Here is a 57,671-nt window from a genome sequence, read left to right as displayed (position 1 = left end):
ACGTAATACCATTCATCCTGCTTAAAGATGACAGTAACCTTTGCGTTTTGTTTCAACTCAGTAACTACTTCATAACCTTCTTCAAAAGGTTCGGATCTTACTGCAACATAATCTTTGTTAACTGTTGCATTGCCATCTTCCTGTAATGGAAGTCTGCTTATTTCCAGTGGTGATTCTTCGGTAGTTTCTTCGGTGTTATTGCTATCTGCTTCTTCTGTACTGTCGTCTTCCTCTGTACTGGGTGTATTGATATCACCTTGTTTCAAGGAATCTTTATTTTCCACTAGATAGCTTCCGTCTACCCATCCTGTTTTGCCGTTTGCAGTGATTTTGTACCATCCGCCATTATGGCCGACTAAGGTTACTTTTGTGCCTTGAGGCAATTGAGTAATTACATCAAAGCTTGTAGTTGGTCCTGTACGGAAGTTCAGATAATCGGCACTTGTGTACATCACTTTGCCGGCTACACTAGTATCAACATAGTATTGAGCAACACCAGATGGTTTTGTTGTCTTACCAGGCTGGCTGTTGAATACTGGTACTTCGAAATTTAGAACCTTATTATCTATTAAACTGTACATGGAGTCCATTTTCCCTGCCTGGATCGTTGCCCACATAACGTGTGTCGCATATTGAGGATGACCTGGGCTATCCGGGTTCCACCTCATTTTGTATAATGTGTTTTGTCCATCATTGATATAATTGTCAGCAATATCAGCAGCACCGCCGATAATAGCATCTTTTACTGTGAACCATTTGTTGTCAAAAGCATATTTTGCTCCGCCTCTAATAGGATCACTATCTTTTGCTCCATATCCATACACATTGTATACAGTATGTTTTGCATCCTTTTCTGCAACGATATTCCCTTTATCATCAACAGGTATCCCTTTAGCTAAGCTGGATGCACCATTCCCTGTTTCATGCAGTGCATGGGCGATTAAATATATTTCGTTTACATTATTTGCTTTTCCTGCTTGAATAAAAGCATTGGCTTGTCCTGTCAGTACACCTTTATTTGATAATACTTTCGTGTTTATCTCTGTTGGGTCCACTCCCGCACTTTTTGAAAGATCTAAGAACTGGAAATATTCACTTGAGCTCGGATCAAAATTACTAGGATTCGCATAGTATTCTATCATTGAGCGGCTCGCTATGTAGATTCCCGCTCCATCAACCTTTGGTGTTCTTGTCATCTGAACATCTACCATGTGTGAAAAAGTGTAATTATAGTTAGTCTTTTCTACAATTACTAATGGATTGGTGATCCGGTCCAGTAAACGGACAAGGACTGCAGCTGTTTCCCCTCTTGTCGTGAAATCTTTAGGTGCAAAGCGGTTTCCGCCTTTACCAACCATTATGTTCAAATATAACATGTACTTTACAGATGAATGGAAAACCGGATTAATCTGACCGTTATCTGAAAATGTCAACGGCTTTTCCCCATATACAAGACCCTGAGCAATTGCGGCACGGTGGATAATGGATGCCATCTCCTGCCTTGTAATATTGTCGTCTGGTTTGAATTCACCACTAGGATATCCGGAAATAAAACCGTGACTTGTACCAATCGAAATGGCTTCATAATACCATTCGCCTTCACTGACATCTGAAAACTCTTTCGTACTGCCATTTACAGAGAGATCAAGCGCTCTTACTAACAATGAAGTAAATTCCGCCCGGCTAACTTCCTTATCAGGCTTGTATGAACCATCCTCATAGCCACTGTAAACCCCCTTGTTGACAAGTGTACGGATCGAATGTTCAAAGAAGTGTCCAGTGATATCATCTGCTGCATAGCTGACTTTTGGTGAGATGAATCCAAGGACTAAGGTTACACTTAATAAGTATGCAAAAAACTTCTTCATTTCGTGACTTTTCCTCCTTTATTATTATGGAAATTTATCTATAAAAATCTTCAGCAATTATTTCCAATTGTCTATTGAAAATATCGCGGATTGTGATATATTGTAATGAGTAGAGAAATGCTAGATTGTTGGTATATTAGTCTTGTAATCTATTCAGATTAAACATGAATTCCCACATGCACAAGCATACATTACTTTCTGCATTTGGTAAAGAGTCTATTGTCACTAATTTCTAACGGGTTTTTGTTGGAAGATTACTAGTTTTCCGTCCATTACTAAAAAATCATTTTACATAAAGAAAGGAAAATAGCAAATGCACAAAAAGATCCTATCCTCCGTATTATTCATTATGATGGTGAGCTTCATCTGTTTGAGTCAATCTGTTTCCGCGAATACATTGCCAGATGTTCCCGAAAAGTATAAAGATATGATTAATCCATTAATCGAAGAGGGGATTATCACTGGTTATACAAATGGTACTTTTAAGCCAAATAATAATGTGACAAGAGCAGAAGCAGCTACAATGATCGGGAGAGCCCTTCATTTAGATGGGAATCAGCAAGCCTCCAGTTTATTTTCAGATGTGGATGTGTCACACTATGCTTCAGGATATATTCAGTCAGCAGTGAACAAAGGAATTGTATCGGGTTATCCAAATGGTACCTTTAAACCGGATGATTCCATTACTAGAGGAGAAATGGCGGTAATCGTATCGAGAGCGTTTGAATTGTCGGACAAAGCTAATGTAACCTTTTCGGATGTTGTCGGGACGAGTTATGAGTCATTTATAAGTAAAGTTTACGCTGCAGAGATTGTATCAGGTTATCCTGATGGTACTTTCAAACCAGATAAACCGATAAACCGGGCAGAATTTTCGATCATGGTGTTCAGAGCATTGAATCCGGTTGTTGATAAACCACAGCCCGCACCTGCTCCGAAGCCAGAACCGAAACCAGAGCCTGCACCTGCTCCGAAACCTGACCCGGAGCCAGACAAGCCTATCGCTACGAAATATGTGAATGTAACTACATCACTTAATGTAAGAAGCGGACCAGGTACTTCATATTCTAAAGTCGGAAGTTTATATCGGAACAATGAAGTGAAAGTGCTGAAGTATTCCGGGGATTGGGCACAAATTGAATCAGGCAGCATCATAGGGTATGTTCATGCTGATTACTTAATGGATCAGCCGGAAAAATTAAGAGGAATCATCACGATTGATCCAGGTCATGGTGATCACGATCCAGGCGCTACAGCAAATGGAGTTAAAGAAAAGGATATTAACCTGGATGTGGCAAAATATGTTCGTCAGTATCTCGAAGCGGAAGGAATCAAGGTAGTGATGACAAGAACTGATGATACGTTCCTTTCCCTGGGCAGACGTGTAGAGATCGCAGAGAATGCCAATTCTGACGCTTTTGTCAGTATCCATGCAAATGCAGCAACTGCCAGTGCGAATGGTACAGAGACTTTCTATTCTACAGCTTCGAGGGCAACAGATAGTAAGAAGCTGGCTGAATTTATCCAGACAAGGCTGGTAAAAGCATTAGGTACGAATGACCGTGGAGTAAAGGAAGGCGGCTTCCAGGTAATTAAGTATAATTCATTGCCATCAGCGCTGGTTGAATTAGGGTTCTTAACTAATACAGGTGATGTGAAGATATTGCTTGCTAAAAAGGAAGAAGCCGGAGAAGCAATTGCTCAAGGGATAATGGATTACTATAATTGGAAGGAATAAAGAATGAAAAAACTGTACTTTATTATTGCGCTGTTTCTTTTAATAACTAGCAATAGCTTGGAAGTAATGGCAAATGACACCAAGGAATCACCTGATAAGGAAAGAATTATTGTAGGATTTGATCAAACAATTGATTTACATGTTTTGGATGGAATACCTTATGAATTACATCATATGTATGAAAGCATTCAGGCGATCTCTATCTCATTACCATCCCAGTACAGGGACATGCTTTCAGAAATAGAAGAGGTGGACTGGACTGAAACAGACCAGCTGATTAAAACAAATATCCAATTCAAAAGCTGGGGCAATGCGGCTATCAACAGCAAGTTCTATGAACAGAATGGAATTACAGGGAAAGATGTCAAGGTTGGTGTGATCGATACAGGTATTAAACAGAATCATCCTGATCTCAATGTTTCCGGAGGGATCAGTTTTATTGAAGGAACTTCATCTTATGAAGATGATAATGGTCACGGGACACATGTGGCTGGTATTATTGCAGGACTGGACAACGAGGTTGGTGTAGTAGGTGTTGCACCGGATGTGAACCTTTATGCAATTAAATCATTAGACATAAATGGGGAAGGCCGTCAAGCAGATATTATGGCAGGTATTGAGTGGGCAATTGAACAGGAATTAGACATAATAAATTTAAGTGTCACGACCCCGATCCCGTCTATTTCATTAAAAAAAGCCGTGGATGCTGCAGATGAAGCAGGAATTCTGGTGGTAGCATCTTCCGGAAATGCCGAAGAGGATGGCCAGGTTACAGATGATGTTCTTTTTCCAGCCCGCTTTTCCAATGTGATTAGTGTAGGATCTGTAAATAATCAACTAAGAAGATCGGAATTTTCTTACCAGGGTCCTTCATTACAGTATGTCGCACCAGGTGAAGATATTTTAAGTACGTATTTTGAAGAGCCTGATTATGTGGAAATGAGCGGAACGTCGATGGCTGCACCTTATGTCACGGGTATTCTGGCGCTTTATAAAGAAGTTTATCCGAACATTGATAAAAATTCTTTGATGAAAATTATAAACAGTAATGTGGAAGATTTAGGTGCTAAGGGAAGAGACGATGAATACGGATATGGACTGATTCAGGCTCCTGACAGCTGGTTTTGGGATATAGATCCATCGATATGGTTTGCAGATTATGTGTATTTTTTACGCCAGTCTAATTATATTGGTGGTTATCCTGATGGAACGTACAAGGCTGACAACCAGATAACCAGGGGAGAGGCAGCAACTATTATCGGAACCGTGTTGGATTTGGATGGTACCAAACGACTTACTGATTTTTCAGATGTAAAACAGGATTATTTCGCATCAGGATATATTGCTTCCTTATCAGATGCAAATATTGTTTCAGGTTACCCTGATCAAACATTTATGCCGGCGAGACCGATAACAAGAGGTGAGGCTGCTGTAATTATCCAATCAGCTTTTCAGATACAGATAAACAGCAAAGATCAATTTAATGATGTGGACGAATCACAATTTTATGAAGATGCCGTTAATGATCTGGCAGAATTGGATATTATCTCTGGTTATCCTAGCGGTAAGTTTAAGCCGGATAACCAAATAACACGTGCTGAATTTTCCGTAATTCTTGGCAGACTTTTAAACGAGGAAATGCGTAACTAAAAGAAGCGATTAAGACAATATAGCAAAAACAAAAACCGAACTAACATCGAATTTTTACATTCGTTGCAGTTCGGTTTTATTTGTATTATCGTTAATTTGCAACTGTCAGTCGCTCCGAAGGAATAATTCGAGGTCAAAAGAACAGCACAAATGGAAGCTGTAGAGTTAATATACTATCTCCAGGAAAACAAACAATCCGAACTGAATAAAAATAGTTCGGATTGAATTCATCTTATTACTTCTGAATTACTTGTGCCTGCCATTTGCTTAAGTCTATATTTTCTTTCTCTTTTAATATGAGAGAAGATGGGAAGATAAATCGCCATGGCTTGCTTGTATTTGCTTTAATTGTAAGTTTATCGAATTGGAATCCGCCTTTGGCAATCACTTCGCCTGATGCATCTGTTATCATAATCGGTAATTTCTCAATATTTAAATCGCGCTCTGCACCATTTCTGATTAAGATGGTTACAGATAATTGGTTGTCATCAAGGAATTTAGCTTCAATCCCCATGAAGTTTACTTCCCCGGGTTTTAATGGTTTAGCAGAAGAAACAATCTTCTCTAATTGTTCAATGCTTTCCTGAGCAAGTGATTGTTTCCATGATTCTTCAAGATCTAACTGGTGTTTTCTTTTTAATTCAAATGCAATTGACCAGTTATCATTAGGCTCTGCATCCAATTTGCTTAACTCTTTTTTCGTAAAGCTGAATTTCCATGGACGGCTGCTTTTAGGTGGCAGCTTTCCTGCATTAGACAAGTTGAATTTCTTTTTAATAACTGTCCGCTTTTCTTCATCTAGTAAAACAATACTTGCTTCACCTAAATTGATGGCTTTATTCACACTATGTCTGATCAGAACAATAAACTGGTACTCATGTTTACGTTCCTCTAAATCAACTGTAGTAATGGATAACTGATTTGGCTTTAATGCTTTCGCTTCATTATTATGAAAGGCAAACACATATTTTTCTTCTTCCGGTAAGTTCCAGCTGGGGTGGATGGAAAGTATCGTTTCAACTAACTCATCATTACTTCCATCTGTATCAATCTCATTTCCAAGCACATCTGCTGCACTTACTTCCTGCTCATTTCTGGAAACTTTATTTTTTTTACGGTCTAAAAAAGGAAACATACTGCGATCACTTCTCCTCTTCTTTCATTAATTTAAACATGATTGCTTTGAAAGAACTAACAAAAAACTGGTGAATTTGACCTTCTGTTTGTTTATACATCCATTCAAAGATCTGGTAACCTTCTTTTGTATAGATTTGAATCGGATCTTCCTGCTGGTAAGAACGCATGCCAATTCCGTCTTTTAATCTTCCCATTTCCTCCAGGTGTGTTGTCCAGTTACGATCAATGACAGATAGAGCACCTTTACGAACATGTTCTTCTGCCATTGTATCATAGTTTAATTTGGCGAAGACTTCAAAATGCTGCTGTAACAAGTCTTTGATAAATGGTTCCACGGCATCATATTCTTCTATACGGGTATCCTCCGGAATCTCGACGAATAACACTTCATTCAAGCTTGTAATAAGTTTCTCCTGCTCCCACTGGTCTGGTAAAAGTTCCGGATCAATGAAACGGTCAACTAAATGATTAATTACATCCTCTGCATACTGGCTGATTAATTTCACAACCTGTTCTTCAGTTAGAATTTTGTCACGCAACTGATAAATCACTTTGCGCTGTTCATTAATTACCTGCTCTAACTGAAAGTTAAATTCACGGAACTGGAAATGCTGCCCTTCACTTATTTTTTGAATGGTATCGATCCATTCATTTACTTGTTTATTTGTCACTACTCCGTTTTTATCTGCAGTAACTTTATCTTTGACGCGCTCCATCAGGTCATGCCCGAAGCGTTTCACAAGCTCGTCCTCTAGTGAAATAATGAATTGGGAAGAACCAGGATCTCCCTGACGTCCTGAACGGCCTTTTAACTGGTTATCAATTCTTCTGCTTTCATGACGTTCTGTTCCGATTACATGGAGACCGCCAAGTTCAGCAACACCTTCACCTAACATAATATCTGTTCCGCGTCCTGCCATGTTTGTAGCAATCGTAATTTGAGATTTTTGCCCTGCGAGTGAGATCAGGTGAACTTCTCTTTCAACACTTTTCGCATTCAGCAACTGATAATCCAGTTTTTCTTTATCCAGGTATTTCGCGACAATTTCCGACTGAATAATAGAGGTTGTACCAATAAGGATTGGCTGTCCTTTTGCGTGGCGTTTTTTCACTTCTTCTACTAAAAAGTTATATTTCTGCTCTTTCGTTTGGAAGATCATATCTTTCATATCTTCCCGTATAACTGGTTTGTTTGTTGGAATAGGAATAACATCCATTCCGTAAACTTTCTGAAATTCTGCTTCTTCCGTTTTTGCCGTACCAGTCATACCGCCAATAACAGGATACATGTGATAGTAATTCTGAATGGTAATAGAAGCCTGTGCTTTATTTTCCTCGGTTACTTTAAGTCCTTCTTTAGCTTCTATTGCCTGATGAAGCCCTTCACTTAAACTTCTTCCGTCCATAATACGGCCTGTATTCATGTCAACAAGCTTAATTTCGCTATCTTCCACAATATAATCCACATCACGTTCGAAAAGTACTTTCGCTCTTAATGCCTGATTCATGTAATGATTGAGAGCACGGTGTTCCAGATCATAAAAATTATCGATTGCGAAGATCTTTTCGATTTTATTAATTCCGTCTTCTTTAAAATTAACTGTTTTTAATTCAAGGTCATATTGATAATCTTTGCCTTCTTTTAATGTTTTTACTACTTTGGAACAGACCTGATGAAGGTTCTCGCTTAGTCTTGCTTTCCCTGCGACGATCAGTGGTGTCTTCGCTTCGTCTATTAACACACTGTCCACTTCATCAATAATTGCATAATGATAAGGACGCTGCACTTTTTGGCTTGCGGCATAGGTCATATTATCTCGAAGAAAATCAAAGCCGAATTCTGTTCCAATACCGTAAGTAATATCTGCCTGATATGCTCTCACTTTTTCGTTGGGATCCATACCTGGTACATTGATTCCGACGGTTAGACCAAGGAAGGAATGAATTTGCCCGATTAAGTCACGGTCACGCCTTGCCAAGTAATCATTCACAGTAATCACGTGAACTCCTTTGCCCTCCAACGCACGCAAATAACTCGGAAGAGAAGCTACTAACGTTTTCCCTTCACCTGTTGGCATTTCTGCAATATTTCCTTCTAATAGTACAAGCCCGCCAATTAGCTGGACATCATAGTGACGCAGTCCCAGAACTCTTTTGGAAGCTTCTCTCACTGTGGCAAATGCTTCTACTTTAATTTGTTCAATTGATCCGCCGTTTTCTAAGTATTTTTTGAATTCGGTTGTTTTATTTTTTAACTGGCTGTCGGATAATTTTGCATAAATCTCTTCCAGCTGGTTGATCTCTTCAACTATTCTTTGGTATTTTTTATATACTTTATATTGTTGGGATTCTTTCCATTTAGTTATTAAATTCATGATATTAACGCTCCTTGTAAACTTTCACAAATAACTACTAAAATAGTATAACATGAATGTCCCTTATTTAATATCTATCCAATAAAAAAAGTGACGATTCTCTGTTGGAAATGAGAACCATCACATTGGGAAATTCATATGAAAATTAATCTATGCTCGGCTGTGCTGTCAGAGAGCTTGATGATTGATTGGGGGCAAGCACATTTGTCGTCGTATCCATTGATAAGTGTGAATTCAATGTGTTGGATACATTTGCAAGGCTGGTTTCATCGACCTGATAATAATAAATATTATCAATATAGGTGTCTGTGCCGTCCAATGTATATGTCTCAATATTAATATTACCAGTTTTTGCATAGGAAATCAGACTTTGCATTTCATGGAATGTCATATTTGTTTTCATATTATCTCCGACAGCTTCCATGATATCATCATATTTTAAAACAGAATCAACGGATAAAGCACGCTTCATGATCGCCTTAATAATTTCCTGCTGACGTTTTCCGCGTTCAATATCATTGTCAATTTTTCTCGTTCTTGCCAAAGCTAATGCTTCTTCACCATCCAGCTGTTGCACACCTGGTGTTAAGTGAATCGCATTTGCAACATCATTGGAATCCTGTTCATATATTTCTACAGGTACATCGACTGTAATTCCGCCTAAGGTGTCTACAACATCCATGAAGGCATTAAAATTCACTCGTACATAGTAATCAACAGGTACGTTGAGGAAACTTTCGACTGTTTCAATTGTTGCTTTAGGGCCGCCATATGAATGGGCATGATTAATTTTTGTATATCTGTCTCTTTCGGGAACGTACGTATACGTATCGCGAGGAATGCTTAACAGTTTTACACTGTGATCTTCACTATTTAATGTCGCTAATATGAGCGCATCGGATAATTTGTTGGTTTGATTAGATTCTAATCGTTTCTCACTTTCGTCAATTCCGATGAATAGAATGGAGATATTGTCTTGTTGAGGGTCTACTTCTACATCTCTTAGTTCGGAGCCTTCCTCTCTACCATCATCTTCATATGAATCTTTCACAACTTCTTCTGCTTTATTGATGAGGTTCATTGCATAAACCCCAACTCCACCAGCTAGAAAAAGAACGAATACTAAAGCAAAGATCAGTCTTCTCATTCTTTTCCGCTTTTTTGCAATCTTTCTCATTTCGTTTCGGGATTCTGACATATTTTATGCTCCTTAACAAAAAATTTAGCATCAATTTACATTTTACTATGAAATAAATTAACTGTCACTATGGAAAAGATGACGATTATATTAAAATTTGACGACAATTGATAGATTTTCAGATCTCTTCTATTCAAAAACCGCATAATACTGGTTTTTCTGCAGGATTTATAGATCTGCTTCATAACAGTATATGAGGATATTTTATGTCCATATTCATAACGGAAAAAAGATTTTTAATTTTTTAAAACTTTAATGCTACTTTTTGCCTCTGGAAATTGATTATAGAAGTGAAGGGAGGTGATAGTAATGGCAGTTGCAGAAAGAGTTGATTCAAGATTGCAGCTAGTTTTCGAGAGCGGGATTGATCCGGTAAGTGGTGACATGACATACAAAACGAAATCATTCAACAATGTAAAAGTGAATGCAACATCAGATCAGTTGTTAGCAATTACGGATGCTTTAGTACCGCTTCAGCAGCAAACATTATTCCAAATCAAGCGAAACGATGCGGAAATAATCACTGCAGAGTAAGCTTGATTAATTAATAGGAAAGGAGGTGCTTCCATTGAAAACAATTGAGTTAAAATTTGAGAATGAAGAAGGAAAAACAGTAACGGTTTCCCTAGACGAACCGGTTGAACCGGTAGATCCACAAGTAGTCAATGCGGCTATGGATGCCATTATCGCCGAGAATGCTTTTTTTTCAACAGGTGGGGATTTAATTGGTAAGAAAAGTGCCCGTGTTGTGGAAAGAAATGTAACAGAAATTGAATTGTAATGGATGGGGGAGAGGGGCTGTGTTCTGTTTGCAGCTCCTTTTTTCTAAATATAAGAAAAGGAGTGTAGTTATGGACCAGACATGGATAGCGTTAATCACTGATTTAGGATTTCCGGTTGCTGTAACTTTTTATCTGTTACACCGCATCGAAACAAAATTAAACACATTAATCGAATCCATTGTCGCACTGCCTGAGAAGATGCGATGAAAAGAGGAAAAGGACAGGGGGGATAATCCTGCCTTTTCCCTTTTGTTCCCTTTTTTGCTTATCAGTGTCCCACTTACATAAATTATGGTATAATGCACGCACGGAGCACTACATCAATCAGAACAATCACATACTTTACTTGGAGGTTACGAGGCATGGAGGAAACGATATCGCTGAAAGAAATACTTAGTATACTGAAGAAACGAATATTACTCATTGTTGGTTTAACTGTTGGAGCAATATTAGTCAGTGCATTAGTTAGTTTTTTTATGATAACTCCAACCTATGAGTCTAGTACTCAATTTATCGTTAACCAGGAAACAAACGAAGCGAATGTTGTGGATTATAATCAAATTCGTTCGAATGTAGAAATAATTAATACGTATAACGACATCATTAAAAGTAACCGTATACTTAGTCAGGTGGTCGAAGAACTGGATTTAGCGGTTTCTGCCAACCAATTAGGCCAGAGTATCACTGTTTCAAGTGGACAGAATTCCCAGGTAGTTACATTAACCGCAAGTGACACTGACCCTGATCGTGCAGTAGAAATTGCTAATACTACCGTACAGATTTTTCAAAATGATTTACCAGAATTAATGAATGTAAATAATGTGAATATACTAACAGAAGCTATGGCTGCGGCTGATCCTACACCGGTTAGTCCAAAGCCCTTGCTCAACATTGCAATCGCCATGGTTGTTGGCTTAATGGCAGGTGTCGGGCTTGCTTTCTTACTGGAATACTTAGACAATACGATAAAAGATGAACAGGATATTGAAAATAAACTGGAATTGCCAATTCTCGGTGTAATTGCCCATGTGGCGGATGAAGATACTCAATCAACAAGAGCGTCTCAGAATAGTCCGAGAAGAGAGAGGGGGAGCATGAGTGGTCAGAGGAAAAAAACAGTTTAAAAAAGGTGTAAAGATGCGTCAGCTGATTACAAAATTAAATCCGCGCTCACCCATTTCAGAGCAGTATAAAACAGTTCGTACAAATCTCCAGTTTGCTTCAGTAGATGGAGAACTGAATTCTTTATTGATTACATCATCCGGGCCTGCTGAAGGGAAATCAACTATTACTGCTAATCTAGCAGTTGTGTTTGCACAGCAAGGCAAGAAAGTTCTCTTAATTGATGCCGATATGCGGAAACCAACATTGCATTATACCTTCCAAATGGATAATCTTCAGGGATTGAGCTCTGTCCTTGTTGGGGGGTATACTCTGGACGAATCGATTATAAGCAGCGAGATATCCGGATTGGATTTGCTTGCTTGCGGGCCTATTCCGCCGAACCCTTCTGAGTTGTTAGGTTCAAAGAAAATGGAGCAATTAGTAGAAGAAGCTGTTGCTCAGTATGATCTGGTGATTTTTGATACACCACCTGTACTTGCTGTAACAGATGCACAGATTCTGGGCAATTTATGCGAGGGTGTTGTGATGATTGTACGGAGTAAACAGACAGAGTATGAATCAGCACAAAGGGCGAAGGAATTATTGGATAAAGGAAATGCTAAATTACTCGGTGTCGTATTAAATGATAAAGAGATTAAACGAGGTTCACAATATTACTATTACGGGACAACATAATAAGTGCCTATCCTTCATGATGAGGGATAGGCATTTTTATTTATCAAGTACCACAATCATTATGAAATGAGAATTTTAATATTTAGTAAACTAGTCGTTTTGCAGAAGAATTATTCTGAGGAAGGATGAAAATTTTGACTATTATAATGTAAAAAAATCAAATTAATCAGTATTTTATGTATAAAATGGTCAAAAATGGGGTAATTACTTACGAAGTGTTTAATTGCAGGGAGGGAAATGAAGGTATGTTATTTGCATCGAAGATTGGTAGTGTTAGAGAAATGAGATGAGTTAAACGCTTTTTTTTATAAAGAATGAAAGCTTAAATGTAATGACAGAAAAGGTGTTGATACTTAATGATAGATTTACATTGTCATATCCTGCCTGGAAGAGATGATGGTGCGAAACATATAACGGAAAGCATAGAAATGGCGAAAAGTGCAGTTTCGCAGGGAATTGACACGATAATTGCCACACCTCATCAATTAAACAGCAAATATAATAACTATAAAATCGAAATAATTGAAGCAGTACAGCAGTTAAATGAAATATTAAAAGAATCAGATATTCCTCTTACAATCCTGCCTGGTCAAGAAACACGAATAAATGGAGAAATGATTACAGATTTAATAAATGGACAGCTTTTACCCTTAAATGAAACGAGTGGTTATTTATTCGTGGAACTTCCATTCAATCATGTTCCACGTTATACAAAACAACTTCTATTTGACTTGCAAGTGCAAGGAGTCAAACCTATTATTGTTCACCCTGAAAGAAACAACGAATTAATAGAACACCCCAACATATTAGTTGATCTTGTTCGGGAAGGTGCTTTAACTCAACTAACTGAAGCAAGTGTTACTGGTCATTTTGGGAAAAAGGTTAAAAAATTCTGTATGCAATGTATAGAAGCAAATCTAACTCACTTTATTGCATCAGATGCTCACAACGTGAAGACAAGAGGCTTTGTTACAAAGGATGCCCACCGTGTGTTGAAAAAAGAATTTGGCACACAGGTCACTTCCTATTTTATGGACAATGCTTATGCTGTTGTTCATAATCAACTAATCATTGGGGGAGCGCCAGGAGAAATTAAAAGCAAGAAATTTATGGGTCTCTTCTAGTTAAAAGAATCCAACCTTTAAAGACATAAAGGGAACTGCGGAGAGATCCGGTTAACGGATGTATTCAGCAATAAAAATATGTACAAGGTTGTTTTGGCTATGAAATTTCGGGGAAGAGGTATGATGTCGGGAAAACACTGAAGTTTGCAAACACATGATTAGAATTCTGTATGGATATTGTAAAGGTAGCTAGCGGAAAATAATACATTTAACAGATTTGAGGGTAAGAGAATAAATAGAAATCCTCCTCTTATTAATGAAGGAACAGGTCAAAAGTTATTACATAATATTAATAATTAATGGAGAGGTTGGGGCTATAATGAGCTACAAACTAAGAATATTTCTATTAGTGTTAATGGATTCTCTCATTGTTAGTACAGCGATTTTTATCGCCACATGGATTGTTTATCCAAATAACGATTTTGACTCTCTTAATAAATTGTGGTTAAGTGCATTTGCATTGTTAGCACTTCATCATATATTTGCAGCAAAATATAAGCTTTATCATAAAGTATGGTCCTATGCAAGTATTGGTGAGATGATCGCAATCGTTAAAGCGATCACCTTTTCAATTGTTACAACAGCCATTGTTCAGCTTCTCATCAATGATTTTTCTATTTATAAACGTGCCTTAATCGTAACATGGTTATTACATATTGCACTTATCGGTGGTTCAAGGTTTGTTTGGCGCGTCTTCCGTGATAATTGCATTAATGAACAAAAATATAAGAAGCGGACATTAATCGTTGGTGCCGGTTCAGCAGGTGCGATGATTGCAAGACAGTTAAAAAATGAACCGAAACATAATGAATTATACCCAGTTGCTTTTGTGGATGATGATATAACAAAGCACAAAATGCAATTATATGATTTGCCAGTAGCAGGCAGTACAAAAGATATTCCTGAATTGGTGAAAAAATTAGCGGTTGAACATATTATAATTGCGATCCCATCTTTAACAAATGGAGCCCTAACGGAAATGGTTACTATATGTAATGGCACAAGTGCAAAAGTACAGATGGTACCGAAAATTGAAGATATTGTTTCAGGGAAAGTCTCGGTTAGCACTTTGAAAAATGTGGATGTTGAGGACGTACTTGGCCGTGAACCGGTAGAGCTTGATATTAATTCCATTACTGAATATGTAACGAATAGAACGGTGATGGTAACAGGTGCTGGAGGCTCCATCGGGTCAGAAATTTGCAGACAGCTGGTGCGGTTCAACCCAGAGCGGATTTTACTGGTCGGTCATGGTGAATTCAGCATTTACTCAATTGATATCGAACTTCGACAAAAGTGTGGTCATACCGAAATAGAAATTATTCCTATTATTGCAGATGTTCAGGATCGCAATCGAATGTTTGAAATTGTCAATGAGTATAAACCTGAAATTATCTACCATGCGGCAGCTCATAAGCATGTACCATTAATGGAATACAATCCTCATGAGGCATTTAAAAATAATATCATTGGAACGAAGAATGTAGCAGAGGCTGCCGATACATTCGGTATTCACACATTTGTTCTTATTTCCACAGACAAAGCTGTTAATCCCACTAATGTAATGGGAGCAACTAAGCGTGTAGCAGAAATGATAGTTCAGGATTTAGCTGCTAGAAGTGAAACAAAGTTTGTTGCTGTAAGATTCGGAAACGTACTCGGAAGCCGCGGCAGTGTTATTCCGTTATTCAAGAAACAAATTGAACGGGGCGGTCCTGTAACAGTTACTCACCCTGAAATGACCAGATACTTCATGACAATACCAGAAGCATCGAGACTCGTTATCCAGGCTGGCACATTAGCAAGTGGCGGTGAAATTTTCGTGTTAGATATGGGTGAACCCGTAAAAATTGTTGATTTGGCCAGGAACTTGATTAAATTATCTGGCTATTCAGAAAATGAGATTCCAATTGAGTATACCGGGATCAGACCAGGTGAGAAGATGTATGAAGAATTACTCGGCGAGAAGGAAGTGCATCCAGAAGCAATCTATGAAAAGATTTATGTCGGAAAGACGGTTAACGTGAACAAACGCTGTCTAGTAGATTTAATTGATTCTTTTAATGAGTATTCTAAAGAAGGATTAAAAGAGCAGTTAATGGCAATCGTATATGATGAGCGAAGGGGAAGGCTGAAGCTAGTAGAAGGTTAGAGGTTTTGGGCTTATTCTTTATTAGAAACTAGCATTAGCATGGTCTTTATTAAAATTATGTGATTTGTCTTGCGGAAAATGTTAGGTAATGTCTCCTTTGCCTTTATCAATGGAGGCTCTCGGTCGCGTTTTGGGTATGAGAGCCTAAGACGCTAGTTGTCGGTAGTTTGAGATGGGATTGGATGCCCAGGTTTAAATATGAACACAAAAGGATTGATAAACCATTTATAAATTCTCCGGTGATATTCATACAAATTTAAGTTGGTTCGACAAGTTTTTTAGTGGCTTAGCAGTTAGTTGGAAAAATGGGGTTCCAAGAAAGTTCTAATTTACTAAAATTAACCAGGGAAAGGAGTCTAGATATATGCAGTCAACAAAAGTAAAAGAAAGAATATACCTTTCTTCACCTCATATGAGCGAGGAAGGTTATGAAATGCAATACATAAAAGAAGCTTTTGATACCAACTGGATTGCTCCCCTAGGCGAAAACGTGAATGAATTTGAAAAAGAGCTTGCAGAGCTGGTTGGTTCCAAAGCTGCTGCAGCACTTTCCTCGGGAACAGCAGCCATTCATCTGGCGCTAAAAGCAGCAGGCGTTGGAGAAGGTGATATTGTATTTTGCCCAACCCTCACTTTTTCGGCTACTGTTAACCCTGTCATTTATCAAAATGCCACTCCGGTGTTTATAGACAGCGATTATGAAACATGGAATATCAGTCCTAATGCATTAGAAGAGGCATTTGAAAAATATCCACAGGTAAAGGCAGTAATAGTTGTCCATTTATATGGTTTATCTGCAGATATGGACAAAATAATGGAAATTTGCAAGAAACATAATGTGGCCGTTATAGAAGATGCTGCTGAGTCATTGGGTACTTACTATAAAGGGAAACATACTGGATCTATTGGTGATTATGGTATCTTTTCTTTTAATGGCAATAAGATTATCACTACTTCTGGTGGTGGAATGCTAGTTTCCAATAATGAAGGAAAAATTGCGAAGGCTAGATTCTGGGCGACTCAATCTAGAGATCAGACGAGACATTATCAACACAGTGAATTAGGGTTCAATTACCGAATGAGTAATGTTGTTGCTGGAATAGGAAGAGGGCAACTAAAAGTTTTAGAAGATAGAGTTGTAAAGAAAAGGTACATAGTTGATTTTTATAAGAGAGAACTTGGCGGGCTTGAAGGCGTTGAATTCATGCCAAGTAATGAATGGGATGAACCAAATTACTGGTTAAGTTGTATGACACTAACAGGAAATGTTAGACCAATTGACATAATGGAGGTACTTGAAGGAGAGAATATTGAATCAAGACCAGTGTGGAAGCCCATGCATTTACAGCCTTACTTTGAAAAATATGATTTTGTCGGAAGTGATGTGTCGGAGAATTTGTTTGAGAATGGTATCTGTTTGCCGTCCGATACGAAGATGACGGAGGAGGATCTTTGGAGAGTAATTAAGACTATTAAGAGGTTGTGGTTAGAATAATGAAAAATTCCAAAGGAGGGATATACAGAAGATTTGTAAAGAGACCGATGGATTTCATCCTTTCTTTAGTTGCTATTATTATTCTAAGTCCGGTATTTCTAACAGTGGCTATACTTGTGAGGTTGAAACTGGGCAGCCCAGTTCTATTTAAACAGAATAGACCAGGGATGAATGAGGAAATTTTTATGATGTATAAGTTTAGGACAATGACAGATGAGAAAGACGAAAACGGAAATTTTTTGCCTGACAGTGTTAGATTGACTAAGTTTGGCCAATTGCTGCGTTCTACTTCTCTTGATGAACTGCCTGAATTATTTAATATTTTAAAAGGTGATATGTCAATTATCGGTCCAAGACCACTATTGGTGCAGTATTTACCATTATACAGTGATCATCAAAAACGCCGGCATGAAGTTAGGCCGGGACTATCTGGTTTGGCACAGATTAATGGGAGGAATGCAATTAACTGGGAAGATAAATTTAATCTCGATGTTAAGTATGTAGAAAATGTAAGTTTCATAGGAGATTGGAAGATAATTTTCCTGACTATTAAGAAAGTATTTGTCAGAGAAGGGATTAATTCTGGAAGTACCCCTACAATGGAACCCTTTAAAGGAACAAAAAAAGAAAGAAGAATCGAGTCATGAAAGACAAACTACTTATAATAGGTGCCAGTGGTCATGGTAAGGTTGTGGCAGATATCGCAATTAAAATGGACAAGTGGAAGGAAATAGCTTTCTTAGATGACGATGCGAGTATTAAATCAACAATGGATTTAGAAGTCATCGGGCATTCCAAGGATGTTTATTTCCATATAGACAAGTACGAGGTATTTGTCGGTATTGGAAATAATTCTACCAGAAAGAGACTTCATGAAATGCTAGAAACAATTGGTGCAAGTATTCCGGTGTTAATTCACCCGGATGCCGTAATAGGGTCACAAGTAGATATAGGAGTTGGTACAGCTATTATGGCTGGAGTAATTGTTAACTGCTGTACGAGAATAGAAAAAGGTTGCATTATCAACACTGGTTCTACAATAGACCATGATAATTGGATCGAAGAGTTTGTGCATATATCACCAGGCGCTAACTTAGCTGGTTCAGTTAAAGTTGGAAAATCATCTTGGTTAGGAATTGGCGGGGTAGTAAGTAATAATATAAAAATTACGAATGATTGTAAAATTGGTGCAGGTGCTGTGGTAGTTAAGGATATAAATGACCCTGGTACTTATGTTGGTGTACCAGCTAGGAGAGTTTAAAGCATGAAGAAGAATATTTGGATTTTTAATCATTATGCTACAAACATGTATAGAGATAGGGCAGGGAGGCATTTTTGGTTTGCAGAAAACTTAATTAAAAGGGGATATAGTCCAACTATTTTCTGTGCTTCAACTATTCATAACTCAAGTGATCATATTGATACTGGGGGTAGAATGTATACCTCCGACATTATTAATGGGGTTGCATTTATCTTCGTAAAAACACCTAAATATATTGGTAATGGGAAAAAACGGATCATAAATATGTTTTCCTTTTACAAAAATATTTTTTTAGTTTCAAAAGCTTACGCAAAACAATATGGTAAACCAAAGGTAATTTTAGCTTCAAGTGTTCACCCTCTTACTTTAGTTGCTGGAATAAAGATAGCGAAAAAATTTAATATACCGTGTATTTGTGAAATAAGAGATTTATGGCCAGAAACTTTAGTCGCTTACGGTACTTTAAAAAGAAACAGTACATTATCCAAGTTATTATTTAAGGGAGAAAAATGGATATATAAAAGAGCTGATAAATTAATATTTACAATGGAGGGGGGGAAGGATTATGTGGTATCTAAAAAATGGAATGAAGAAAATGGCGGACCTGTTGATATGAGCAAAATATATCATATTAATAATGGTGTAGATTTAAAAAAATTTAACTATAATAGCCAAATTAATGTTTTGGATGATTCGGACTTAAATAATATTAAGAAATTTAAGGTCATTTATACAGGTTCTATTAGAAAAGTAAATAATATTATGAAAATTGTTAAGGCGGCAGAATATATAGATAGAGTCGGACGGAAAAACATTAGCTTTCTAATTTTCGGTGATGGACCAGAAAAAGAAAAATTAGAACAGTATTGTAAGAGTAAAAACTTACAAAACATCAAGTTTAAAGGCTTTATAGATAAAAATAAAATACCATACATTTTAAGCAAGTCTAACCTAAATATTATGCATTTTGAACAAAATGGTATCAAAAGATATGGTGCAAGTCTAAATAAATTGTTTGAATATTTTGCAAGCGGGAAACCAACTATATCAGATTGTGAGTTTGGATACGATTTAATTAAAAAATATAACTGTGGAGTAGTAATAGATAATGCAAATGAAAAGCAACTAGCTGAGAATATCTTGAAAGTATCTGAATTGTCAAAAGAGGATTACACCAATTACTGTAATAATGCTATTAAAGCTGCGCAAGACTTTGATTTTCAAAAGCTCACTAGAAAACTGGAAGAACTATTTTAAGTTTAAGCTTTTGTATTGAAATTATAGTGTTGTATGTAAAATTTGGAAGTGAAGGCTTGCGAATGATTATTACTTAGCAACAATTTATTCGAGTAGAAAACATTGATAGTACCAAAAAACAAAACTAATTATTTTTTCTTTTGAGGAAATGGATAAGCCAATAATCCTGCCAATTCATCCAAGAACAAGAAAATTGATTAATAAACTAGATATAAAGTTGAATAATGTAACCCTAATAAAACCAGTTGGTTATCTAATGATGTTATATCTTACAGCAAATGCATACATGGTTGTAACGGATTCTGGTGGCCTGCAGAAAGAGGCTTTCTTTCTTAAAACACCATGCACAACACTAAGAGATCAAACAGAATGGGTGGAAACTTTAGAAAACGGTTGGAATGTTTTAAGTTCAATTAATATTGATTCAATTCTAAGCGCGGTTACGAGAGAATTAGACTGTTTGAAACACCCCCAACCTATGTTATTCGGTGATGGGAATTCTGCTGAGAATATATGTAATGCTCTATAGTAAAGGGAGGATACTAATCTTATGAATACTGCTACCTCAACAAGTAATTTGAAGGATAAGTTACTAAGCAAAACTGCAACTCTTGGAGTCATCGGTCTGGGCTATGTCGGTCTTCCGCTGGCTGTTGAAAAAGCGAAAGCTGGATATAAAACCATTGGATTCGATGTTCAAGAATCGAAAGTGGAAATGGTTAATCATGGAGAAAATTATATTGGTGATGTAGTGAACGAGGACCTTGCTGAACTAGTTAAATCCGGAGATTTATTAGCAACTACGGATTTCGAAAAAGTAGCGCAAGCAGATTGTGTAAGTATTTGTGTTCCTACACCTCTAGATAAATATCAACAGCCTGATATTAGTTATGTGAAAGCCTCTGCAAAAAGCATCGTACCCTACATGCATAAAGATATGTTAATAGTGTTAGAATCCACAACCTATCCAGGAACAACTGAAGAACTTTTGAAGCCAATACTTGAAGAATCCGGATTGAAATGTGGAGAGGACTTCTACTTAGCGTATTCACCTGAAAGAGTAGATCCTGGTAATCTAACTTTTAAAACCAAAAATACACCAAAAGTTGTAGGTGGATCTACATCAAAATGTACTGATGTAGCTGCAGCTTTGTATGAAAGTATTTTAGAAGCCCCTATCCATCGTGTTTCCTCGCCAGCGATAGCAGAGATGGAGAAGATTTTAGAGAATATATACAGAAATATTAATATAGGATTAGTCAATGAACTAGCAATTCTTAGTGAAAAAATGGGAATAAATTTTTGGGAGGTTATAGAAGCTGCAAAATCAAAACCATATGGTTTTCAAGCATTTTATCCAGGACCGGGACTGGGGGGGCATTGTATTCCTCTTGATCCATATTACCTGTCTTGGAAGGCGAGGGAATTTGATTTTCATACATTGATGATTGAATCCTCAATGATGGTAAATGATAGAATGCCTGAATACTGTGTGGAGAGAGCTAGCAAAATTTTGAATAAACACAAAAAAGCAATGAATGGCTCAATAGTACTTGTGCTTGGTGTGGCATACAAAAAAGATATTGATGACTGCAGGGAAAGTGCAGCTATTAGAGTAATTAATGAATTAGAAAAAGAGGGAGCAGAAGTTATTTTCTATGACCCATATGTACCAGAATACAAAGCTCATGGAAAAGTTAAAAAGGGGGAACCTGATTTAACAGTAGAATTAATTGAATCTGCGGATCTGGTTATGATAACAACTGACCATACAATGGTAGATTACACGCTAGTCCAAGAGCATGCAAAAGCTATATTTGATACAAAAAATGCTATGAAGGATATAACAAATAGAGACAATATTGAGTTGCTATAGGATAGTATCCAAAAGGATTTCTTCTCAGTGGGCTAGATAAGGAGACATTTCAATGCAATATTTTGTACATGAAAGTAGTTATATTGATGAGAACGTAAAGATAGGAGCAGGGACAAAGATTTGGCATTTTAGTCATATTCATTCGGGTGCAGAAATTGGAGAGAAATGTTCAATAGGGCAGAATGTAAATGTATCTAACAACGTTAAAATTGGTAATGGAGTAAAGATTCAAAATAACGTTTCTGTATATGAGGGTGTGGAATTAGAAGATTATGTGTTCTGTGGTCCGTCTATGGTTTTCACCAATGACTTAACCCCAAGAAGTAAATACCCTAAAGGTAGTGCTGCATATAAAAAAACGCTAGTCAAATATGGTGCTTCTATAGGGGCAAACGCAACGATTATATGCGGAAATACCATCGGTTCCTGGGCCATGATTGCTTCGGGAGCCGTTGTAACAAAAGATGTACCAGACTATGCATTAGTGGCTGGAGTTCCGGCAAAACAAATTGGTTGGGTTTGTGAATGCGGTCTTCCAATAAAAGAAGATTATCATTGTAAAGAATGTGATAGATCTTATAAATTAATAGAAGATAGCTTAACGGAAATTAAAGAATAGGAAAGAGGTAAAGTATGCAGTTTCGTGACTTAAAAGCTCAATATACTCAGTATAAATCTGTTATTGATGATGCTATTCATAATGTGCTAAATACTGGCCAATATATAGGTGGCAAACCAGTAAATGAGCTAGAAAAAGATTTAGCTGAATACGTTGGTGTTAAGCACTGTATTACATGTGCTAATGGCACGGATGCTTTATCACTGGTTTTGATGGCATGGGATGTAAAAGAAGGCGATGCTGTTTTTGTACCTGATTTTACATTCTTCTCAACAGGAGAAGTGGTTTCATTTAACGGAGCAACACCAGTTTTTGTTGATGTGGATGAAAAGACTTTCAATATTGATCCTGAAAAACTTACACAATCTATTGAAAAAGTAAATAAAGAAGGAAAATTAAATCCTAAAGTAGTTATACCAGTTGATCTGTTTGGACTACCAGCTAACTATAATGAAATAGAAAAAATTGCTAAAAGTTACAATCTGCTTGTTTTGGAAGATGGTGCTCAAGGGTTTGGTGGAAACATTAATGGCGAAATGGCATGCAGTTTCGGTAACGCTGCAACAACTTCCTTTTTCCCTGCTAAGCCTTTAGGTTGTTATGGAGACGGTGGGGCAGTTTTTACCGATAGTGATGAAACAGCTGAAATGCTTCGTTCCTATAAAACGCATGGGAAAGGTGAAAACAAGTATGATAATGTAAGAATTGGTATTAATTCTAGATTAGATACCATACAGGCGGCGATCTTACAAGTAAAATTACATGCATTTAAAGAACATGAACTAGATGGAGTAAATAGAGCTTACCAACTTTATAGTGAAAGACTGCAAAATATTGTAGAAACACCTTTTATTCCAGAAGGTTATTATTCAAGCTTTGCTCAATATACCATTAAACTCGTTTCAAAAAAACAGCGGAACGCCTTACAAGATAAGCTAAAAGAAAATAATATTCCTAGTATGATTTATTATACTAAACCGATGCATCGTCAACAGGCATTTTCTGATTTACCATTTGATGAGAGAGATTTCCCTGTTACAAACAAGCTTTGTGATACCGTTCTGTCACTCCCAATGCATCCATATCTAAAGGAGGGAGAAATTACAAGAGTATGTGATGTAATACAAGATTTTATGAGTGATTAAGTCAAATATATGAAAAAGGAAGAGGTTTCGTTATGAATTTTGCAATTGTTGGATGCGGCTTTATAGCAAAAAAGCATGCAGCAGCAATTGAGAAAATTGATGCTGCTAAGCTCGTTGCAGTCTGTGATAAGGTTCCAACTGTAATGGATTTTTATAAAGAAGAATATGATGCAAAACCTTATACTGAATTAGAAGATATGCTGGAAAAAGAGGATATTGATATAGTGTGTATTTGTACTCCAAGTGGTTTCCATGCTTCTATAGCAGTGCAAGTGGCAGAAGCAAAAAAACATATTATTGTAGAGAAGCCGATTGCTATGACAGTCGAAGATACTGATACAATTGTCAATGCTTGTAAAATTAATAATATAAAACTAGCTGTTGTTCATCCGAACCGTTTTAGACCGGTTGTTCAAGAGCTGAGAAAAATTATAGACCAAGGTCTATTAGGAAAGATTAGCCATGCAAGCTGTATTGTGAATTGGAACAGAAATCAGGAATACTATGACCAAGCTCCTTGGAGAGGAACTAAACAGCATGATGGCGGAGTTTTAATGAATCAAGCAATTCATAATCTTGATTTATTGTTATGGTTTATGGGCTCTCCTGAACAAGTGTTTAGTATGGAAGCAACAAGATTTAGAAATATAGAAGCTGAAGACGTCTCTATCGGAACTATAAAATTTGATTCAGGTGCACTTGGAACAGTAGAAGCTTCGACTACTGTGTATCCTAAAAACTATGAAGAGTCTATTACAATATTCGGTGAGAAAGGTACAGTTAAAATTGGAGGTTCAAATGCCATTTATTTCGAACATCTCGACATTAAAGATATGTCAGAAAGGGAAATAAATGATTTGAAAGAAAGGATTAAAGCGGATCCGTGGGGCACTCCAGGTCACCAGTGGATTATGGAAGATATGGTGAATGCAATTAAAGAAGGCAGGAATCCTGCTGTAACCGGAGAAGATGGAAGAAGAGCACTTGAACTTGTCTTAAGTTTTTATGAATCAGCACAAAAAAATCAGCCCATTCAACTGTAAGGGAAGATGGAATAGTGGAACAACTAAATTATCATGTTGTGAATTAGCTGAAATAATAAGTTACATAACATAACCGTAGAAGTCGATGTGGATGTTCTTGGTTATATTAACTTCCATAGAGGTGGATAAATAAATTTTGGTTATTAGAGTTAATGGTTTGGATGTGCAAGAGAACAAGGTAGAGGAAGTTGAAAGACATCTACTGCATTGGTAATGTTACTGATGGATTAGTCATTACAAAGGAACAGTGTTGTTAGGTGAAATATGGAAATCGTGCAGGTTATGTTTGATACGATAAATTGCTAAAAGTAAATGTAATAATGGAAAAATTATTACAAATTATTGTAAGACTTATTAGAGATGGAGATTTGCAGTAGATGAAAAAGTACAGGGGAAAACTGCTACAAAATAAATTTTTAAAAAACGTTTTTATATTGGTTGGAGGAACCGTATTTGCCCAAGGATTGATCGTTCTATCTTCGCCTATCTTAACAAGGATGTATACACCCGAGGCATTCGGGATATTAGCAACATTTATTTCAATTATTTCGATTTTAAACTCGGTGGTGTCATTGCGATATGAATTGGCACTACCGTTAACAAGAACAAAGAAGGAACTCATTAATCTATTTGGATTTAATATGCTGCTAATTTGTGTTGTAGCTTTCGTCTATTGGATCCTTTTTGTTTGTTTTGGGGAGTATATATTCTCCCTTTTAGAAGTAGAAGATTTTATAAACCTGCTAATCTGGCTAATCCCATTTACGGTTCTATTTTTAGGTTTTACCAATAATATCATCTACTTTTTTATAAGGATGGAGAAGTTCAAAGGAATTACCAACATAAAGGTGGGCACAAGTATAGGGAAAGTTGTATCCCAACTACTACTTGGTGGGATTTCAAACTCCGGTTTCGGTTTGATTGCAGGAGATATCATTGGGAGAATTATTGGTGCTTTGATCGGATCATATTTAATGGTAAAAGCTAATCTAAAACAGTCTTATCAAATGGTGAAAAGTTATTTGTCTTTTGAAAGTATGAAAACAGCTGCTGCAAACTTTAAAAAATTTCCGATGTATTCCATGCCTGCTGGATTGATTAATAGTCTTTCCACTCACTCAACTCCAATTATGTTGACATTTGCTTATGATCCAGTGGTTGCTGGGTTTTATGCTTTAACCCAACGTGTGCTTGGACTTCCAAGTTCTTTGGTAAGTCAATCAATTTCACAAGTATATTTACACGAAGCACCGAAACTATTAAAAGAAGATATAAGGCATGTTCGCAATTTATATCTTAAGACAGCTAAAAATTTACTCTTATTTGGTGGAATTCCAATTATTTTACTAGCTGTTTATGGCGAACCTGCCTTTTCATTCATCTTTGGTGAAGAGTGGTCTGACTCAGGTGTTTATATGCAAATTTTAGCGCTGTTATTTATCGGACAGTTTACGGTTGTACCATTATCACAGACATTGAATATTTTAGGAAAGCAGCATGTACAATTGGTGTGGGATATAGGAAGAGTTCTTGTATCCTTAGCAACGATTATTGTTCCGTCTAGGTTCTTCTATTGGGAAGCTGAGAGGACATTATTGATTTTTTCAATCAGTATGTTCCTGTTATATTCGGTTTTATTTTATTTATCTCTACATTATTTACAAAAAAACAAGAAGCTAGTAAAGAGGAATTTATATGATAAGTAACTTTGCAATAAAGAAAAAATATATTTTCACTATCCTATTCATCTTGCTGTTTAAAGGTTTACTTGAGTACGGATACCTTACATTTGTTCACCCATTGTTTGAGTATTCCGGTTTCAACGTGGATGTTAATGGAATAAAGATGCTGGAATCCTATCTTGTCGTGATTCTTTTATCATTTCTATTAGCAAAACTGGATGATTATGATAAACCAAGTAAGATCGTCGTGTACATTCTATATTTAAATTTATATTTGCCAATTTCTTCACTCTATTGGCTTGAGAATCATTCCAGAATGTATTTCTGGGTCATTTCTGCCTCTATACTGCTTTTATATCTAATCATTAGTAAATTCAAGCCTATTAACAACTTTCAATTAAAAGAAGGTAGTAATCTAGCAATTAGTATTCTGATAGGAATTAGTCTGTTTGTTTATGGGTATCTCATTGCTGCTGGTGGTTTGACTAGAATAAATCTCAATTTATTAGATGTATACAGCACAAGACAAGGCTATGTGAATAGCAGTAATACACTTATTACTTACTTGCTTCCTTGGCAGGCGCACGTCATCAATTTAACTTCTTTAACTTATGGTTTGTTGAAAAAGAGAAAATCTATTATTTTTATCACGCTATTCTTACAAGTGTTTTTATTTTCGATGACAAATTTTAAAAGTTTTCTTTTCGCGCCATTAGTGGTGCTCGCATTACACTTTCTTACAAAAAAAGGTTATAAAAATGGATTACTCATGTTCATGTCTATATTGCTGTCTATCTTTATGTCCAGCATGTTTTTCCTATACAAAATAACAGGAGATATCCTGATGTTATCTATTTTTCTGAGACGTTTATTCTTTGCGCCTTCTAATTTGCATTTTGTTTATTATGAATATTTCAATCAGGCAGATAAGTATATGTTATCCCACTCTATTCTTTCCAGGGTGACCGAAAACCCTTATGGACTAACACCAGTTAGGCTGATAGCGAGGGATGTTTACGGGGAAGACTTCAGTCCCAATGTCGGTATATTCGCGGATGCATTTTTGAACTTTGGGTTTTTTGGTATTTTTATCTTTTTAATTATTTTAGGATTTGTACTTGTATTGCTGGATAGTTTAGCAAGGCCAGCGCCATTCATACTTGCTGCATCCATTATGGCTATTCCTTCAATGTCACTCGTTAATTCAGCTATGTTTACTAGCTTTGCGACACATGGGATCTTGTTTGCTATCTTTGTAACTTGGCTGACAACCAGTTTATTTAGGAAAAAGAATGATTCTATAAAGGAAGAAGGGAAAATTTCTTAATGAAAATATGTCACATTACTTCTGTGCACCGATATGATGATATACGTATCTCTATTAAAGAGTGTTCATTCCTAGTAAAAGCTGATTTTGAAGTTCATTTAATCGCTCCAAATACGGAAGAAACAAGTTTGAATGGAATTCATGTACACGGTGTAAGGAATCCGTATAATGGGAGAATTAAAAGAGCTAAGAATTTAACTAGAGACATCTACCGCAAAGCACTAGATGTAAATGCAGAAATCTATCATTTTCATGATCCAGAACTGATTCCTATTGGTTTAAAGCTTAGAAAAAAAGGGAAAAAAGTCATTTACGATATTCATGAAGATGTTCCTAGACAGATATTATCAAAACATTGGATACCGAACTATTTAAGAAAATTGGTATCTTTCTTTTTTGAGAAATATGAGAACCAAGCAGTTAAAAAATTCAGTGCCTTGGTGACCGCTACTCCACACATCAAAGAAAGGTTCCAAAAATTAAACGATTGTGTGATAAATGTCAATAATTATCCAATTTTAGAGGAATTGTATGATCCTTATTTGATAAAGGATATTCAGAAAGAAAAAAGTGTAATTTATATTGGTGGCATTTCAAAAGACCGTGGAAGTGTTAATTGTGTAAAATCGATTGCCAATACTGACGCTGTCTTCAAGCTCGCTGGAAAATTTGCAAATAAGCGCGAGAAAGCAATTGTAGAGGAATTGCCAGGATGGGAAAAGGTAGATTACATGGGCTTTCTTAATAGAAATCAAATCAAAAAAGAGCTTGAGACATCGATGGCAGGGCTGGTGGTGTTAGAGCCAAAGATGAATTATAAAGATTCTTTGCCAATTAAAATGTTTGAATATATGGCAACTGGACTTCCCGTGATTGCTTCCAATTTCCCATTGTGGAAAGAGATCATCGAAGGGAACCAATGTGGACTTACGGTTGATCCTTTAAATGTAAATGAAATTAGCAGTGCGATTCAATGGGTGATGAATAATCCAGAAAAGGCGAGGGCGATGGGGGAAAACGGTAAAAGTGCTGTTCTGAGCAAATTTAACTGGGAAGCAGAGAGCAAAAAGTTAATTAACCTATATGAACAATTACGGAGTGTTAAGGCTTAATTTGATGCCTTTACTTCTCGCGCTTTGGTGATTTAGGGCTTGTACTCCCGCTGCATAATGTGCTGAAGTGCCCAAGTGTTGTTATATATTCCAGCTAACAAATTATTGCGAATTGTGGTTAGGGGATATCTTAGTAGATGGCAGAGTAAATATCACTTCCCAGTTCAAGTTAGGTTTTTGTTTCACAGGCCCCGTTTTTATTTCATGCAACCAATTAAAGAGATACCAGCTACTCGTATTGCTCTATGGAACGGAAAGAGCATTGATAGAGGCATTAAGATATTCATATGCATAAGAATCTGTTTTGTAGCTCCCAAATCTAGTCAGTGGGGCACAAATTGTTGAATATGTATAATGAAACAGAGATCAGTACACCGAAAGATAGAAACTTCACTGTACTTCATAGCAATATTATACTTCAAGAATTGCATACCGAATTAGAGACAAGAGGACAGTCACCCGTCCTCTTGTGTTTAATGTTTTTTTATCTATTCAGCATCACTATTACCGGAATGGGATGAAAGGACAGCCGCTGCCCGTTCCTTCGCCTTATCCGCCTCACCGGCATTTTTATTGGCGGCATCCCTGTCTTTGGCAAGTTCTTCGACTGATTTGATCGGAAGTCTCGCTGCACCGGCATATTTTTTTACAGGGATTAGGTCGCCTTTTTGAAGTCTTTCTTTCGCTTTTGGTATTTCATGGTGATATTGAGGCAGCCATTTTTCCTGGCTTACTAATAATTCATCAACCATTTGCCAGATTTCCGGGGGATTGCAGACCGCGCCAACTAGCGGGTCCATCATCATTGCCTGTCGAAGTAACTGAATATCTCCGTGAACAGCCGCTGTTACTGCTAGGCGCTGGACAGAAATGCTGTTATTGCATACAGCTGCGCAGCCTAGTGGCAGATCACCAACAACAGGCATATTGATACCATTACGGTCGACATATCCTGGCGCTTCAATGATTGCATCATCCGGCAAATTAGTGATAATACCATTATTTACTGTATTAAAATGTCCCCGGTATATTCGGCCGGTTTCCAATCCTTCGATAATATAAGAGCCATGTTCTTCACTTCTCAATTCCTGTTTATATTCAAAAGGTGGATCTTCTAACCAGTTCGGAAAATCAGTCTCGAACCAGTTTCTCCCTTCTGTACATACGCGTAAATAGCCTCCGGTTTCACCATTAATCCATGTGCCAAGGTCAATCCACTTTTCAATTTCCTCCGGACGCTTCCGATACCATGGTAAATATTCACTTAAATGGCCATTAGATTCTGTACTGTAGTAACCGAATCTTTTCAACATATCAATACGGACTTTTTCGGTATTCTTAAACTCTGGGTGAGATTGAAAAGCATCCAGTAACCTGCCTGTCATGTCCTCGCCTTTGTGGCTGACTTGGATATACCACGTCTGATGATTAATCCCGGCACAGATGATATCAATCTCTTCTTTAGGTTTTCCTAATACATCTGCAATTTGTCTGTGCCCGTGCTGGACACCGTGACATAATCCAATTGTGCGGACATTGCCGTAAACATTGCATGCCCAAGTGACCATCGCCATTGGATTGGCATAATTTAATAAAAGACAATCATCTTCTGCGTATGTGTTAATATCTTTGCAAATATCCAGCATTTCAGCAATTCCCCTTTGGCCATACATGATCCCGCCGGCGCATAAAGTGTCGCCAACACATTGATCAACCCCGTATTTTAACGGAATATCAATATCTGTCTGGAATGCCTCCAGACCGCCAATGCGGACAACGTTTAAAATATAGCGGGCATTTTTTAAAGCCTGCTTTCTGTCGGTTGTTGCTTCGATTGTAATATTAAGACCGTTTTCATCGATGTCACGCTGACACAGTTCTTTTACCATTCCCAAGTTTTTAGCAGAAATATCGGTAAAAGCGATCGAAATGTTACGGAATTCAGGCACTGACAGCAGATCGCGTAATAAGCCACGTGTAAAACCAATACTTCCTGCACCAATAAACGTTACTTTAAATGACATCTGTTACCCCTCCTTTACTAAGTATCTTAACACCGTAATAGTGAAAGCGATTTAATATTTCTAATCAGCTTGACGGATTAATGTGTAATATTCTCACTTATTTCCGGATGGTTCGTAATTCTCTGTATTTCATTGGAGTAAGTCCTGTTGCCTTTTTAAAAATCTTACTAAAGTACTGGCTGCTGGTAATCCCGACAAACTCTGTTATCTCTGTTACAGACATGTCCGTTTTGTTTAATAGCATTTTCGCCTTGTCCATTCTTATTTTTGTTAAATATTCAATGATCGTACAATTCATCGTGTTTCTGAAAATTTTGTGCAAATAATTTGGATGGAGGTGAACAAGTTCAGATAAGTCGGCTGTTTTAATGTGCCCATCATAATTTTCGTGAAGATAATTAATTATTTTTGAGACATAGTAATCGGCGTCTTGCAGTTCTCTTACCTTTGATTCTAATTGATTGCGGGAAATCTGAATAAGGAGTTGTGAGATTAATAGATTCACCATGGTTTTTTGCTCATATTTTTTATTATCAAGTTCAAAGACTAAATTCCTGAGTGATTGATAAACTTCCTTAATATCTTTTTGAATGATGTATGGCTTTTGGTTCTGCAGGAATTCTTTCACCTCACTGCATTCATTTACTAGAGAACCTAATACAGAGTAGTGGCTGCTTTTGTGGAGTGTAAATTCAATATTGAGCATTCGGCACGGCTTGCCTTTTTCCACTGTGAGCCTGTGTGGAATATTACTGTCGATTAAGATGAACTGCTTCTGATTCAGTGTATATTGTGTATTATTGACAACTATTTTGCATTTGCCCCTCACCATGTACATGATTTCAATGGCTGGATGGGTATGTGTTTCCATCCGGAACTCTTCCCAATCTTTATAATAGTAATAAGTAATTTCAGGATAGATATGATTATGCTGGAGGCTGTTATAAATACTGTTCTTGTACATTTTAACCCGCCCTCTATTAACTGGTTTATGGAACATAAGCACCTTTTACCTTATGTTAATTATAATGGATTTCTTGTTTTTAGGTAAGTAAAATAATAAAGGGTAGGCAAAGCGCCTTGCTTTCAGCAGGGCATTATTTGCATGCTTCCATAACCTCTTTAGCAGATGCCTGCCCCATATGTTTACAGGACAAACAATAAAGGTACCATTCTTCTTTCTCTCTTTTCCAAAATTTTAGTATCCTGTACAGTTGAATGACACTTAAAACTGTAAATACCGTAATTGATAGGTAAAGTAACAAGAGGAGATTGTTATTTCTCTTGTAAATAAAAACTACAGGAATCAACAGCCATATCATGAGAACAAGCTGATTAAAACAGATCCGGTGTCTCATCAGCCGAATGACTTGCGGGTTATCGCATGAGTTGCAGGCAATTTTTTCTAAAGGATATGTGGATTTTATTCCAAACATTTGTTATTCCTCTTTTCATCTTTTTTAAGGTCCATAATTAGAATAATGCGATCGGCTTCATCTTGCCTTTTTCAAAATCGAATTCCATCTTATGAACACGAAGTCTTGGGTATTCATTTTCTCTTGTTTCAGGGACAGCTTCATACATGCGCTGCATCCCTGCATAGGAAATTAGCCAGGTAGATCCTGATTTCCGCACTTCTCCTTCCTGAAAGTTACCGCGGTCGATTGCTTTGCGAATGATGTTTCCATCTGACAGGTTCCAGATCTCTGCCGCTTCCTTAATCGATAAAACATGCTCAAGAGACATTTGATTAATCGGTGTGAACGGCACAGGACCAACAATGGAGCCGATCATACCTTTTTTATAAACCATAGCATCAATTAACGAATATTCGCCCATAGCTGTGTATTCGCATACAGTGATTTCTTGGTTTTCGATTAATGTCTGTTTAATCTCCTCTAATGAGGACAAACGTTTAAGATCCTTATTTAGCTCTTTTCTGTATAAAGCAACAGGCCATAAGCGGCTCCCTCTTACTGTATAAACCTGGAATAATTTCATTTCGACTCCTCCTATATTAATTATATCCAGAAAAAACCTGTTGAAATTTCTGAAAATTAGTAATATGATAATTTTACAATAGTTATCGGATTTTAGCCATAATTAAAATTTAGCACAAATTGGATGTGGAATCAAGAGGAGGGCATGATATGTTAACAGCTTTAGTTATCATTGGTATTCTAATTTTTGGATTGGTCGCATTTTTTTCAAAAGACTATGATTTAGAAGGATTAAGGGAACAATTGACTGCAGTTACAGATCAGTATCAGGAAAGACAAGAACAGTTAACCGGCTTAGCATACGCTCAGGCTGCTGTGATTGGGAAGGGGGAAGAACTGCATGACATTCTCAAACAAACAAAGCAGGAACAAGCTCAACTGCTTGATATAAAGGAAAAGTTTATTGAAAAAAGCCATGCAATAATGGGAATGAAGCTTGCAGAAGAGCAGGCATTAAGTATCTTAAATACATACAATCAAACGGAATTGGATGAAATGAATAATCTGGATTTATTTGGTGGTTATCTAGATGACTCGGATAACTTAGTGATTACAGAACAGGAAGAAAACTTTGATGAACTGCCTTACATGGAAGATGAGCATGATTGGCAACTTCAGGAGGATGATGACTTGATCCAGGAAGAAGAGAGGATATTGGAAGAACATGAATGGGAAGAGCAGCAAAGATTAATGGAAGAACAACAAAGGCAAATCGAGGAGCAGCAACAGCTGGAAGAACAGCTGCAAACGGAAGAACAACTGCAAATGGAAGAAGATATGAATAATAACCATGGTGATATGATACGGGCGGAAATGGAGGATGGAGAAGCAAACGGGATGGGTTTTCATCCTTTCGATGAGGAGCCGGATGATATGGATAATGGAATGGACGATATGGATTCTATGGATGATTATGGATATGACGACTTTGGCCATGATAATTCTAACAATTACTAGAGAGGGTGCGGGATAAATGGAAATCATTACTTTTATTGGATACTGGATAGGTCTTCCTGTCATTATTGGACTGCTGCTGTTTGGCCTGAATGCTTATCTTTTATATGATGTGCTCGGTAAAGAGGATAATGGCAGAAAACTGGATTCTAATCTGTTGGATTATATGCTTGCAACGATCATGTTTCCTGAATCTATGATCTGGCAGTTAAGTATAAAAAATAACAGCAAAACAAAAGTGTATATTTTATCACTTATATTATCCTTTACCATTGGCTTTATCATTGTTTCGAATTACCACAGCGGGTGGAGCTGGCTTGCGGCATTAAAGGAAATTCTGATATCCCTTCTAGTGTTTGGTACAGCTAAAAGAGTGTGGGCAGTTTACCAGGTTTATCGACTTTATAAAGCGCATAAACAAGTTCAACGTATTGAAAGTGATATTCATAATATCGAAGACCAGATAGTTGACTTAAAGAGGGGTATGAAAAAGGAAGAGGAAAAAGCTGCCAAGGTCAAAAAAGCAATTCAAACTGTTGGTGAACGAAACGAGCAAATCCATACATTTACTAACCAGATACATACTAAAATTGAGCAGCATCTCGAGTCACACAAGGAAACCCTCCGAATAATGCGGACAAATATCAGTCACTTGAGACAATGGGAAGGGAAAAACGTAAGAATCGCGATTGATACGAACATTTTTATGGAATGTGATGATTATATTATTGAAGAACTGAAACGTCATAAGCTGTTGATCAGTAAAACAGTTCAGGGTGAATGGGATTACAATATAAAAGGCGACGATCCGGTGAAAAGATCCAAAGGGTTGAGAGCTCGGGACAGATTAGAGGAGCTGGTGGTGAGCGGAAAGCAAACTGGCAATCTGTGTGAGTTTATCGTCAAGAAGTGGAATTATCAGTTTATGAAAGATAATAATCTGAGAACAGACGAGAATGATGAAAAAATTATTGCAGACTATTTGTTCGAATATGAAAAAGGCTTGGACATTGTCATCCTGTCTGCAGATAAAATGTTCACAATAAGTGCCAGTATCCATATGCCGGTGATCCGGTTGGAGAAACTAAATCTCTTTATAAAGGATATAGAACTGGTGTGAAGGAAGGAGTTTTCTGAATTCCCTGTAAAGGATACTTAACAACACACCTGCAGAAACCATATGATACAATCATATTATTCATTATGTTTGTAACGGTAACAGGAAGTGATTCGTGAGGTGCAGGTTGTGTTAGAAAATACAGGTATTGTTTCTTTTGCTATTATTTTATTATCTGTCATTGTTTTTTTCTTTCTTTACTATGTTAAGAGAAGAACCACTCCGCACGTGAAAATTAAGTAACAGAATGGTTCTTCTTATCCCTAACGATTTTTCAGCCGATAGACCGTGATTTAAATTTACAATCTTCTGGTTAATGTCATTTAGATATAGAATCAATCTCAATTGTATCGGTATATTCTTTTTCCTTTACAATTTCTTCGTTTATCAGTTCAAACAGACGGTTGACGAGCAGTTCACCCCATTTACTTTGATTTTGGGAAATTGCACTCGTTATTTGTCCGTTTTTCACACCTTCCAGAGTAACGGGCAAGTCATCGAACGTCACCGCTGTTTTATTAAGTCCGTGAGCTTTCCATACCGTAATGGCTGCTGGACCAGCCAGCGAATCTATCCCGACAAAACCTTCAAATTCAGGATGATTTTCTACCAGTTTTTCAATATTTGCTAATGTATCTGGGTGTGTTCCGTTACTATGGGCAATTTCTTCTATCTCTAATTGCGGATATTGTTCAACTGCAGCTTTTAAGCCTTCTATCCGGAGGCGCAGATTTTCCATCGTTGGTAAACCGCTGCTAACAAGGATATCTCCCCGATAATCTAAATGTTTTGCTACCGTTTCACCTAAATGCAGACCAGCCAAATAATTATCTGTCCCGATATAGGCATACCGGTTACTGTTTGGAGCATCGGTATCAAAACAAACAACTGGTATTCCCTCATCTATTGCTTCATTGATAATGGGGGTTATCGTTTCCGGATCTGTTGGTCCAATTGCAATACCGTCTACTTGTTGATCTATATATTTTTGCAGAATCATTGCCTGATCTTCTGCAGAAGCAACTTTCGGTGCATCAATAACAATATTCACACCCAAATCTGCTGCATGTTCACGGGCTGTTTTGGTTACCTTTTCGAAAAAAGGATGTGCGACAGGATAAATGATCGCAAATGTATAGTCAGAAGATTTCTCTTCCATATCTATTACCAAATCTTCCTGTGGCAAAGGTTGTTCGATTGAGGTGAATAATATAAAAATACTGATTAAAACAGAAAGTGCAATAATAGCAAAAATCCACTTTTTCATCTGTATCCCTCATTTTTTAGGTGAAACTAGTTGCTGATAGAGTTTCTGCAGCATAATTTCGATATTCCTTTGTTGTCATTCCTGTTACTTTTTTGAAGGTATGACAGAAATAATGGGAATCATTAAAGCCTACTTTATAAGCAATCTCATATGTTTTATCACTGGTTGTTTGTAATAAATGTTTTGCCTGTTCCATCCTTGTCTTTGTTAAAAATTCCGTAATTGTTTGATTCAGTTCCTTACTGAAAATATTACTGAGATATGATGCGCTAATATTAACCTCTTTTGCTATTTCCTGAAGGGACAAGCTGGAATCATGGTACCTTGCAGTTACTATTTGTTTTACCTGTTGAATCACATTGCCATGCTTGCTGAACTGGTGCTCATGGTGGATTAACAATGGCCTTAACATTTCCTTCATCAATTCAATCATTTCTTCTTTCGTTCGGATCTGGTGGAGGGATTTTTCTAATGGTTCGATTATCTCCTTACATCGCTCGTCATACTCGGACTCTTCCAAGTGATGGCGAAGTGTGATCGTAAAATCCAGCAGAAAATAATAGAGAAATATATTGGAGAGATCCCGTTGGTAAATAAAACTGGCATATGACTGAATGAAAGCATCTAATTGACTTTGCTGGCCAAATTTCAGGAAATGAATCAGCTTTCTTCTGTCAAAAGATTGCATTAACTCCCGGTGTACATCCTGATCATCCTGTAAAAAGGTGTATGACTGGATGGCACGACTGTAATTGTATGCTTCTAATGCATTTTCATAAGATACAGTTATATGTTCGGTTCTTGTTTCAATCGACCCTAATCCATATAAAAGAGAAGGGTGATGTGAGGTTAACAGCTGTTTGATCTTATCTATTTGTTCCAGCAGCATTTGCTCTATGTCATTTTTTAATATAAGGACCCATTTCGTATCTTTTGCGAATAATAATGGTTGGCAGCTTGTAATATGCTGATGTAATGGCTCATTATTTTTCTCAATGACAAGAACAGTATAATAACCTGCGATTAAATCCACCTGTAGACTTTTCGCCTGGTGGTTAATTTCTTCTGTTGAAAGTGCACCTTTGCAAAGCTGCTCATATAGTTCCTCATTTGTTTCCATATTTTTAAATTCAGTTCTTTTTGTATCCATTTCTGCCTTTACCTTGCGTAAGATATTTACTAAATCCTGACTGCTGACAGGTTTCAGACAGTACTCTTCCACCTGTATCCGTATCGCCTGCTGGGCATATTCGAATTCATCATGTCCACTTAAAATAATTATCTTAATATGTGGCATTGATTCTTTTAATCTTCCTGCCAGTGTTAAACCGTCCATAAAAGGCATCTTAATGTCTGTAATTACAATATCCGGCTGATGTCTTTCAATTAACGGTAACGCCATTTCTCCGTCAGAAGCATCTCCGCAATAGATGAATCCTTCGTTTTCCCAATCAATTTTTTGAGCGATTCCCCGTCGGATCACTGCTTCATCGTCAACTAAAAATACTTTTTTCAACTTTACTCGCCCCTTTTTGGAATGGTTATTGTTACTCGTGTACCAGAGCCTTTCCAGCTGTTTATCTTTATGCCATATTCTTTTCCGTAATATAACTGTATTCGCTGTTGCACATTAATTAGTCCAAATCCGCTTTTGGAATCGGGAACAACCTCGCCTGAGATTAGATGATTTTTTAATTTCTGCAGGCGTGCTTCATCCATTCCGATTCCATTATCAATCACATCAAACCTGATCAGATCATCCGCTTCTAATGTACCGTTAATCCGTAAGTAACCTTTGCCTCGTTTGTTTTTTATACCATGATATATGGCATTCTCTACAATTGGCTGTAGTAAAAGCTTTAAAATATGATAACGATACAGGTGTTGATCCACATTGACCGTAACATCCAAAATATCTTCATATCTCGTTTGCTGAATATATAAATAACTGTCAATATGAGACATTTCATCCGCAATAGTAATCCAGTCTTTTCCTTTGCTAAGCGATATTCTGCTATATTGCGACAGTGCCTTTGTCAGTTCAATGACAGATTCATGCTGCTTCGCTTCAGCCAGCCAGACGATCGTATCGAGCGTGTTATACAGAAAATGCGGGTTGATTTGGGCCTGCATTGTCCTGAATTCTGCTGCCTTCAGTTTCTTTTGCTCTTCAATACTCTGATCTAAAAGTGTTTTTATTTTTGAGATCATCTGGTTGAAGCTGTACCCTAATGTGGCGATTTCATCTTCTCCAACCGGATTGACTTTAGCATTAAGATTTCCTTCTGCAGCTTGCGTCATTTTGCTTTTTAATATGTGAATTGGCAGGATCAGCTTGTTAGAAATAAACATATAAAGTCCGATAATGAAAATAATGCTGCAAATAACTGTTAAAAAAATCAATGTGCGAATTTCATTGCTGTCCTTCATGATCTCCTGTACGGGAGCCTGGCCGATCACTTTCCAATCTGTCATTTTCGAAGTTTCATATACATAAAACCAACCATTACTGCTGTAATATCCTTGATCTTTTGCTGTGATTCTAGAAAAGTCGAAGTAGGGAGCAGCCGGTGAAGGTTGCGATTCCTGTTGGAAAAATATACTTTGGTTATTTGATACGATATAAAAAGAACTGCTTTCCGTTAACTGAACGTTATCCAGCACAGAGGTTATCGCTGAAGTATCTATTGTTATTTTTAATAACCCGATCACTGCATCTGTTATATCCCAAACAATCGTATTCGTTACTTCCAGCTGCGGGAAGCCGTCCCGGTAAATAATCTCCATAGAAGGCTGTGCAGGATATTCTGCAGGCCAATCCTCAGTTTTTATATCACTGCGTTGATAGACACCTTTGTTATCACTGATTGTTTTCCCTTCCATGTTCGTTATTTGAATGTCCAGAATATCTTCTCCTGATAAATAACTCTTCTGGTAAAAGTCAAACAATCTTAAGATTTCTTTGGCCTCATCATAGGTTTCCTCCTGACGCAACAGGAATTGAACAGTGCTCTCTTGTTTTCCTATTTCATTAAAACGGTTAATGTCCTGGAAAAGTACATCTATTTCCCTTGTTATTTGACTTGTTTTAATTTGCGCCAGACTGTATGCTCGTTCGGAAACAATATTCGAAGATTTCATATAAGATATAAATCCTATCAAAACTAAAGGAAAGACAGTTAACAGAACAAACATAACAAGCATTTTTATACGTAAGCTTTTGTCTAACCAAGTGAACCACTTCCTGTACACGATACATCATCCCCTGGGTTGCAGTTAAATGGTAAATTGCCTTAACTGCTGCTGTAATTGTGCTAAATAGGCGAGCTGCTTATCAGAGTTTTCGGCAATTTCTTCAATGGTAGTCAGCTGCTCTTCTCCCAGTGCCCCGATTACTTCCATATTGGAAAAGCATGCAGTAATTTGTGTTTTAAATTCTTCAATATTTTTCTGCAACTGGATGATCATCGTGATGGTAATAGAAGTGTGTTCATGGATAAGGCGGTGCTCTCCGGGGAGATTATCTAATTTACTCTGAAAGGTTATTTGCTTCTCTAATAATTTCTGATTCTCACGTTCTAGTTGTTGTAATTGGTTATGCTGGTGTTGTAAATCATTTGTGATAAATTGACTGGTTGCTGTCATTTGTTCACCTGCTGAGAGATTTTCCTCCGTACTTTGATGAATTTGCTTTGATGTATGGATGATTTCCTTGCTTGTATGCTGTACTTGACTGATAATTTGCTTTAAATAATTGGTCATTGAAAGAAAACCGTTATAAAGATCATCTATTTCATTTGTCGCTTTCACAGGAGTAATCTTCACTTTCAGGTTACCTTTCGCAATTTCTCTGGCAAGATGCTGCAAAGAATAGATTGGTTTTAACATGTGTTTGGATGCAATCCAGATAATGAAAAAAATAACTACTACTAATAGTATGTAGACAGTAACACTGATAACAATGTCACGATTGATTTTTTCCTTCATCGCTTCTTTTTGTCTTTCACTTTCCTGCAAAGTTTTTTGCAATAATGTCTGCACATGTTCATTAATTAATTCAGAGGCAATCCCAATATATTCCTGGGATATGTATCTTTCTTCTGCAGGTGCATTAAATTTAATCTGCTCGCCAAGTTTGTCAACATATTCGGTAGTTGTTGCAAGTATTGTCCTTACCTCTTCAATCTCATTGGTAAAAGGTTGTGCCATTTCCTTTTCTGCAACTGTGTTAAGATTTCCCTCCATTTGGGTTAAAATATGATATTGCTTCCCATCTTCAAAATAAACTTTTCCATAAACAATATCTCTAATTTCCTCTTCTAACTGATCTCTAAGCTGACCATGGATTGAGTTAGTTAAATGGATAGTTTCCGTTATTTCGTTATATTGCTTAATATAATTTATAAATAAGAAGAGCTGTACAAGCTGTATAAGACCAAACCATACGAAAAGCAAAATAAATAGAATAAGGAATTTTGAGCGGATCGATAATTTATTTAATTTTGAAAACGCATTCATTTTTAAACTCCTAACTAATGGTTTTAAGATACGCTCGTTATCTTTTAATAAATCAGGAAAAATGCTTTCTTATATTCTAACTCATTTGAACTAGTTTCTATAGTCTATTTTCCTTATTTTAAAAAATAACACAATTATAACTAAAAAAATTAAACATTTATAAATGAAATTCGATAAATAATTAATTTTTTTCAAAAGAATATCTATTACAAAAATATTGTAAGCGTTTTAAAATGTGAATGTACCGACATTTTAATGGAGAAGAGAAAAGGGGAGGTTACATGATAATGAAAGATCTTTTAAAAGTTAAAGGGTTATTGGTGCTATTATTTGCTTTACTAATTCTGTTAGCAGCTTGTGGTTCAAATGAAGAAAGCGGAGAGAGCAGTGAGCCAACAGATAACAATTCAGAACAAACAGCGGCAGATAACGAGGAAGAGACAGATAGTGACACTGGGGAAGAAGAAAATACGGATAAGGCTGGTGAAAAATTAGTCATCGGTTTTTCCCAGGTAGGTGCGGAAAGTGAGTGGCGTACTGCTAATACAAAGTCGATTCAGGATGCGATCAAAGATGCTGGTCATGAGTTAAAATTTTCTGATGCACAACAAAAGCAGGAGAACCAGATAAAAGCAATTCGTTCTTTTATTACACAAAAAGTTGATGCGATCGTTTTTTCTCCGGTAGTGGAGACAGGTTTTGAAACAGTACTGCAGGAAGCAAAAGATGCAGGTATACCTGTATTTCTGGTTGACCGTGCTGTAGACGTTGAGGACGATTCCTTATGGGTGACATTCCTCGGTTCTGATTTCATTGAAGAGGGACGAAAAGCAGGAAACTGGTTAGTGGAAGAAATGGCAGACGAAGAAGGTCCTGTTAATATTGTAGAACTACAGGGAACAGTTGGTTCTGCACCGGCAATTGACCGTAAAGAAGGTTTTGAAGAAATTATCGGGCAAGATGAGAAATTCAGCATTATTAAATCACAAACAGGTGATTTTACTAGAGCAAAAGGTAAAGAAGTTATGGAAGCGTTCCTGAAATCAGATGGTGAAAATATTGATGTATTGTATGCACACAATGACGATATGGCCATTGGTGCCATTCAGGCAATTGAAGAATATGGGCTAAAGCCAGGAGAAGACATTACCATAATTGGCGTAGATGCAGTAAGAGGTGCATTTGAAGCAATGGCAGATGGGAAAATGAACGTAACTATCGAATGTAATCCATTATTTGGACCGCAATTAGTAGAATTAATCGAACAGAACTTTGCCGGGGAAGAATTAGAGAAACGTATCGCAGTAGAAGAAAGCATGTACACGATGGATCAGGCAGAAGAACTTTTACCAACGCGTGAATATTAAGCGATAGTAATAACGCAATGAAGTAGCCTAAAGCAAAACTGATTTGCTTTAGGCTTACTGATTTGAGAGGGAGGTAGGCAAATTGGCCGAACAATTGCCGAGATTAGAAATGACCAATATTGTGAAAGAATTCCCAGGTGTGAAGGCACTTTCTGATGTGCAGCTGAGGCTCTATCCAGGTGAAGTTCACGCACTCATGGGCGAAAATGGTGCTGGAAAATCCACATTGATCAAAGTTCTGACAGGGGTTTATCCGATTGATCAGGGGACTGTAACGCTTGAAGGGAATCCTGTTCATATTAGCAGTCCGTTAAAGGCTCAGGAACACGGGATTACTACTGTATATCAGGAGGTGAATCTATGTTCCAACCTTTCTGTAACAGAAAACATTTTTATCGGCCGGGAAATTAAGAAATACGGGAGATTAGCATGGAAGGAAATGCATCAGCGTGCAGAGAAATTATTAGAAAGATTACAGTTAAAAATTGATGTAACGAAACTGTTATCCTCCTATTCAGTAGCTATACAGCAAATGGTCGCTATTGCAAGGGCGCTTAATGTATCAGCCAAAATCCTTATCTTGGATGAACCGACCTCAAGTCTCGACCGGGACGAAGTGCAGCAGCTATTTGCAGTAATGAGACAATTAAAAAAGGACGGCCTTGCGATCGTATTTGTCAGCCACTTTTTAGACCAGATCTTTGAAATAACCGATCGCTTAACAGTATTACGTAATGGTGAATGGATTGGGGAGTATAAAACGGCAGAAATCAGCCGTATGGACCTTGTTTCGAAAATGATCGGCAAAGAATTAGAGGAGATGGAAGCAATTTCTTCTAAAAACACAGGCAATACAACAGAGAGTACACAGTCCTTTCTACAGGCAGATGAGGTTGGACTTAAGGGGAAAGTGGAACCATTTGATTTGGAAATGAGAAAAGGAGAAATAGTCGGACTTGCCGGATTGTTAGGATCAGGAAGAACAGAGATGGCCCGTGTTTTATTTGGAGCAGATAAAAAAGATAAAGGAAAAATTAAAGTAAATGGTAAGGAAGCCCACTTTTCATCCCCAAGGAATGCGATTTTATATAAAATTGGCTTTTGTTCGGAAAATAGAAAAACAGAAGGAATCATCCCTGAGTTAACAGTTAGAGAGAATATGATTCTTGCAATTCAAAGTGTGTATGGCTGGTTTCGCTATCTTTCAAAAGCAAAGCAAATGAAGATTGCGGATGAATATATTCAATTATTAAATATTAATCCGGCTAATCCAGAGCAATTAATTAAAAACCTTAGTGGAGGGAACCAGCAAAAAGTGATGCTTGCAAGGTGGCTGGTAACCGATCCGGATCTGTTAATACTCGATGAACCTACTCGTGGTATTGATATAGGTGCAAAAACAGAAATTATGAAGTTAATGACGAAGTTAAGTAAAGAGAATAAATCGATTTTATTTATTTCTTCAGAAATAGAAGAGATATTACGAACGTGTGACAGAATAGCAGTACTCCGAGATAGAAAGAAAGTAAAAGAGTTTGATAATGACGGCAAACTAACACAACAGGACGTTATGAAAGAAATGGCCGGAGGAGGGTGACATATTGAAAGCTATAATAAAATCCAGACTGTTTTGGCCGATTCTCGTATTAATGCTAATTTTACTAATCAATTTGTTTTTTGATAGCAGTTTCTTTTCAATGGAAATACGAAATGGCAGGCTAACAGGAAGTCTGATTGATATTTTAAACCGTGGAGCCCCGTTAATACTGATATCGATAGGGATGACTCTAGTAATTGCAACAAAAGGAATTGATTTAAGTGTAGGGTCAGTGATTGCTATGTCTGGAGCAATTGGTGCGATGACCGTTGCTAGTGCGGATGGTACAGGTTTAGGACCATTACTAATGGCTATTGGGCTTTCATTATTGATTTGTACATTTGTTGGGGGCTGGAATGGTTTGCTTGTCTCCAGGGTTGGTGTGCAGCCGATTGTCGCAACATTAATCTTAATGGTTGCTGGGAGAGGTGTCGCACAGCTGATTACTGGCGGGCAAATCACTACTGTATACTATGATCCATATTCATTTATTGGTGGCGGCTATTTATTGGCCTTGCCGTTTTCCATTTTTATTGCAGCATTTGTTTTTCTTATAGCTGTTTTGTTAACGAGAAAAACAGCACTTGGACTTTTTATAGAGTCAGTTGGATCAAATCCAGATGCGAGCAGGCTGGCTGGGATCAATTCGAAAAATATTATGTTAATGGTATACATGTTTTCAGGATTTTGCGCTGGGGTTGGCGGTTTAATCTTATCCTCTAACGTAATGAGTGCGGATGGAAACAATGCAGGATTATGGTTTGAACTCGATGCCATTTTAGCAGTTGTTATTGGTGGAACTTCTTTAATGGGTGGGCGGTTCTATCTTACAGGGACAGTTATTGGAGCACTGATTATCCAAAGTTTAACGACTACAATTTATTCCATTGGTATCCCGGCAGAGACTAATTTGGTAGTTAAAGCACTTGTCGTATTAATTGTGTGCTTATTACAATCACCGGAATTCCGCCGCAAAGTCTTCGGTTTTGGTAAGGTGAAAGGAGCAGGGGAGCAAAAAGGAAAAGAGGGGGCGACATTATTATGATCAATCGATTATCACTGGATTATAAACAACTCCCATTAGTAGCAACAATTGCCCTGTTTGTTCTAATGTTCAGCTTTGGTTCGTTACGCTATACAGGATTTTTATCCACACAGGTATTTCTCAATCTGTTTATTGATAATGCTTTTCTTATTGTTATAGCAGTTGGAATGACATTTGTAATCCTATCAGGTGGGATTGACCTGTCTGTCGGATCTGTGATCGCTCTGACTAGCATGGTTGCTGCAAGTTTAACAATGGAAGCACAGTTATCTCCATGGATCGTTGTTCCTGTTAGTTTGTTAGTTGGTACTATTTTGGGGATGATTCAAGGTTCATTAATCCACTTTTACAATTTGCAGCCATTTATTGTTACATTAGCGGGGATGTTTCTGGCGCGTGGACTCAGTTATTTGATTAGTGTGGAAACTATTTCTATTGATCACCCTTTCTTTTCGTATATGGCAAACTCGCAAATTCCTTTACCGGGAAATAATTTTATTTCAATAAGTGTGGTTATTGCTCTGATTGTTGCGGCGATTGCAATATTTATAGCCCATTTCACCAATTTTGGCAGGACGGTCTATGCCATTGGCGGCAGTGAACAATCCGCATTGCTGATGGGTTTACCAGTGACGAGGACGAAAATACTTATCTATACATTAAGTGGTTTTCTCGCTTCCTTGGCTGGTTTAATTTTTACCTTTTATATGCTATCAGGCTACGGATTGCATGCTAACGGTATGGAGCTGGATACGATTGCAGCTGTGGTAATTGGCGGCACGCTTCTAACGGGGGGTGCTGGTTATGTAGCAGGAAGTGTAGTAGGTGTACTGATTCTTGGAATTATTCAAACAATTATCGTTTTTGAAGGGACGCTTAGCTCATGGTGGACTAAAATTGCTATCGGTGTACTGTTGCTCCTGTTTATTGTGTTACAGCGTGTGATCGTATGGAGAAGCGAGAAAAAGGCAGGTACCGGGTAAAAAATATAAGATAGCAGGGAATACAGCAATACCTGAGAATGAAGCTATCATGCGCCCCCTGCTAAAACAGAATAAAACACATAATATGGAACACATCTACACAAGTAAAATTTGTAGTATTTTGTTTGCAGCTTAGAAGGCTTCAGTTCGTCCTGATCCCACAGGATGATCCACAATTGACCTTTGCTCAAATGTTACTCAACTATTTTTAGCAAGTAGCAGATTGTAGTAAATAATAAAATTCTCAGGAATATGGATTGTTCCTGAGAATTTTTAATGTGTTTTTATCAAAATACAGGGATGTTTGAAGCCGAACGGTTTTTGTCAAAAGTATTCTAGAGTCACACTAAAGCGGAGGCCAGCCTTTAACCTTTTTCAGAAAATTCCCGAGCGCAGCTGCTGCTTCTGCACGGGTTGCAAAATCTGTTGCGAAAAACCGGCCATTTGGAAATCCTTGCATAATATCATGTTGGATGATTGTTTCGATATCATCTTTTGCCCACTCAGGGATTTTTGCTGCATCAGTAAAGTCTTCGATTGTTTTATTATTGCTTGGCAGCTCCACTTCAGTAGATTCAAGAGCACGGCCTAATATTGCGGCTAACTCAGCACGCGTTACTTTAGCTGTCGGTCGAAACGTTCCATCAGTAAATCCGGCAATAACATTATTTTCAGCTAGTGCATATAAATTATTTGCATACCACTCTTTACCTGTCACGTCCTTGAAACGGGTATTGATATTACCAGCTTCCAGGTCCAGCCCTGCTGCAACAATTTGGGCAATTTCTGCTCGGCTGATCGTAGAATCAGGACGAAACGTTCCATTGGGATACCCATTCAATATTCCCTTATTTGCTAGTAACTGGATAGCATCCTTCGCCCAATGGCCTGAGAAGATATCTGTGAATTCTTTCGCCGGGACATCTCCACTCGCACTTTTCACAGTCTTCTCGGATTTCTCGATCGTGTATTCCACTGTTTTACCACTCCAGAAGTAAAACGTAAGGTTGACTAGACCATCGTTTGTTTCATTAAAAAAGTTTTCATTTAATTCAATATAACCATCATCATAGTTAGGTGAGAATGTATATCCAAATTCCTTAAATGATGTCCAATTTTGCGGACCGGCAATGGACCCGTCTTCATAATATGCTTCCATTGTTGCTAGCTGGTCACCATTGAATTCAGCCGGGATTTTAAAACTAACTGTTGAACCTTCTGCTTCACCCAGCTGTGGTCTGCTAAATTGTCTTACGTCGATGTTCCAGTCAACACCGTCTGTAAAGGCTATATGAATAGTAGCTATCGACCCTGTTTCCTCTGAAGAGATTGACTGAAGAAAAGACTTTTTAAATGTGATGGTATTTTCATTGATTGTATAATCTTCATTTTCTTCTAGAAGCTGATTATTCATGGAAACTTCAAGGAATTCATTCCCGTTCAGTTCGAAGGTTAATGATTTATCTGTCCATTCTTTTCCTTTTTCCAGATATATAAAATTGTCATCAGGAACAGCTGATCTGGTGTCCCAGCTTGTTTGCAGCATCTCGAAGAATTCGGAATCAGACCATTCAAGCGTGTTCCGGTTCAGGTGCTGTCCATTGTCCCAAAGCATATGAACAAGGTTCTTTTCCTGGGCATAATGGGTCATAAACTCAAAGAACTTTAACTTTTCACCCTGCTGGATAGCCCCGATATCTGTGTCGAAGCCTAATAAACCATACTCTCCAATGATTACCGGAATTCCTTTTGCTGTAAAAGTGTCATGTACCCTGTCAAATACTGTGATGATATCATTTTTAACCTCGTCATTAAATCTAGTAGCTCTAGCAATATTCACACTAAATGGCCAAAAGCCATAATAATGGACAGTTGCTATAATGTTTGGATCATCTAATGTTTCAATGAAGCTGTCCAGTCTCTCCAGATAAACAGGCTCTGACCCGGTGTGAAGGGTTGGTATAACCAATGGGCGAATATCATTGTTGCCGCCGGACTTTCTGACAATTTCGTAAAAGCTTTCATTTAATTCATCTAAGTAATTCAGGCTCTCTTCTTCTGTTCCTGAAAATCTCGGTTCATTAATACTTTCAAACATAAGTTTGACAGAGTAATCTTTGTAATGATCAGCTAATTGCGTCCAGATAGCATTAAAACGAGCAACTGTCTGATCATGGTTTTCCTGCATCCCGTTCTCTATCCATACCCAAGAATCATGATGAACATTGATCATGACGTAAAGCTCTTCTTCTAGTGCCCATTGAATCGTCTGATCAATACGGATGAGAAAATCCTGGTCAATTAAATAATCGCCATCAGTATCCATCCTCTGGTCGAATGTAATCGGAATCCGGATACTTTTAAATCCTTCTTCAGCAATCTTTTCAATAAGTTCTTTTGTAACGTAAGGATTTCCCCAAGCTGTTTCATCCTCACCGACAGCATCGTACGTATTACCAAGATTCCAGCCAGGCTGCATGTTCTTTGCATAATCGCTGATATCGACAGGAGTATCTCCATCTACTTCAGCAAATGAGAAGTTAGAGGTGAGACACAGAAATACAATGGATAATAGGATAACTTTTGATAAATAGTTTTTCACAGATAAATCCCTCCTGAATATTTTAGTAAACGCTTTCTATACTAAATTAACATAACAAATATGTGAAAAATACATACCAAATGAGAGGTATTTCCCTGTGAAATGGGGAGGGGGATCGGTTCGGTTTAGGAATAATTAGAGTCAACTACTTTGACTAATAATTTCCTTTTAAAAAGTAGTTTTACACGATATAAAAATGGGAAGTTATCTATGTAGATGTAAATCAAAGGGAAAACACAGAAATAATTTTTGGGAGACTTTAACTCCTAGTATGACGAGAAAATTACAAATATTAAATTATTTGTCAAAATTCGACTTATTTGGTGAAATTATATTATTGATTTGATATAATATAACAAACTTAAAAAAGGAGATGATTTAAAGTAATGAACACGATGAAAAAAGGCCTAGTGGTGGCTCTAACAACTCTCGTAATCTCTCTATTTAGTCCGCTTGTCAGTATTTCTGCAGCTGAAGGAGATGCAGCGCAGGAACTTGTAGGTGCTATTGAGTCTATGAATATTGCAGATGACCAGGAAACTAGCTATCTTTACACACACTTACAAACAGCGGGAATCACAGATTCTGAATTGGAAAGTATCGTAGCAAATGCCGAAGAAGCACAAAGTATTTTAGCAGGAGTTAATTCTCCTGAGGAATTATCAGATGCAGATCGTAACACAGTCGCAGCTCTTTTAAATGACAGTGCACAGAAAGCACATTTAGTAGTTAACTTAGTTGACGGTAATGGAAATGTAATTGATTTTACAGCAAATTTAGCAGAAATTAATACTTCCAGCTTACGTTTATCAGTTACTGATCTTGATGGAAATGAACTAGTATCATATGATCCTTCAATTGAAGATATCAGTGCAGCCAGCTTGGCAGCTAAGATAAACGCTTTAAAAGAAGCGGTAGCTGCAGCAACAGAATTACAGGAATCAGAAACATTTGTACCTATGCCGGAGTCACAATTACCTAATACTGCAACAAATATACCTATGGCGATGGCCATTGGCGGTGGATTATTGGCATTAGGTTTGGTAGCATTATTCCCTGCTGTAAGATTAGCTCGTAAATTTTAATTATTAATGATAGGGCTGATATAAATGGGAATGAAAAGAAGAGGACAAGCTAAGTCAAAAAAACGCAAAGTGTGGAAATGGGTATTGATTGGCATACCCATTTCCTTTATCATAGCGGGAATCTCCATAGTGGCAATCTTTGGCTGGGAGATGACGAAATCAACAGTCTACCTTTCTAAAACGGTAGTCATGCCATATAAACCGGAAAATAAACCGAAAGTGTTTAAAACAGACTATTGGGAGACGATACCGAAACCGGGAGAAAGCCTAGGAGCGCTAAATATTGAATCACTGGATTTATCTTATCCAGTTGTACAAGGTACACGCGAAAGTGAATTAGAGGAAGGTATCGGTCATATGATGGGTACAATGCTTCCTGGTCAAGGTGGACATGTTATATTAAGCGGTCACCGGGATACGGTTTTTCGTGAATTAGAGCACCTGGAAACAGGAGATGAAATTACCTTTTCGACAAAGTATGGAGATTTCATTTATGAAGCAGTTGATTTCGAAATTGTGAGTGCAGACGACAGGACTGTTGCGGTGCCGAAGGATTATGAAACATTAACACTTACAACATGCTATCCTTTTGATTTCATTGGTGATGCACCAGATCGTTACATTGTTTATACAGAATTGAAAAGCAGTCCACAATAAATAAAATACTTATTACTCTTCAACCATGAAGAAGGGTAGTAAGTATTTTTTTTTGAAAAAGATTGATGGAAAAGTAGACAATATCCAGTTATTTTTAGTAAATTAGAAATGATTGGAATTTCATCTTACAGGAATAAGAGAAGCGGAGTGTTCTATATTTTATTTACTTTTTCTTGTTTCAGAATGAGGAGAGTTCAGTGTATAAGTACCTTCCATGGTTTGCCGTTATCTTTTGTTTAGGGGTGATCTTCTATCTCTCACATCAGCCGGCATCTGTATCTAATCAGCTTAGTACAGGGGTAACGCAAGCTATTCTCAGCGTACTGGATAATCTTCTTCCAGAAGGGATAGAAATTCATCATAGAAATCTGAATAGCAGGATAAGAAAAATTGCCCATTTTTTGATTTATTTCGTATGCAGTATGTTACTAATAAATGCACTTCGAAGGTCTAAAAGTGGTTTGGAATTTAGACAACACGCGTTAATTACAATCCTTTTCTGTGTTCTGTTTGCTGTCATTGATGAATTGCATCAGTTATTTATTCTCGGGCGCGGTGCTCAGGTCAGTGATGTAATCATTGATAGTACAGGTGCATGTGGGGGGATTATAGTATATTACCTGATAGGTAAATGGCGAAAATCACATTCATCAAATGAGTAACAATTTAAATAACAGTACCATAAAAATAACTACTATATTTTTCTAGACTACAGAGATATGGGTGATAAATCGTGTGGAAGAAAGTTGTATTTTCATTATTAGGATTAGTCATTACAGGAGCAGGGTTATTTGTCTATTTCTTATTTATAAAAAATTATGATATTGAAGATGAACAGGTCGATGATATTGTGGAAGATGAATATGAAATAACATTGCCGGACTCTCCTCCGGTAGAGAACCAAGACGAGGGTGACAGCGAAAACATAGCAACAGAGAATGACAATAATTCAATAAATAATTCGGACCCAGATGAAGACACACCAGATAAATCTGTGGAGATATACAATGAAAATCATTCCGATGATGACGGTACCTCAAGCGATTTCCGGGAAAAAAATGCGGTCCGTGTGGAAATTAAAGGACAGGAAGAACAAACAGCGGAAGAAATTGTTTCAAAATACCAGCAGACATTCACCTCACTTCAGAATCAGGCTAACGCCAGACTGAGTGAGTTGGCAGCATATGCCTATGGCGAATATAAGGAAAAGAAAAAGTCAGGTGAGAATGTCTCCTATACTTACTTGTTTCAAAAATACAAGTCTGCCGCAGATCGGTTGGAAAACAAAACAGATAGTGCATTTAACCAGGTTTATCACCAATTAGTAAATGAATTAGAGAGTAATGGATTTAGCAAATCGGAAGCACAGCCTGTCTATGATCAGTATGTGTCAAAGAAAAGTTCAAAAAAAAGCCAGTTAATGAAAGAAATGCTCAGCCATGTCAATTAACAAATCAACCATAGCTAACACACGTTAGCTATGGACAATAAAGAAGGTAAGAATGATGGGTAAGAACCATCTTATTTGATAGTGCTAGTGAGAAAAGTTACTAAAAAGGAATATTAGACTTTCGCTTCAAAGGTATGACAATCAGTCTCGTGTTCATTTGAAGCACTTTTACCTGTATGACTTACAACATAGATAACATTTGCCTGACATCTGTTACCATCCATCCAATATTTACAATTATTCACTTCACATTTCACGTCTTTTGCCATCCTTCACACCTCCTACACTAAAAGTATCAATCAATTAGACTAATATATGTGTGGATATTCCTGGTATCCCTTAAGTAGAATACTTTTCAGTTAATTCAGCTAGCTGAAAATCATCGTTTATAACATTGTAAAGATGGTAGGATGCTTTTTTGTATTGAAACATTTTACGATATATCGCTGCAAGCATTAAATGACATTCATTAAATTGCATACGGTCTCCTCTGCTTGAGAAGAATGGCAGCATATTTTCCTGCAGATAAAGCAGAGAATGACTGGAATAGAGTCTGTCTGTAATAATTTGTTTTAACATATATAATAAGTGCTGATATTTTTCATTTGCCTTCAATCGCAGCCCAATCTGGATGTAATCAATAGCTTCTTTTTTCTGTCCATTTTCTGCATAAACAATAGCGAGAAAGTAAAGGTATTTCACCTTAAAGCTTGGTATATTCTCGGCAGATATGGCCTTTTTCAATAATGTAACCGCTTTATTAAAATCTTTCAGTTCGGTATAAATATAACCTAAAGTGACATATATGAACTCATATTTGATTTGAAGTGTATGGTGGGATGATTGTTCTAATATGTTAGTTAACGAAACAATGGCCTCGTCATATTTATGAAGCATTATGTCAGGGATTGTGAGTAAGTATTTACAAAGGAGGTTATTAATTGGATCAATTGACTTTTCATATTGATGCTTTGCTTTGAAGATTTCGTTCTCTGCATCGGCGGGTTTATTTAAAAAGATATAAATGATGGCAAAATAAATATGGATCTCCGGGTCTTCGTTATCAATGGATTCTTTTAGACCTAATGCTAGCTGCAAATAGTGGAATGCATTTTTATAGTCATGATCCAAAATAAAATAATAACCGAGTGATTTGTAGCAGATGTACAGTTCCGGTTCATATACCGTTTTGGTGAGACTCATAATTTTTGGCAATAAAGTTTTTGCCTTAGTATGATCAAATTGCAATAAAAAATAACGAAAAAGGAATATATAATAACGTGTGTTAAGCTCTATCCGGTGTATTGGGATGTTGGGTTTTATTTCATTGAAAAGCTTGTCCGCAATTGGAAGCTGATGATCGGTGATGGCTGTATGCCATTCTTCCAGCTTTTCTTCAAGTATGTGGGCCGCAGTATAGTCACCCTGTAATTCCTTAATTTCGAGTATCTCTGAAATTTTTACAAGCAGTTCATTCGGTGGCTCGATTTTACCTGTTTCCATTTTGCTGATATAGGAATCTGAACAATCACTCACAATGGCTAGCTCTTTCTGTGTCATTTGTTTTCTCTTACGGTAGTCTTTAATTAACTTACCATAATGAAACACTTTCTCAACCCCTTTTCTTTTAAATTAATAATACATTCGACATAATGATTCCTTTTCCTTCTTTTTTTACTATAATTTTTCCATTTTATCCGAAATAAGACTTAAATATCTCTACAAAGAAGCCAAATATGAACAATGAAGCAATTATTAAGAAGACCTTTATACCTATAAATGGAATGATGAGCAGTAAAACAGGGATAAAGATGAGAAAACCAATTACCATGATGAAAAAAAATGAAAAAAATGTCCGCATCAGCTATCCTCCTTTATAACAATGTATGTCATTCGCCTATTGAGGTGATAAAATCCCATTTTTTGAACTTAAAAGTCCATTCTCTTATAATGGAAATGAAAAGAGGAGGAACTTATAATGAATAAAATAAATGTGAATGATTTTCGAAAAGCGGATTATCCGATTGATGATATTTTTCTAAATCGCTGGTCACCGAGAGCTTTTTCTGAAAAAGAAGTGGAAGAAGAAGTGTTAATGGGAATATTTGAAGCAGCTCGCTGGGCTCCATCTGCGAGTAATAAGCAGCCATGGCGCTTTATTGTAGCAAGTACGAAAGAAGAACGTAACAGGTTTAATCAGTTTATTATGGATGGTAATTTAATCTGGTGTAAGACTGCACCAGTCTATGCACTTATTATTTCAGATTCTGAAGCAGGAGGGGCACATGCTTTTGATGCGGGCACAGCCTGGGGATTTTTGTCCCTGCAAGCAGCGAAAAGCGGACTTATTACACATGCGATGGGCGGGATTTACAAAGATAAAGCCCGTGAAGTATTGAATATTCCGGAACAATATTCCATTCATGCGCTTATTGCTATCGGTTACCAGGATGATGTAAGTATTTTGCAGGAAGCTCATCAGGAACGGGAAAAGCCATCCAATCGCCGTCCAGTGTCAGAAACCTTGATGAAAGGCAGTTTCAAATAAGCCTTTCTGATTTCCCTGTTTCCCTGTTATACTTATCATAAATCACTAATAAAATCGATATGTATATAGTAAATTACCATATTGGAGGACAATTGATAATGAATAAAGTAAGAAAAGCGATAATACCTGCTGCAGGTTTAGGAACGAGATTTTTGCCGGCAACAAAAGCGATGCCAAAGGAAATGCTGCCGATTGTGGATAAACCAACGATCCAGTATATTGTGGAAGAAGCGATTGCATCAGGGATTGAAGACATTATTATCGTGACAGGGAAAGGGAAACGGGCAATAGAAGATCACTTTGATAATAATTTCGAATTAGAAGACAATTTATTGAAAAAAGGGAAACTGGAGTTATTGGAAAAAGTAAAGCAGCCTGCCTCTGTGGAAATTCATTATATCCGTCAAAAAGAACCTTTAGGATTAGGACATGCCGTATGGTGTGCGAGAAAATTTATCGGTGAGGAACCGTTCGCCGTATTATTAGGGGATGACATTGTGCAGGCAGAAGTGCCTTGTCTGAAGCAATTAATCAATCAGTATGAAGAGACAGGCGGTTCCATTATCGGTGTTCAGCAAGTTCCGGAGTCCATTACACATCGTTACGGGATAGTGGACCCAACCGAGCAATATGGAAAATGTTATTCTGTTCGCAGGTTTGTCGAAAAGCCGGAAAAAGGCACAGCTCCCTCTAATTTAGCGATAATGGGGCGTTACGTTTTATCTCCACAAATTTTCCAGTTCCTTGATCAGAAAAAGCTCGGCGCTGGCGGTGAAATTCAGCTGACAGATGCTATTCAGCTGTTAAATGAAACAGAAAGTGTCTTTGCTTATGACTTTGAAGGAAAACGATATGATGTAGGGGAAAAATTAGGTTTCGTCCGGACAACAGTTGAATTTGCTCTGCAAAACGAGGAAATTGGAGAAGATGTACGTAAAATGCTTGAAGAGTTAATGGAGCAGGTAGTTAGTTAACAAATCGTTATTTAGAATATAGCCGGGATTATTTCTATGAAATCATTCCGGTTTTTCTTTGGAAAAAGCTGATATAATGAAGATGATCATAGATAAATAAGGGGTTATCAATTGTGATAGAGAAAAATAAGAAAATACTTATAACAGGAGTAGCCGGATTTATCGGTTATTTTTTAGCAAAGAGACTGTTGGAAGATGGCAACAAAGTAATTGGAATCGATAATATGAATGATTATTATGACGTCAATCTGAAAAATGACCGTCTGGAGGAATTAATGCCATACAGGCAATTTGAATTTATCAGGATGGACATTTCGGATAAGCAAGCAACCTTAGATGCCTTTTCCAGGTATCAGCCAGATATTGTCATCCATTTAGCTGCACAAGCAGGTGTACGCTATTCGCTGGAGAATCCAGATACATATATTCAAAGCAATATTTCCGGATTCTACCACATCATTGAAGCATGCCGTCACTACCCTGTCGACCATTTACTTTACGCGTCTTCCAGTTCCGTATATGGCATGAATCAGAAGGTGCCATTTAGCGAATCGGATTTTGTGGACCATCCGGTTTCACTGTATGCTGCAACAAAAAAATCAAATGAATTAATGGCACATACATACAGTCATTTATATCAGATTCCGGCAACGGGCCTTCGTTTTTTTACAGTGTATGGACCAATGGGGCGACCAGACATGGCTTATTTCGGTTTTGCAGATAAATACTTTGCCGGTGAACCAATCAGAATTTACAATAATGGTGAGTTCGAAAACGACTTGCTTCGAGACTTTACCTATATTGATGATATTATTGAGGGATTAATCCGGTTAATTGATCATGTGCCGGACGGTGAAATACCACATGTTATTTATAATATTGGCAACAATCAGCCGGAAAAGTTAATGAATTTTATCGAGACATTAGAAGGTTCGTTTTCACGCACACTGGGAAGAAAAGTTCAATTCAAAAAAGTCTTTGAACAAATAAAACCAGGAGATGTTCCGGCAACATATGCCTCCACGGAAAAACTGGAACAAGCCATTCAATTCAAACCACAAACGACTATTGAAGAAGGGTTAGATAAATTTGCGGAATGGTATGTGAAATACTACAGGAGATAACCTAACGATAAAAGCTGTGTCACACAATCAATAGGTGAATACATATCCTACTCTGTACAATAGATTTTGTCAGGGAGGTATATTTGTTGTATTATTATAATCCTTATTATCAGCATGACACCTTAGACAATCATTGGCATCTTTTCAGGCAAAATTATATCACAGGACAAGCGACCTGGACGAATGGAGGAAATGTAACACAGTGCGGTACCCAGTGGTCCTATAATCAATTTATGACAGCAGCAGTCAGCACCAATTCACCTTATGTGTGTGGTCAATCAATAAAAGTAAGGAATCCGCAAAATGGGCGTGAGGTGATTGTTACAATCGTTGACAAGGTACCCGGATCGCCGGTAAACACAATTAACCTTCATCAGCGGGCATTTGAGACATTGGGCGCAAATACTTCTATTGGGGTAATTCCTATAGAATTTCAGCCTTCTCCAGAATTGGAACAGGAGAAGTGGGGCAAGTTTTTACTGGAACTCACTCAGACAGCTTTTCCTCAATATAATGTAACGGAGTATAAATTCGCAGGCAGAACTCAGTTTGCAGAAGACCAAATAGAAGAAATATATGAATATACATTGCAATCAGCACAGGACCGTGTGAATATTAGAGGATCCGTCATATATAACCCTGCTACAGATCGAGTTATTTCTTTTGGTATTGCAGAAATTTAATATAGCTTGCAAAATTAGCGCCATGTACTAAAATTTCTTAGTACATGACGCTTTCTTTTTATCTGCCCTGATCAATAATCTGTTCATAAGCCTGTTTCTGCTGATCTAATTCTCTTTGGACTAAATCCATCGCATTCTGGTCATCTGTTACGTTGGCCGCTTGAGCAATAGATCTTTCTGCTCGTTCAATGGAATGCTGAATTTGATGAAGAATTTCTTCATTCGGATGGCTTTTCGCCTGGTTTACAGCACGTTGTAAATGCAGAATCGACTGTTGCGCCTGAGCTAATTGGTTTTGATCCTGTAAACTTGAAATATTATTTCCTTTTACCACGGGAATCCCTCCATCATGTTCGTCAATCTCTTTATTTAAAATGGATAAATTAAGATAAATTATACTGCGAATTTATTTTTATGAGTGGAGTATGGTAAAATAGTTGGTCAATGGAGAATATGTTTGTTTGATATACTCATAAGGAAGACGAACGGAATCATCGCTTTCCAAGGAGGCCAAAAGTATGGGAAATGAATCATTTAAACTGCTCATAGTTGATGATGAATTATTAATTAGACAAGGGATCATTAATTATATTGACTGGGAAAAAGAAGGTTACCAGATAATTGGTGAGGCATCCAATGGGAGAGAGGCACTGCAAATAATTGAACAATCCAAACCTCATATCATCATTACAGATATTGTCATGCCGGAAATGGATGGGATTGAACTCGTCAAGGTAGTAAAAGAAAAATATCCGGATATCGAAATGATTGTATTAAGCAGTTTTGAGGATTTTCATTATGTAAAATCCACTTTTCAAAATGGTGTAGCTGATTATATTTTAAAACCTAAGTTAAATACTGATGAATTGTTACACACATTAAGCAGAATTACAGAGAAAAAAGTGGACCCGAAATCATTAGAAAAACACTCAGTTTCGGTAGAAGAGATGCTTAAAAAGCAATTACAAGGTTACCAGTCTGGAACTGATTTAGAGCGGTTGAAACAGCAGGTTCCATTTACCCAGTCCAATCTGC

General features: G+C 37.2%; 53 protein-coding genes (2 of these 53 cut by a window edge). 36 read left to right on the top strand and 17 right to left on the bottom strand.

Annotated elements, in window-relative coordinates; translation table 11 throughout:
* Window positions 1–1,868 carry the 5' portion of an S-layer homology domain-containing protein gene (locus tag BMW36_RS09570; protein ID WP_089740650.1) on the bottom strand. The gene continues 55 nt to the left of window position 1, outside the view, so the window shows 1,868 of its 1,923 coding nt (coding positions 1–1,868); its start codon is at window positions 1,866–1,868; the stop codon falls past the left edge of the window.
* A gap of 313 nt (window positions 1,869–2,181) precedes the next feature.
* On the opposite strand from BMW36_RS09570, the gene BMW36_RS09565 reads away from it, so the two are divergent.
* Together BMW36_RS09565 and BMW36_RS09560 are read left to right on the top strand one after the other, a co-directional pair.
* On the top strand, window positions 2,182–3,606 hold the full coding sequence (locus BMW36_RS09565) for an N-acetylmuramoyl-L-alanine amidase (protein ID WP_089740649.1): 1,425 nt from the start codon (window positions 2,182–2,184) through the stop codon (window positions 3,604–3,606).
* Between the two features lie 3 nt (window positions 3,607–3,609).
* On the top strand, window positions 3,610–5,256 hold the full coding sequence (locus BMW36_RS09560; RefSeq protein WP_089740648.1) for a S8 family peptidase: 1,647 nt from the start codon (window positions 3,610–3,612) through the stop codon (window positions 5,254–5,256).
* Between the two features lie 235 nt (window positions 5,257–5,491).
* Here BMW36_RS09560 and BMW36_RS09555 read toward each other — a convergent pair whose 3' ends face one another.
* The 3 genes from BMW36_RS09555 to BMW36_RS09545 form a co-directional block, all read right to left on the bottom strand.
* The gene (locus BMW36_RS09555; protein ID WP_089740647.1) at window positions 5,492–6,391 is read right to left on the bottom strand and encodes an accessory Sec system S-layer assembly protein; all 900 of its coding nucleotides are present in this window, start codon (window positions 6,389–6,391) and stop codon (window positions 5,492–5,494) included.
* A 7-nt stretch (window positions 6,392–6,398) separates the two neighbouring features.
* The gene (gene secA2, locus BMW36_RS09550; protein WP_089740646.1) at window positions 6,399–8,768 is read right to left on the bottom strand and encodes an accessory Sec system translocase SecA2; all 2,370 of its coding nucleotides are present in this window, start codon (window positions 8,766–8,768) and stop codon (window positions 6,399–6,401) included.
* 145 nt (window positions 8,769–8,913) lie between these two features.
* On the bottom strand, window positions 8,914–9,966 hold the full coding sequence (locus BMW36_RS09545; protein ID WP_245711645.1) for an LCP family protein: 1,053 nt from the start codon (window positions 9,964–9,966) through the stop codon (window positions 8,914–8,916).
* A 309-nt stretch (window positions 9,967–10,275) separates the two neighbouring features.
* Here BMW36_RS09545 and BMW36_RS09540 point away from each other — a divergent pair, with 309 nt between their 5' ends.
* From BMW36_RS09540 to BMW36_RS09450, 19 genes are all read left to right on the top strand, one after another.
* Entirely contained in the window at window positions 10,276–10,500 is a 225-nt protein-coding gene (locus tag BMW36_RS09540) for a DUF1659 domain-containing protein (RefSeq protein WP_089740645.1), read from the top strand.
* A 34-nt stretch (window positions 10,501–10,534) separates the two neighbouring features.
* Window positions 10,535–10,747, top strand: a complete 213-nt coding sequence (locus BMW36_RS09535; protein WP_089740644.1) for a DUF2922 domain-containing protein — start codon at window positions 10,535–10,537, stop codon at window positions 10,745–10,747.
* Between the two features lie 70 nt (window positions 10,748–10,817).
* Window positions 10,818–10,955, top strand: coding sequence for a YvrJ family protein (locus tag BMW36_RS09530; protein ID WP_089740643.1), 138 nt, complete (start codon window positions 10,818–10,820; stop codon window positions 10,953–10,955).
* A 155-nt stretch (window positions 10,956–11,110) separates the two neighbouring features.
* The gene (locus tag BMW36_RS09525) at window positions 11,111–11,872 is read left to right on the top strand and encodes a YveK family protein (RefSeq protein ID WP_089740642.1); all 762 of its coding nucleotides are present in this window, start codon (window positions 11,111–11,113) and stop codon (window positions 11,870–11,872) included.
* Window positions 11,847–12,548 carry a CpsD/CapB family tyrosine-protein kinase gene (locus tag BMW36_RS09520; protein ID WP_425431939.1) on the top strand — a complete coding sequence of 234 codons (702 nt, stop codon included), beginning with the start codon at window positions 11,847–11,849 and terminating at the stop codon, window positions 12,546–12,548. Before BMW36_RS09525 ends, BMW36_RS09520 begins: the two co-directional genes overlap by 26 nt.
* A 356-nt stretch (window positions 12,549–12,904) precedes the next feature.
* Window positions 12,905–13,672 carry a tyrosine-protein phosphatase gene (locus BMW36_RS09515; RefSeq protein WP_089740641.1) on the top strand — a complete coding sequence of 256 codons (768 nt, stop codon included), beginning with the start codon at window positions 12,905–12,907 and terminating at the stop codon, window positions 13,670–13,672.
* Window positions 13,673–13,991: 319 nt separating this feature from the next.
* Entirely contained in the window at window positions 13,992–15,824 is a 1,833-nt protein-coding gene (locus BMW36_RS09510; protein ID WP_089740640.1) for a polysaccharide biosynthesis protein, read from the top strand.
* A 337-nt stretch (window positions 15,825–16,161) separates the two neighbouring features.
* Window positions 16,162–17,319 carry a DegT/DnrJ/EryC1/StrS family aminotransferase gene (locus BMW36_RS09505; protein ID WP_281243025.1) on the top strand — a complete coding sequence of 386 codons (1,158 nt, stop codon included), beginning with the start codon at window positions 16,162–16,164 and terminating at the stop codon, window positions 17,317–17,319.
* Window positions 17,319–17,966, top strand: coding sequence for a sugar transferase (locus tag BMW36_RS09500; protein WP_089740638.1), 648 nt, complete (start codon window positions 17,319–17,321; stop codon window positions 17,964–17,966). The genes BMW36_RS09505 and BMW36_RS09500 overlap by 1 nt, the downstream gene beginning before the upstream one ends.
* On the top strand, window positions 17,963–18,580 hold the full coding sequence (locus tag BMW36_RS09495) for an acetyltransferase (protein ID WP_089740637.1): 618 nt from the start codon (window positions 17,963–17,965) through the stop codon (window positions 18,578–18,580). Before BMW36_RS09500 ends, BMW36_RS09495 begins: the two co-directional genes overlap by 4 nt.
* 3 nt (window positions 18,581–18,583) lie before the next feature.
* On the top strand, window positions 18,584–19,837 hold the full coding sequence (locus BMW36_RS09490) for a glycosyltransferase family 4 protein (protein ID WP_089740636.1): 1,254 nt from the start codon (window positions 18,584–18,586) through the stop codon (window positions 19,835–19,837).
* Between the two features lie 148 nt (window positions 19,838–19,985).
* Window positions 19,986–20,366, top strand: coding sequence for a UDP-N-acetylglucosamine 2-epimerase (locus tag BMW36_RS09485; RefSeq protein ID WP_089740635.1), 381 nt, complete (start codon window positions 19,986–19,988; stop codon window positions 20,364–20,366).
* Window positions 20,367–20,387: 21 nt separating this feature from the next.
* The gene (locus BMW36_RS09480) at window positions 20,388–21,713 is read left to right on the top strand and encodes a nucleotide sugar dehydrogenase (protein ID WP_089740634.1); all 1,326 of its coding nucleotides are present in this window, start codon (window positions 20,388–20,390) and stop codon (window positions 21,711–21,713) included.
* A gap of 52 nt (window positions 21,714–21,765) precedes the next feature.
* Window positions 21,766–22,332 (top strand): acyltransferase, encoded by a 567-nt coding sequence (locus BMW36_RS09475; RefSeq protein ID WP_089740633.1) that lies wholly within the window; start codon window positions 21,766–21,768, stop codon window positions 22,330–22,332.
* A 14-nt stretch (window positions 22,333–22,346) separates the two neighbouring features.
* Entirely contained in the window at window positions 22,347–23,477 is a 1,131-nt protein-coding gene (locus BMW36_RS09470; protein WP_089740632.1) for a DegT/DnrJ/EryC1/StrS family aminotransferase, read from the top strand.
* Between the two features lie 32 nt (window positions 23,478–23,509).
* On the top strand, window positions 23,510–24,520 hold the full coding sequence (locus BMW36_RS09465) for a Gfo/Idh/MocA family protein (protein WP_089740631.1): 1,011 nt from the start codon (window positions 23,510–23,512) through the stop codon (window positions 24,518–24,520).
* 377 nt (window positions 24,521–24,897) lie between these two features.
* Window positions 24,898–26,226 carry a lipopolysaccharide biosynthesis protein gene (locus BMW36_RS09460; protein ID WP_089740630.1) on the top strand — a complete coding sequence of 443 codons (1,329 nt, stop codon included), beginning with the start codon at window positions 24,898–24,900 and terminating at the stop codon, window positions 26,224–26,226.
* Window positions 26,216–27,529 (top strand): oligosaccharide repeat unit polymerase, encoded by a 1,314-nt coding sequence (locus BMW36_RS09455; protein WP_089740629.1) that lies wholly within the window; start codon window positions 26,216–26,218, stop codon window positions 27,527–27,529. Before BMW36_RS09460 ends, BMW36_RS09455 begins: the two co-directional genes overlap by 11 nt.
* Window positions 27,529–28,641 carry a glycosyltransferase family 4 protein gene (locus BMW36_RS09450; protein ID WP_089740628.1) on the top strand — a complete coding sequence of 371 codons (1,113 nt, stop codon included), beginning with the start codon at window positions 27,529–27,531 and terminating at the stop codon, window positions 28,639–28,641. The genes BMW36_RS09455 and BMW36_RS09450 overlap by 1 nt, the downstream gene beginning before the upstream one ends.
* Before the next feature lie 488 nt (window positions 28,642–29,129).
* On the opposite strand, the gene melA is transcribed toward BMW36_RS09450, so the two are convergent.
* The 4 genes from melA to BMW36_RS09430 all read right to left on the bottom strand — a co-directional run bounded on the left by melA (window position 29,130) and on the right by BMW36_RS09430 (window position 32,666).
* Entirely contained in the window at window positions 29,130–30,665 is a 1,536-nt protein-coding gene (gene melA, locus BMW36_RS09445) for an alpha-glucosidase/alpha-galactosidase (protein WP_089740627.1), read from the bottom strand.
* Between the two features lie 97 nt (window positions 30,666–30,762).
* Window positions 30,763–31,629: an AraC family transcriptional regulator gene (locus BMW36_RS09440; RefSeq protein ID WP_175480397.1), complete on the bottom strand. Its 867-nt coding sequence runs from the start codon at window positions 31,627–31,629 to the stop codon at window positions 30,763–30,765.
* A gap of 133 nt (window positions 31,630–31,762) precedes the next feature.
* A complete protein-coding gene (locus tag BMW36_RS09435) occupies window positions 31,763–32,101 on the bottom strand; it encodes a hypothetical protein (RefSeq protein WP_089740625.1) in 339 nt (112 codons plus the stop codon).
* A gap of 37 nt (window positions 32,102–32,138) precedes the next feature.
* Complete coding sequence (locus tag BMW36_RS09430) at window positions 32,139–32,666, bottom strand: helix-turn-helix domain-containing protein (RefSeq protein ID WP_089740624.1); 528 nt, start codon at window positions 32,664–32,666, stop codon at window positions 32,139–32,141.
* A gap of 149 nt (window positions 32,667–32,815) precedes the next feature.
* Here BMW36_RS09430 and BMW36_RS09425 point away from each other — a divergent pair, with 149 nt between their 5' ends.
* Together BMW36_RS09425 and BMW36_RS09420 are read left to right on the top strand one after the other, a co-directional pair.
* Window positions 32,816–33,622, top strand: a complete 807-nt coding sequence (locus BMW36_RS09425) for a hypothetical protein (protein WP_089740623.1) — start codon at window positions 32,816–32,818, stop codon at window positions 33,620–33,622.
* A gap of 16 nt (window positions 33,623–33,638) precedes the next feature.
* Complete coding sequence (locus BMW36_RS09420; protein ID WP_089740622.1) at window positions 33,639–34,739, top strand: hypothetical protein; 1,101 nt, start codon at window positions 33,639–33,641, stop codon at window positions 34,737–34,739.
* A gap of 316 nt (window positions 34,740–35,055) precedes the next feature.
* Here BMW36_RS09420 and BMW36_RS09415 read toward each other — a convergent pair whose 3' ends face one another.
* The 4 genes from BMW36_RS09415 to BMW36_RS09400 all read right to left on the bottom strand — a co-directional run bounded on the left by BMW36_RS09415 (window position 35,056) and on the right by BMW36_RS09400 (window position 40,521).
* Window positions 35,056–36,003 carry a substrate-binding domain-containing protein gene (locus tag BMW36_RS09415; protein ID WP_089740621.1) on the bottom strand — a complete coding sequence of 316 codons (948 nt, stop codon included), beginning with the start codon at window positions 36,001–36,003 and terminating at the stop codon, window positions 35,056–35,058.
* A 16-nt stretch (window positions 36,004–36,019) separates the two neighbouring features.
* On the bottom strand, window positions 36,020–37,519 hold the full coding sequence (locus BMW36_RS09410; protein WP_089740620.1) for a response regulator: 1,500 nt from the start codon (window positions 37,517–37,519) through the stop codon (window positions 36,020–36,022).
* A 2-nt stretch (window positions 37,520–37,521) separates the two neighbouring features.
* Window positions 37,522–39,144: a cache domain-containing sensor histidine kinase gene (locus BMW36_RS09405; RefSeq protein WP_175480396.1), complete on the bottom strand. Its 1,623-nt coding sequence runs from the start codon at window positions 39,142–39,144 to the stop codon at window positions 37,522–37,524.
* A 135-nt stretch (window positions 39,145–39,279) separates the two neighbouring features.
* Window positions 39,280–40,521, bottom strand: coding sequence for a HAMP domain-containing protein (locus BMW36_RS09400; RefSeq protein ID WP_089740618.1), 1,242 nt, complete (start codon window positions 40,519–40,521; stop codon window positions 39,280–39,282).
* Window positions 40,522–40,808: 287 nt separating this feature from the next.
* Here BMW36_RS09400 and BMW36_RS09395 point away from each other — a divergent pair, with 287 nt between their 5' ends.
* The 4 genes from BMW36_RS09395 (at window position 40,809) to yjfF (ending at window position 45,513) form a co-directional block, all read left to right on the top strand.
* Window positions 40,809–41,888: an ABC transporter substrate-binding protein gene (locus BMW36_RS09395; RefSeq protein ID WP_089740617.1), complete on the top strand. Its 1,080-nt coding sequence runs from the start codon at window positions 40,809–40,811 to the stop codon at window positions 41,886–41,888.
* A gap of 82 nt (window positions 41,889–41,970) precedes the next feature.
* Window positions 41,971–43,485 carry a sugar ABC transporter ATP-binding protein gene (locus BMW36_RS09390; RefSeq protein ID WP_245711644.1) on the top strand — a complete coding sequence of 505 codons (1,515 nt, stop codon included), beginning with the start codon at window positions 41,971–41,973 and terminating at the stop codon, window positions 43,483–43,485.
* Between the two features lie 4 nt (window positions 43,486–43,489).
* Window positions 43,490–44,530 (top strand): ABC transporter permease, encoded by a 1,041-nt coding sequence (locus BMW36_RS09385; RefSeq protein ID WP_245711643.1) that lies wholly within the window; start codon window positions 43,490–43,492, stop codon window positions 44,528–44,530.
* The gene (gene yjfF, locus BMW36_RS09380) at window positions 44,527–45,513 is read left to right on the top strand and encodes a galactofuranose ABC transporter, permease protein YjfF (RefSeq protein WP_245711642.1); all 987 of its coding nucleotides are present in this window, start codon (window positions 44,527–44,529) and stop codon (window positions 45,511–45,513) included. The genes BMW36_RS09385 and yjfF overlap by 4 nt, the downstream gene beginning before the upstream one ends.
* Window positions 45,514–45,859: 346 nt before the next feature.
* On the opposite strand, the gene BMW36_RS09375 is transcribed toward yjfF, so the two are convergent.
* Window positions 45,860–48,115 carry a cellulase family glycosylhydrolase gene (locus tag BMW36_RS09375; protein WP_089740616.1) on the bottom strand — a complete coding sequence of 752 codons (2,256 nt, stop codon included), beginning with the start codon at window positions 48,113–48,115 and terminating at the stop codon, window positions 45,860–45,862.
* 386 nt (window positions 48,116–48,501) lie between these two features.
* Here BMW36_RS09375 and BMW36_RS09370 point away from each other — a divergent pair, with 386 nt between their 5' ends.
* The 4 genes from BMW36_RS09370 to BMW36_RS09355 all read left to right on the top strand — a co-directional run bounded on the left by BMW36_RS09370 (window position 48,502) and on the right by BMW36_RS09355 (window position 51,307).
* The gene (locus BMW36_RS09370; RefSeq protein ID WP_089740615.1) at window positions 48,502–49,200 is read left to right on the top strand and encodes a hypothetical protein; all 699 of its coding nucleotides are present in this window, start codon (window positions 48,502–48,504) and stop codon (window positions 49,198–49,200) included.
* A gap of 30 nt (window positions 49,201–49,230) precedes the next feature.
* The gene (locus BMW36_RS09365) at window positions 49,231–49,857 is read left to right on the top strand and encodes a class D sortase (protein ID WP_089740678.1); all 627 of its coding nucleotides are present in this window, start codon (window positions 49,231–49,233) and stop codon (window positions 49,855–49,857) included.
* Window positions 49,858–50,054: 197 nt separating this feature from the next.
* Window positions 50,055–50,519 carry a VanZ family protein gene (locus BMW36_RS09360; protein WP_175480395.1) on the top strand — a complete coding sequence of 155 codons (465 nt, stop codon included), beginning with the start codon at window positions 50,055–50,057 and terminating at the stop codon, window positions 50,517–50,519.
* 71 nt (window positions 50,520–50,590) lie between these two features.
* On the top strand, window positions 50,591–51,307 hold the full coding sequence (locus BMW36_RS09355) for a hypothetical protein (RefSeq protein WP_089740613.1): 717 nt from the start codon (window positions 50,591–50,593) through the stop codon (window positions 51,305–51,307).
* A gap of 113 nt (window positions 51,308–51,420) precedes the next feature.
* Here the strand turns inward: BMW36_RS09355 and BMW36_RS09350 are convergent, their stop codons facing one another.
* The 3 genes from BMW36_RS09350 to BMW36_RS20340 all read right to left on the bottom strand — a co-directional run bounded on the left by BMW36_RS09350 (window position 51,421) and on the right by BMW36_RS20340 (window position 53,168).
* Window positions 51,421–51,576 carry a DUF1540 domain-containing protein gene (locus BMW36_RS09350; RefSeq protein ID WP_089740612.1) on the bottom strand — a complete coding sequence of 52 codons (156 nt, stop codon included), beginning with the start codon at window positions 51,574–51,576 and terminating at the stop codon, window positions 51,421–51,423.
* Between the two features lie 70 nt (window positions 51,577–51,646).
* Entirely contained in the window at window positions 51,647–52,915 is a 1,269-nt protein-coding gene (locus tag BMW36_RS09345) for a helix-turn-helix transcriptional regulator (RefSeq protein WP_089740611.1), read from the bottom strand.
* Window positions 52,916–53,000: 85 nt separating this feature from the next.
* On the bottom strand, window positions 53,001–53,168 hold the full coding sequence (locus BMW36_RS20340; RefSeq protein WP_175480394.1) for a hypothetical protein: 168 nt from the start codon (window positions 53,166–53,168) through the stop codon (window positions 53,001–53,003).
* A 117-nt stretch (window positions 53,169–53,285) separates the two neighbouring features.
* Here BMW36_RS20340 and BMW36_RS09340 point away from each other — a divergent pair, with 117 nt between their 5' ends.
* The 4 genes from BMW36_RS09340 to BMW36_RS09325 all read left to right on the top strand — a co-directional run bounded on the left by BMW36_RS09340 (window position 53,286) and on the right by BMW36_RS09325 (window position 56,636).
* A complete protein-coding gene (locus BMW36_RS09340; protein ID WP_089740610.1) occupies window positions 53,286–53,855 on the top strand; it encodes a nitroreductase family protein in 570 nt (189 codons plus the stop codon).
* Window positions 53,856–53,953: 98 nt separating this feature from the next.
* On the top strand, window positions 53,954–54,829 hold the full coding sequence (galU, locus tag BMW36_RS09335; protein WP_089740609.1) for a UTP--glucose-1-phosphate uridylyltransferase GalU: 876 nt from the start codon (window positions 53,954–53,956) through the stop codon (window positions 54,827–54,829).
* 113 nt (window positions 54,830–54,942) lie between these two features.
* Window positions 54,943–55,953, top strand: a complete 1,011-nt coding sequence (locus BMW36_RS09330) for an SDR family NAD(P)-dependent oxidoreductase (protein WP_245711641.1) — start codon at window positions 54,943–54,945, stop codon at window positions 55,951–55,953.
* Between the two features lie 86 nt (window positions 55,954–56,039).
* Complete coding sequence (locus tag BMW36_RS09325) at window positions 56,040–56,636, top strand: DUF3889 domain-containing protein (protein WP_089740607.1); 597 nt, start codon at window positions 56,040–56,042, stop codon at window positions 56,634–56,636.
* A gap of 58 nt (window positions 56,637–56,694) precedes the next feature.
* Here the strand turns inward: BMW36_RS09325 and BMW36_RS09320 are convergent, their stop codons facing one another.
* Window positions 56,695–56,970, bottom strand: coding sequence for a hypothetical protein (locus BMW36_RS09320; RefSeq protein ID WP_089740606.1), 276 nt, complete (start codon window positions 56,968–56,970; stop codon window positions 56,695–56,697).
* Window positions 56,971–57,154: 184 nt separating this feature from the next.
* On the opposite strand from BMW36_RS09320, the gene BMW36_RS09315 reads away from it, so the two are divergent.
* On the top strand, window positions 57,155–57,671 hold the start of the coding sequence (locus BMW36_RS09315) for a response regulator transcription factor (protein ID WP_089740605.1). The gene runs 1,013 nt beyond the window's last position; only the first 517 of its 1,530 coding nucleotides appear in the window; its start codon is at window positions 57,155–57,157; its stop codon lies beyond the right edge, outside the window.

It is taken from the genome of Gracilibacillus ureilyticus, assembly GCF_900111195.1.
Classification (GTDB): Bacteria; Bacillota; Bacilli; order Bacillales; family Amphibacillaceae; genus Gracilibacillus; species Gracilibacillus ureilyticus.
This window is presented reverse-complemented; position numbering and strand designations above follow the sequence as displayed.

Excerpts from the sequence above, each read along its gene's own strand:
- BMW36_RS09565 (WP_089740649.1), top strand. The coding sequence starts at position 2,182 with ATGCACAAAAAGATCCTATCCTCCGTATTATTCATTATGATGGTGAGC.
- BMW36_RS09560 (WP_089740648.1), top strand. The coding sequence starts at position 3,610 with ATGAAAAAACTGTACTTTATTATTGCGCTGTTTCTTTTAATAACTAGC.
- BMW36_RS09555 (WP_089740647.1), bottom strand. The coding sequence starts at position 6,391 with ATGTTTCCTTTTTTAGACCGTAAAAAAAATAAAGTTTCCAGAAATGAG.
- secA2 (WP_089740646.1), bottom strand. The coding sequence starts at position 8,768 with ATGAATTTAATAACTAAATGGAAAGAATCCCAACAATATAAAGTATAT.
- BMW36_RS09545 (WP_245711645.1), bottom strand. The coding sequence starts at position 9,966 with ATGTCAGAATCCCGAAACGAAATGAGAAAGATTGCAAAAAAGCGGAAA.
- BMW36_RS09540 (WP_089740645.1), top strand. The coding sequence starts at position 10,276 with ATGGCAGTTGCAGAAAGAGTTGATTCAAGATTGCAGCTAGTTTTCGAG.
- BMW36_RS09530 (WP_089740643.1), top strand. The coding sequence starts at position 10,818 with ATGGACCAGACATGGATAGCGTTAATCACTGATTTAGGATTTCCGGTT.
- BMW36_RS09525 (WP_089740642.1), top strand. The coding sequence starts at position 11,111 with ATGGAGGAAACGATATCGCTGAAAGAAATACTTAGTATACTGAAGAAA.
- BMW36_RS09515 (WP_089740641.1), top strand. The coding sequence starts at position 12,905 with ATGATAGATTTACATTGTCATATCCTGCCTGGAAGAGATGATGGTGCG.
- BMW36_RS09510 (WP_089740640.1), top strand. The coding sequence starts at position 13,992 with ATGAGCTACAAACTAAGAATATTTCTATTAGTGTTAATGGATTCTCTC.
- BMW36_RS09500 (WP_089740638.1), top strand. The coding sequence starts at position 17,319 with ATGAAAAATTCCAAAGGAGGGATATACAGAAGATTTGTAAAGAGACCG.
- BMW36_RS09495 (WP_089740637.1), top strand. The coding sequence starts at position 17,963 with ATGAAAGACAAACTACTTATAATAGGTGCCAGTGGTCATGGTAAGGTT.
- BMW36_RS09490 (WP_089740636.1), top strand. The coding sequence starts at position 18,584 with ATGAAGAAGAATATTTGGATTTTTAATCATTATGCTACAAACATGTAT.
- BMW36_RS09485 (WP_089740635.1), top strand. The coding sequence starts at position 19,986 with ATGGATAAGCCAATAATCCTGCCAATTCATCCAAGAACAAGAAAATTG.
- BMW36_RS09480 (WP_089740634.1), top strand. The coding sequence starts at position 20,388 with ATGAATACTGCTACCTCAACAAGTAATTTGAAGGATAAGTTACTAAGC.
- BMW36_RS09475 (WP_089740633.1), top strand. The coding sequence starts at position 21,766 with ATGCAATATTTTGTACATGAAAGTAGTTATATTGATGAGAACGTAAAG.
- BMW36_RS09470 (WP_089740632.1), top strand. The coding sequence starts at position 22,347 with ATGCAGTTTCGTGACTTAAAAGCTCAATATACTCAGTATAAATCTGTT.
- BMW36_RS09465 (WP_089740631.1), top strand. The coding sequence starts at position 23,510 with ATGAATTTTGCAATTGTTGGATGCGGCTTTATAGCAAAAAAGCATGCA.
- BMW36_RS09460 (WP_089740630.1), top strand. The coding sequence starts at position 24,898 with ATGAAAAAGTACAGGGGAAAACTGCTACAAAATAAATTTTTAAAAAAC.
- BMW36_RS09455 (WP_089740629.1), top strand. The coding sequence starts at position 26,216 with ATGATAAGTAACTTTGCAATAAAGAAAAAATATATTTTCACTATCCTA.
- BMW36_RS09450 (WP_089740628.1), top strand. The coding sequence starts at position 27,529 with ATGAAAATATGTCACATTACTTCTGTGCACCGATATGATGATATACGT.
- melA (WP_089740627.1), bottom strand. The coding sequence starts at position 30,665 with ATGTCATTTAAAGTAACGTTTATTGGTGCAGGAAGTATTGGTTTTACA.
- BMW36_RS09440 (WP_175480397.1), bottom strand. The coding sequence starts at position 31,629 with ATGTACAAGAACAGTATTTATAACAGCCTCCAGCATAATCATATCTAT.
- BMW36_RS09435 (WP_089740625.1), bottom strand. The coding sequence starts at position 32,101 with ATGTTTGGAATAAAATCCACATATCCTTTAGAAAAAATTGCCTGCAAC.
- BMW36_RS09430 (WP_089740624.1), bottom strand. The coding sequence starts at position 32,666 with ATGAAATTATTCCAGGTTTATACAGTAAGAGGGAGCCGCTTATGGCCT.
- BMW36_RS09425 (WP_089740623.1), top strand. The coding sequence starts at position 32,816 with ATGTTAACAGCTTTAGTTATCATTGGTATTCTAATTTTTGGATTGGTC.
- BMW36_RS09420 (WP_089740622.1), top strand. The coding sequence starts at position 33,639 with ATGGAAATCATTACTTTTATTGGATACTGGATAGGTCTTCCTGTCATT.
- BMW36_RS09415 (WP_089740621.1), bottom strand. The coding sequence starts at position 36,003 with ATGAAAAAGTGGATTTTTGCTATTATTGCACTTTCTGTTTTAATCAGT.
- BMW36_RS09405 (WP_175480396.1), bottom strand. The coding sequence starts at position 39,144 with ATGAAATCTTCGAATATTGTTTCCGAACGAGCATACAGTCTGGCGCAA.
- BMW36_RS09400 (WP_089740618.1), bottom strand. The coding sequence starts at position 40,521 with ATGAATGCGTTTTCAAAATTAAATAAATTATCGATCCGCTCAAAATTC.
- BMW36_RS09395 (WP_089740617.1), top strand. The coding sequence starts at position 40,809 with ATGAAAGATCTTTTAAAAGTTAAAGGGTTATTGGTGCTATTATTTGCT.
- yjfF (WP_245711642.1), top strand. The coding sequence starts at position 44,527 with ATGATCAATCGATTATCACTGGATTATAAACAACTCCCATTAGTAGCA.
- BMW36_RS09370 (WP_089740615.1), top strand. The coding sequence starts at position 48,502 with ATGAACACGATGAAAAAAGGCCTAGTGGTGGCTCTAACAACTCTCGTA.
- BMW36_RS09365 (WP_089740678.1), top strand. The coding sequence starts at position 49,231 with ATGAAAAGAAGAGGACAAGCTAAGTCAAAAAAACGCAAAGTGTGGAAA.
- BMW36_RS09350 (WP_089740612.1), bottom strand. The coding sequence starts at position 51,576 with ATGGCAAAAGACGTGAAATGTGAAGTGAATAATTGTAAATATTGGATG.
- BMW36_RS20340 (WP_175480394.1), bottom strand. The coding sequence starts at position 53,168 with ATGCGGACATTTTTTTCATTTTTTTTCATCATGGTAATTGGTTTTCTC.
- BMW36_RS09340 (WP_089740610.1), top strand. The coding sequence starts at position 53,286 with ATGAATAAAATAAATGTGAATGATTTTCGAAAAGCGGATTATCCGATT.
- galU (WP_089740609.1), top strand. The coding sequence starts at position 53,954 with ATGAATAAAGTAAGAAAAGCGATAATACCTGCTGCAGGTTTAGGAACG.